Genomic DNA, 57,671 nt, shown 5'->3' with positions numbered 1-57,671 from the left:
GAGTACCTTGCGTGATAACAGTATTGAGTTACCGTGACGGCGAAGCCGTGCCCGCCATCCTTGCCCGACCGCCGTTGCCGTTGGCGCTGCTGCTGTGCGCAGTGCTGTCGACCAAGGCCTGGGCCGATGATTCGAGCCCGGCCGGCTTCGACACCCAGACCTTGCATCAACGTGGCATTGACCCACAGCTGGCCAGCCTGTTGCTGGCCGCACCGCGCTTCGCCGCCGGGCGACATACCGTCCACCTGCGGGTCAACGGCGAGCGACGCGGCCGGCATGATGTCAGTTTTGATCAGCAGGGCAACCTGTGCTTTGACCGGGCCTTGCTGGACGCCGCCAACCTGCAGTTGCCCAGTGAAACCGAAGGTTGCCAGGACTTCCTTGGGCAATATCCGCAAAGCCTGGTGGAGCCGGATCCGGCGACACTGACGGTATCCCTGGTGGTGCCCACCGAAGCGCTGCGCCCGGTGCGGCAGGATATTTCCGGCTACGAAACCGGCGGATTTGCCGGGCTACTCAATTACGACCTCAGCGGCTTCTACAACCGCTTCGGCGATGACGCCAGCCGGTTCGGCTCGGCCAATACCGAGGTGGGTTTCAATGCCGGCGACTGGATCGTGCGCAGTCGCCAGGTGCAGACCTGGCAGGATGGCCTGTCACGCAGCACCCACTTGGAAGCCTATGCTCAACGCACCTTCGCCAGCCATCAGGCAGTGCTTCAGGCCGGGCAGATCAATCTGTATAACCCGGTGCTGTCCGGCGCACAGATCACCGGGGTGCAAGTGCTCACCGAACACGCCCTTCAGGAGCAGGGCCAGGGTGCGCTGATCCAAGGTATCGCCAACAGTCCCGCACAGGTCGAAGTGCGGCAGAACGGTGCGTTGATTCACTCCACCGTGGTGCCTGCCGGCCCCTTTGCCCTGACCGATGTGCGCCGGTTGAACACGCGCTCGGATGTGGAGGTCACGGTCAAGGAAAGTGTCGGCGGTGAGCGACGCTTCACTGTGCCGGCGGCCATGCTGGGTCTCGGGTTGCCAGCGCCGGGTTACTCCGTGGCGGCGGGCCGGGTACGTAATGTCGGCGACGCCAAAGGGGATGATCCATGGGTGGTCAGTGCCGGCTGGACAGGCGCCCTGCATCCTCAAGTGACCCTGGGCAGCGGCGTGCTGGCGGCCAGCGAATACCGCTCGGTGGGCGCCAGCCTGGGCTGGATGCCCTGGCTGGACAGTCAGGTCCAACTGTCCACGCAAGTGTCCAACACCCAGGCGCGTGAAAAAGTCTCCGGTGTGCAAACCGATCTTTCCTGGTCCCAGCGCCTCAACGAACAGTGGTCATTCAGCGCCGCCAATTCCTGGCGCAGCCCCGGCTACCGCGAACTCGAAGAGAGCACCTACGAGCGCGACGACCGCAATCGCGCTTCACGCTACCGCGACCAGCAAAGCCTCAACCTGGGGTGGTCGCACCCAATACTGGGTGCATTCAGCGCCGGGGTTTCGCGCTCATCCAACTTCGCCGGCGACAGCAGCAGCCGCGCATTGGCATCCTGGGGCACCAGTATTGGCGCGGTGTCTTTGTCAGCCAGCGCCGAATGGCAAATGGGCGGCAGCCAGCAACAAGATAACGCGGTTTACCTCAACATCAGTGTGCCGCTGGGCGAGAGTCGCCGACTGCGCAGTTGGGTACGCAACTCCGGCGGCGAAAACCGCACCGGCATGGGCGTGACCGAACAGATCGACGACCAGCTCAGCTACCGGGTCAGCGCCGAACATGACAGCAGCGATCATCAGGTGGAAACCACCGTCGGCGTCTCGGCGTTGCCACGCTACAGCCAGCTCGACTTCAGCTACAGCCGCTCCGATGCCGAGCGCTCCAGTTATCAAGGGGGGGCCCGCGGCGCAGTGGTGATGCACGGTGGCGGCGTGACCCTTTCCCCCTACCCGGTGCGCGACACCTTTGCCCTGGTGTCCGTCGGCGACATGAGCGGCATCAAGCTCAGTACCCCCAGCGGGCCGGTCTGGACCGATTGGCAAGGCCAGGCCGTGGTGCCGCAAGTGGCCGCGTACGGGCGCAGCCCGGTGGAAGTCCAGACCCGCTCGCTGCCGCGCAATGCCGATATCAACAACGGCCTGGCAATGATCTCGGCCGGACGCGGCGCGGTGGACAGGGTCGAGTTCGGCGTCGGTTTGACCCGCCGTGTGTTGCTCACCGTCAGTCACGACGACGGCTCGCCGCTGCCTGCGGGCGCCTCCGTCAGCAGTGCCAGTGGTGAGTTTGTGACCTTGGTGCAGGACGGCAGCCAGGTCTTTCTGCCCAACGTACTGGATCAAACGACGCTGTGGATAACCACACCCCAGGGAGGCCGTTGCCAGTTGCACTACCAACTGGCAGCCAAAGCCGACCCGTCGGTGTACTTCGAATCGGCTCCCGCACGTTGCCGCGTACCTTGAGGATTTCTGTCATGCCCCTTGCAACCTGTATGCGCTCACTCTGTATGTGGCTACTGCTCGGCATCGCCGGCACGGCCCAAGCCTTGGAAGAATGCCAACTGAACGTCAGCGAAGCTCAGGTTGATTTCGGTCTGATGAACCGTCTTGCGCAACACGACGGCGCGCCGGAACGCTTGCTCGGTGAGCGCCGCCTGAGCGTGAACGTCAACTGCCCCCAGGCCGGAGACCTCAGCCTCTTCTATCGTGCGCTGGCTGCCACCCCGCAGCGCCTGCAATTTACCGAACACGGCAGCTATGCCATCGAGGTCGGCAATGCCGTGCTCGACGGTCGCGCCGTTGAATTGGGCTTGCTGACCGCTGCCGGCCAGCCCCCCGTGATGAGTGCAACGGTACTGGAGTGGCGCCCCGGGCACGGCATCGCACCGATTGAACAAGGTGCCGTACTCATGGGCAACACCCTTTCGTTGCAACTGACGCTACGCGCCTGGGCCGGTGTGGCGGCAATACAAGCCAGAGACGCAACTACCTGGGAAGTCTCTGGAATGCTGTACGGCGCAAGCCACGGCCGCTACCGGGAACTGACGCTGCGCGCGCACTTTGCGCCCGTTGCTTGCCTGCCGACACTGTCGGACCACGGCGTGGTCGACTATGGCACGTTGTACGCCAAGGACCTCAGCGCCACCAACGAAACACCCCTGCCCACCCGTACGCTGCGCCTGAACGTGAGCTGCGACGCGCCGATCCGCTTTGGCCTGCGCATGAAAGACAACCGCGACGGTTCGGCCACCGGCGGCACTGATGAAACGGCCTATGGACTGGACTTGGACGCCAGCCGTAACAAAATCGGGCGTTTTTATTTGACCATCGACCCGGGGGAATTCAGCGCCGATAGCTTTCCCACCTTGTACCGCACCGACTCCACCAGCAATGGCGTGGCGTGGAGCAGTTCCACCGCCCGGCAGATCCCCATGGCGGCCAACAGCCTGCTGGGTTTTACCGACAAGACAGGTGTCACCACCGGGCCGGTGTCCATGCAGACACTGACCGGCACGATGCGCATCAAGACGTATCTGGCGCCCATGCAAAGCCTGGATCTGCGTGATGTCGTGCGCATCAATGGGTCCGGCACTCTCGAAATTGTCTACTTGTAGGAGTTCGCATCATGAAAAGACACCTTCTTTGCAGCCTGCTTTTATGCGGCAGCGCCCAGGCACTGGCGGCCTCCACGGTTGACCTGAGCGTCCAGGGCCTGATCATTCCCGCCGCCTGCTTGCCACAACTCTCCAGCGGCGGCCTGATCGACTACGGCAAGATTGCCCAACAAGATCTGAACCTGGAGACCGCCACGCGCCTGCCTGTCAAGAACCTGCACATCGGCATTGCCTGCAACGGCCCCGTGCGCTATGCCTTGCGCATGGCTGACAACCGCGACGGCTCGGCCATGGTCAACAGCGAGATTTACTACGGGTTGGGGTTCGATAACAGCGGTAACCGCCTGGGAGTCTACTCCATGACCTTCGACCCTCGGCAGACGCAGGCCAGCAACACCGCACAGATCTACGGCACTGAATCCACCACCGGTGGCCTGGCGTGGCGAACCTCCAACCTCAACCCCATCGACATCGGCTCCAGGAGCTACCTGGGCTTCACGGACGTCGAGGGCAGCGTCAGCGGGCCCACGGCGATCGGTATCCTGGGAGGCATGGTGACGGTGCAGACCGTGATCAATGCGCGCAAGAATCTGGACTTGAGCGTAGAAACACCGCTCGATGGCTCGGCCACGCTGGAAGTGGTGTATCTCTAGACTTTCTCGCTGGTGACTTGCACATAGCGCGCACGGCCGGCGCCGAGGCCCGCGACGATAGCGCCCAGGCCGATCACGGCGAAGATCCAGCCGATAGCCGTCCAGCCGCCGGTCCAGTCATGTACCAGGCCGACCGCGAAAGGGCCGAGGGAGGCCAGGGTGTAGCCAATGCCTTGGGCCATGCTCGACAGGTTGGCCGCCACATGGGAATCGCGCGAACGCAACACGATCAGGGTCAGCGCCAGGCTGAACGTCCCGCCCTGCCCCAGGCCCAGCACAATCGCCCAACCCCACAGGCCATCCAGCGGCGCGTACAGGCACCCGAACAAGCCGCCGAGCGTCAACAGCATCACCACCATGATCGCCAGGCGCTGGTCCTTGCCCCGCGTCGCCAGCCACGGCGCGGCCAGGGAGCTGAGCAGTTGCACGATAATCGAGCCCGACAGCGCCAACCCGGCTTCGGTCGCGCTCAGGCCGCGGCCAATCAGGATCGACGGCAACCAGCCGAACACGATGTAGGCCAGTGACGACTGCAGGCCCATGTACAGGGTGACCTGCCAGGCCAGCGGATCGCGCAATAAACCCTTCACACGATAGGCCACACGATGGGCTCCGTGCTTCTGCCCAACCTGGGGCAACCAGACCAGGGCCGCCACCAGGGCCGGCAGGATCCAGAAGCCCAGGCCGATCTTCCAACTGTCGCCAAAGGCGTGGCTCAGTGGCACCGAGGCACCGGCCGCCATGGCGGCGCCCAAGCACAACGCCATGGTGTAGACACCGGTCATGGCGCCGGCCTGGCTGGCGAAATCGCGCTTGACGATACCCGGCAGCAACACGCCGATGATGCCAATGCTGGCACCTGCAACCAGGCTACCGAGGAACAACCCCACCTCACCGAACGAACTGCGCAGGATGATCCCCGCGGCCAGGGTCAGCAGGATGCCGAGCACCACGCGCTCGGCGCCGAAACGCCGGGCCAGCATCGGCGCGGTAGGTGCAAACAGGCCCAGGCACAGCACCGGCAAGGTGGTCAGTAAACCGGCCTTGGCGGCGGACAGGCCTAAACTGCTCGAAACCTCTGCCAGCAACGGCGACAGGCTCGACAAGGCCGGGCGCAGGTTCAAGGCCACCAACACCAGGCCCAGCAACAGCAGCCATGGCCGAACCACGCTCGGCTGCGCCTGCTGCACGCTGTCGTCGTCAGCTTCGGCGTCGATCAACAGTTCTTCGAGTTCGGTCTTGCGTGGGGCTTCAGGGTTCATTGATCAACTGCCGGCAGAGGGATTTGGCGCGGTCCGGGTCTTGTTGTTCCACCGCATCGAGTAGCGCTCCATGCAGGTCGAACACCGCCTGGCGTCGCGGTGAGCGGTTCAGGGTCTGGCGCAGCTGCGCGCCGACAATGGCGGAGAAGTAGTGGTACAGCTCGCTCAAGGCCGGGTTGTGCGCCGCATCCACCAAGTGCTGGTGGAAGATCAGGTCGGCACTGATATAGGCCTCCAGGTCACCGTGATAACGCCCGGCGCTGAGGTCGAGCGCCTTGCGCAATGCCGTAAGGTCCGCTTCGGTACGACGCAACGCAGCCAGGCCGATGGCCTCCACTTCCAGAATCTGGCGCGTCTCCTGCGCCTGCTCCAGCGTGCAATGAGACAGCGCCCGCATTGTGCCCAGCGGGTCGGTCATCGAGCGCAGGTAACTACCATCGCCCTGGCGAATGTCGATCAAGCCAGAGAAGGCCAATACCCGCATGGCCTCGCGCACGGTGTTACGGCTGATACCGAGCTCGGCGGACAGTTCGGGCTCAGTGGGCAGGCGCTCGCCGATGGCCCATACGCCTTGGGAGATGCGCAGGCGCAGTTGCTCCAGGGCCTGGTCGACCAGGGAGCGTTTGATCAGCGGGGCGATGTCTGTCATGGGTTTAGCGCTTTCGTCCAATCATAGGATGAATTTTCCTACAGGCTATTCGGAGTTGCCTACAAAGGCAACGCACTAGGGTTCTTAGGCAGGAAAAGGAGCAGTATTTTCGATTGGTAAAATTACCCTTAGAGGGTAATTATTGGACTCAGGTGTCTTATGGAAAAGTACACACCTCATTACGATTTGGCCCTGATCAAGGCGGATGTCAGGCGGCTTGGAAAACAAGCTTTTACCAAAACAGCACGCAACTGCGGGGAAAAGCTCGATCTGAGCAACACGCAAATGCAGGAGGTTGTTTACAAGCTAACGGGCAAGATGCTGTTTAAATCCATGACAAGTTATGGCGACCATTGCGTCTGGCAAGACGTTTATCACATTCACTCACATGGCCTGGAGATCTACATCAAGGTGACGTACCGCACGGACGGTAAACCTCCGGTGATCTCCTTCAAGGAGAGTAACCTATGAAAACAGAACAGTGCTTCAGCTGCGGCCAGCATGACGGAATGCGACATTTTTCGGGTCGCAGCGAAACATCGGAAGTCAAAGGCTTGCACCGCCGAATCGACAACCTTTCAGGCTGGGAGTGCCAAAGTTGTGGTGAGGTGATCTTTGACCCTGAAGACGCGGACCGCTATTCAGATCACTGTGATGAGATGGTCTACAGCTTCAGACGAATGATCGGTAACGAGATAAAGCGCATTCGTCGCAAATTGCATCTTTCACAAAAGGACACTGTGCAACTGCTTTCCGGCGGCGGACATAACGCACTTTCACGTTACGAACGCGGTGAGCTGCTGGCGCCAAAATCCCTCGTCGTGCTTATGCGCTTGCTTGATCGCCACCCGCATCTGCTCGTTGATGCAAAAACCTTGAGTGAGGGTGCTGATATGCGTAACACCACGCATACAACCCACAAAGAACACGAGATCGCGACGACGCCCTGACTGAGGGCAAAAAACAAACCCGGCACCAGGCCGGGTTTATTTTTAACACTCCATCAATGCAGTATCTGGCTCAAGAACAACCGGGTCCGCTCATTCTGCGGGTTATCAAAGAAGTCATTCGGTGCCGCCTGTTCCACGATCTCGCCCTTGTCCATGAAGATCACGCGGTTGGCCACGGTGCGGGCAAAGCCCATTTCGTGGGTCACGCACAACATGGTCATGCCGTCTTCAGCCAGGCCGATCATGGTGTCCAGTACCTCTTTGACCATCTCCGGGTCCAGCGCCGACGTCGGCTCATCGAACAACATGATTTTGGGCTTCATGCACAGCGCGCGGGCAATCGCCACGCGCTGTTGCTGGCCACCTGAAAGCTGCCCGGGAAACTTGTGGGCCTGCTCCGGAATGCGCACACGCTCCAGGTAGTGCATGGCGATTTCCTCGGCCTTGCGCTTGGGCATCTTGCGCACCCACATCGGCGCCAGCGTGCAGTTTTGCAGGATGGTCAAATGCGGGAACAGGTTGAAGTGCTGGAACACCATGCCGACTTCACGGCGGATCGCTTCGATCTGCTTGAGGTCGTTGGTCAGCTCCACGCCATCGACCACAATGCGGCCCTGCTGGTGCTCTTCCAGGCGGTTGAGGCAGCGGATGGTGGTGGACTTGCCCGACCCCGAAGGGCCGCACAGCACGATACGCTCGCCCTGCTTGACGTTGAGGTTGATGTCTTTCAACACGTGGAATTGGCCGTACCACTTGTTGACGCCCTGCATCTGGATAATGCCTTCAGGGCTCACAGGCTGTTTGATTGCTTCGCTCATCAAAAAACTCCTAACGCTTGTGGCCAGTGTCGAGCTTGCGTTCCAGATGCATGGAATAGCGCGACATACCAAAACAGAAAATCCAGAACACCAGGGCGGCGAACACGTAGCCTTCAGTGGCCATGCCCAGCCATTTGGGGTCGGCGGCGGCTTGCTTGACGCTGTTGAGCAGGTCGAACAGGCCGATGATGATCACAAGGCTGGTGTCCTTGAACAGGGCGATGAAGGTGTTGACGATCCCTGGGATCACCATCTTCAAGGCCTGCGGCAAGATCACCAGGCCCATGCTGCGCCAGTAGCCCAGGCCCATCGCCGCAGCGGCTTCGTATTGGCCCTTGGGAATCGCCTGCAGACCACCGCGCACCACTTCGGCCACATAGGCCGACTGGAACAGGATCACACCGATCAGCGCCCGCAGCAGCTTGTCGAAGTTCATGCCTTCAGGCAGGAACAGCGGCAGCATCACCGACGACATGAACAGCACGGTGATCAACGGCACGCCGCGCCAGAACTCGATGAAGGTCACGCAGACCACCCGAATGGCGGGCATGTTCGAACGCCGTCCCAGCGCCAGCACAATGCCCAGCGGCAAGGCGCCGGCAATGCCCACGGTGGCGATCACCAGGGTCAGCATCAGGCCGCCCCATTGGCTGGTCGCCACATTACTCAGGCCGAACACGCCGCCGTGCAGCAAGCAGTAGGCGATGATCGGGTACAACACCAGAAAGCCCAGGCCGTAGATCGCCTTGCGAGGGAAACGCGAGATGAACAACGGCGCCACGCCCACGATGGCCAGCCACACCGTCATGTCCACGCGCCAGCGCAGGTCGACGGGGTAGTAGCCATACATGAACTGCCCGAAGCGCTGTTGGATAAACACCCAGCAGGCGCCCTCCTTGGTGCAGTCGGCGCGGGTGGTGCCCACCCAGTTGGCATCGAGGATGGCCCAGTGCAGGATCGGTGGCACCACCAGGTACACCAGGTAGATCGCCAGCAAGGTCAGCAGTGTATTGAGCCAGCTCGAGAACAAGTTGGCGCGCATCCAGGCCACCGGCCCGAAGACTTTGCTCGGCGGTGGCATGTCAGGTTTGAACGTATGCGTAGTCATGGGTGTGTCCTCACCGCTCGATCAGCGCAATGCGCTTGTTGTACCAGTTCATCAGCAGGGAGATGCTGATGCTGATCGCCAGGTACACGCTCATGGTGATGGCAATGACTTCAATGGCCTGGCCGGTCTGGTTGAGCACCGTGCCGGCAAACAGCGAAACCATTTCCGGATAACCGATACCGGCGGCCAACGACGAGTTTTTCGCCAGGTTCAGGTATTGGCTGGTCAGCGGCGGAATGATCACGCGCAGCGCTTGCGGGATGATGACCTTGCGCAGCGTCGGCCCCGGGCGCAGGCCTAGTGAACGTGCCGCTTCGGTCTGGCCATGGCTGACGGACTTGATGCCCGAGCGCACGATCTCCGCAATAAACGCCGCCGTGTACACAGTCAACGCCAGGGTCAACGCCAACAACTCTGGGATCAGCACCCAGCCACCGACGAAGTTGAAGCCCGCAAGCTTGGGCATTTCCCAATGCAGCGGCGTGCCGAAGATCAACACGCACAACGTCGGGATTACCACCAGCAGCGCCAGGCCCGCCCAGAATTTATGGAAGGGAACCCCCGTCGCCTCAAAGCGCTTGTTGGCCCAGCGGGTCATCAGCACGATGGCAACGATGGCGACCACCAGGCTGGCGACAAACGGCCAGAACCCGTCGGAGGCCAGCGCTGCCGGCATGTTCAGGCCACGGCTGCTGACAAAGAAGGTGTCACCGAAGTTATGGCTGTTGCGCGGCCCTGGCATGGTCAGGAACACCGCGAAGTACCAGAACAGGATCTGCAACAGCGGCGGAATATTGCGGAACACCTCCACGTACACCGTCGCCAGCTTGTTGATCATCCAGTTGGGCGACAAGCGCGCCACGCCGATGATGAAGCCGAGCAGGGTTGCCAGCACCACACCGATGACGGTCACCAGCAAAGTGTTGAGCAGGCCGATGACAAACACCCGGGCATAGCTGTCCGATTCGGTGTAGTCGATCAAGTGCTGCGCGATGCCGAAGCCGGCACTGCGCTCAAGAAAGTCGAAACCCGAGGTGATGCCCCGGTGTTGCAGGTTGGTCTGGGTGTTATGGAACAGGTACCAGCCCAGCGAGACCACCGCCACGATCGTGATGATCTGGAACAGCCACGCACGCACTTTGGGGTCGCTGAAGCTGAGCTTCTGCTTGGGTGCGCCGATTTTATTTTGCATGAAGTGCCCCGAAAATAATGGAACAGAACATCACCCGGCAGTTGGCCTACCGGGTGACAGAACCATCAGCGATCAGCGCACAGGGGGTGCGTATTGAATGCCGCCGTTGTTCCACAGGGCGTTCAGGCCACGGTCGATTTCCAGCGGCGTGCTCTTGCCCAGGTTGCGCTCGAACATCTCGCCGTAGTTACCCACTTGCTTGACGATCTGTACCACCCAGTCCTTCTTCACTTTCAGGTCTTTGCCGTATTCGCCGTCGGCACCGAGCAGACGCGCAACGTCCGGGTTCTTGGTGGCCTTGGCTTCAGCCTCGACGTTCTTGGAGGTCACACCGGCCTCTTCCGCGTTGAGCATGGCGTAGCCCACCCAGCGCACGATGGCCAGCCACTCGTCATCGCCGTTACGCACGACCGGGCCCAGGGGCTCCTTGGAAATGGTTTCCGGCAGCACCACGTAGTCTTTCGGCGAGGCCAGCTTGCTGCGCTGGGCGAACAGCTGGGACTTGTCGGAAGTCAGTACGTCGCAACGCCCGGATTCCAGCGACTTGGCGCTTTCATCGGAGGTGTCGAAGGTGATCGGGGTGTATTTGAGGTTGTTGGCGCGGAAATAGTCGGAAACGTTCAGCTCGGTGGTGGTACCGGCCTGGATGCAGATGGTTGCACCATCCAGTTCCTTGGCACTTTTCACGCCCAGCTTGTTGTTCACCAGAAAGCCGATGCCGTCGTAGTAGGTAATGAAGCCCGGGAATTTCAGGCCCATGCCCGCGTCACGCGAGCTGGTCATGGTGGTGTTGCGCGACAGGATGTCGACTTCGCCGGATTGAAGCGCGGTGAAACGCTCCTTGGCGTTCAACTGGCTGAACTTGACCTTGGTGGCATCGCCAAATACGGCAGCCGCCACCGCGCGGCAATAGTCAGCGTCGATCCCGAGGATCTTGCCGCTGGCATCCGGCACCGAGAAACCCGGCAGGCCGTCACTCACACCGCACTGCACAAAGCCTTTCTTCTGCACGGCGTCCAGGGTGGCGCCCGCGTGGGCAAAACCACTGACACCCAGTACAGCCGCCGCAGAGACGATGGCCAGGGTGGATTTCAATACCTTCATTACAAACCTCCAATTGCTCTTGTTGTGTCGGAGCTCCAACCTCAGCGCACCCTTATGAGGCGATATCGACCCGTGTTGGTTTTTTGGGTATCCGGATTATCTGGTTGGTATGCGAGAGAGAAAGGTGGCCGACAAACTCAACCCACAACGGATTAGCTGGTTGATGGCTCGCTCAGTACGCTCACTTGCTAGAGAGCAGATACTTCACCAAACAGGCGATGCCCAGGACCAGCAGCAATAGTAGGGCAATTCCGATCACTGGCATTATCCAGCCCATCGCCCCCATCATCCCGCAATCGGGTAGTGTCGTGTTCATCGTGACAGAGCTCCCTGTGGTGTCCATGCCCAAAACCCGTGGTGCCGCCGCCCAGTGGCACCACGGTCGCGCTCATATCGTTCACCCGGCACAGCAGGACAACTGCGTCACATCCTTGGTGAAAGTCTGGGCACAGAGCTTGAGCCCTTCCACCATGGTCAGGTAGGGAAATAGCTCATTGGCGATGTCGTGTACGGTCATGCGTGCGCGTAGCGCCATCACCGCCGTCTGGATCAGCTCACCGGCTTCCCCCGCCACCGCCTGCACCCCCAGCAACCGGCCCGAGTCGCGTTCGGCCACCAGCTTGATGAAACCACCGGTGTCGAAATTCACCAGCGCACGCGGCACGTTTTCCAGGTCCAGCTCGCGGGTATCGACGCTGAAGCCTTGCTCGATGGCCTCGGCTTCCGTCAGGCCGACGGTGGCCACCTGGGGGTCGGTGAAGATCACCGCCGGCATGGCGCTCAGGTCCAGGGTGGCTTCGCCCCCGGTCATGTTGACGGCAGCCCGGCTGCCCCCGGCGGCGGCGACATAGACGAACTCCGGCTGATCGGTGCAGTCACCGGCGGCATAGAGCCCCGGCACCGTGGTGTGCAGATGCTCATCGACCAGAATCGCCCCACGTGCGGTTTCCACGCCGAGGCTCGCCAGGTTCAGGGCCTCGGTATTGGGTGTCCGTCCGGTGGCCACCAGCAGTTGATCCGCCCGCAAGGTGCCGGCGTTGGTGTCGACAATGAATTCATTGTCGGTGTAGTCCACGCGGCTCGCCTGGGTCTGCTTGAGGACCTCGATGCTCTCGCGGCGAAACGCCGCCTCCACCGCATCCCCTACCGCCGGGTCTTCCTGGGAGAGCAGGCGGCTGCGGGCCAGCACCGTGACCCGGCTGCCCAGCCGGGCGAAGGCCTGGGCCAGTTCCAGGGCCACCACCGAGGCGCCGATCACAATCAGCCGCTCGGGAAGGGTGTCCAGGGCCAGCGCACTGGTAGAGGTCAGGTAGGGGGTGTCGGCAAGACCCGGGATCGGCGGTACTGCCGGTCGGGCGCCAGTACCGATTAAGGCGCGGTCGAAGTGGACGACCTGCTCGCCGCCCTCGTTCAGCTTGACCATCAGGCTATGGGCATCGATAAACCGGGCCTCGCCGTGCAGGACCGTGATGGCCGGGTGGTCGCGCAGAATCCCCTCGTACTTGGCGTCACGCAGTTCCTCGACACGTCGCTGCTGCTGCTCGAGCAGCTTGGCCCGATCCACCACCGGCGCCTGGGCGCTCAGGCCTGCATCGAAGGGACTTTCCGTACGCAAGTGGGCAATATGGGCCGCGCGAATCATGATCTTCGAAGGCACACAGCCTGTATTGACACAGGTACCGCCGACGGTGCCGCGTTCGATCAGGGTGATCCGGGCGCCGCGCTCGGCGGCTTTCAGGGCCGCCGCCATGGCGGCGCCGCCGCTGCCGATCACCGCGATGTGCGGGGCGTCTTCATCACGGCCCTTGGACACCGATGCGCCTGCCGGGGAAGTGGACCCACTGTTGGCCAGTCGAGCTTGGTAGCCAAGTCGGGTCACGGCAAACGTCAACGCCGAGGCCGGTGTCTCCGGATCAACGGCTACCGATGCCGTCCCCTGAGGATAGGATACCTCCACCGACTGCACGCCGGGCAGCTTCTCCAGGGCTTCCCTGACATGATCCGCACAGCGGTCACAGGTCATGCCACTCACGTTGAGTTCAATCATCACGTTTCTCCGAGTCTTCATTAGTAAAGCCGGCATCCTGCTTCCGCTTGTGGTATCGCGCGTAGAGAGGTAAGCCGATGGCCAGGGCGGCAAACAGCAGGTAATCGAGATAGCCTGCCAACGCGGCCAGGCCCGCCGTACCGAATAGCACCAGGGCGATTGGCGCGGCGCAACACAGCACCATCAACCCGGTGCCAAGCACGACGCTTAAAAATTTCTGCGAATCTTTCACGCTTATTCCTTCACCGTGGCGGGCAAGCTCGTAAACAACTCACCCGATGACCGCGATGTGCAGCTGCTTGATGTCACTCAGGGGGCGTATTCCTTGATTTGATAGAGCCGTTGTCACAACAGGCGTCGAACTGCTTCTTACGCCAAATCGCATAAATGGTCAGGCCGATGAAGAAGGCCAGGGCCGGCAATAACACAACGTCGAGATAGCCCGTCAGCCCCGCCAGGCCCACCGTGCCAAGCAGGATCACCAGGATCGGCGTAAAGCAGCACAATGCCACCAGGACGGTGCCGATCACGCTCACGCGCAGCAGGGGCTTGGGATTCTTCATGATCACTCTCGATCCGCTTGCGAGGATGTCGGGGTTGATGGATACCCAGCGTTGATGGTGGCCTCGGTCAATGCCTCCACCGACGTTCGGGCGTCGTCAAAGGTGACCACGGCCTCGAGATCCGCGTAGCTCACGTCGACTTGCGAGACGCCGTCCACCTTGTTGAGGGCGGCCTTGACGGTGATCGGGCAGGCGGCACAGGTCATGCCCGGCACCGACAGCGTCACGGTCTGCAGGGCCGCTAAGGCGGGCGTGCTGAGCAGGGCGAGTAGCGCGATGAAGGCGAAACGAGCTTTCATGGTAGATCTCCTTTTAATAGAACAGGGGCAAGATGTAGGGGAATACCAGGGCGATTAGCACCAGCAGCGATACGAGCCAGAAGATCGCCTTGTAGCCCGTCCTGACCCGTGGCACGGCACACACCTCTCCCGGCTGGCACTTTTCCACTGGCCGAAAGACGCGACGCCAGGCGAAGAACATCGCCACCAGCGCGACGCCGATAAAGAGCGGGCGATAGGGCTCCAACGCCGCCAGATTGCTGATCCAGGCGCCGGAAACGCCCAGCGTGATCAGCACCAGCGGGCCGAGGCAACACGCCGAGGCCAGGAGGGCCGCGACTCCTCCGGCGGCCAGGGGCCCTCGCCCCGTTTTAGATGTCCGCATTGACGATTCTCCTTTCGGGATGGGGGGAGCTACGATAAGGTTACTTCCGTAGCTTGGTACGGAGTCAAGCATCATGAAGAGACATGCAGATAAAGTGGCGGACACCATGACCATTGGCGGCCTGGCCAAGGCGGCCGGCGTCAATGTCGAGACAATCCGCTATTACCAGCGACGAGGGCTATTATCGGAGCCCGAACGCCCTCCCGGAGGTATTCGACGCTATAGTGCCGCCGATATCGACAGGTTGACGTTCGTGAAAACGGCGCAGCAGCTGGGCTTTAGTCTGGATGAGATCAGTGACCTACTTCGGCTGGAAGATGGCGCCCACTGTCAAGAAGCCAGTGCTCTCGCAGAGCACAAGTTAGGGGACGTTCGCGAGAAGATCGACAGGCTTGAAAGAATTGAGAAGGGGACGATAGAGAATTCGGAAAAAATCGTACGCTAAGCTTCGCGAGTTCTTGTAACCAATTCATTGTTTTTTCAATGGATGAAAGAAAATGGCGAAAGCTATTTGACAAACAAATCGGGATCTTATAACTTACCTACCAAGTAGTCGGTAGATGAAATAAAGCCATGAAACTCAATTCAGATCTTTCGCAGCGTGTTGTCGTCGAGCCTTCAAGCTTACAGTGGGTCGATTCGCCAGCGACCGGGATTCAACGCCAGTTACTGGAGCGTGATGGCGACGAAGTGGCGCGTGCCACCTCGATCGTGCGATACGCGCCGGGCTCCGCTTTTGAAAATCATAAGCACGACTTGGGCGAGGAGATTCTGGTCCTGGACGGCGAATTCAGCGACGAATCCGGGACCTTCGGGCCTGGGACTTACATCAAGAATCCACCAGGTTCTTCGCATGCACCGAGCTCCGCGACGGGTTGCACGTTGTTCGTCAAGCTGCGCCATCTTGATCTAGCCGACAGCCAACGCACCGTGGTCGACACCCGTAACGGCCCCTGGTTTCCAGGCCTCGTGCCGGGTCTGTCGGTGATGCCACTTTCTGAGTTCGACACACAACATACGGCTTTGGTGCGCTGGGCCCCGGGGACACGATTCAATTCGCATCGTCACTACGGCGGTGAAGAAATCTATGTGTTGGAAGGCGTCTTTGAGGATGAGTTCGGAAGCTACCCTACCGGCACATGGATGCGCAGTCCGCATTTGAGTGCTCACCGTCCCTTCAGCAATACAGGCTGCACCATCCTGGTCAAGACAGGCCACCTGCCAGTCGCCGAATCAAATGAGGCGCTTGCATGAAGCATTTCTCCGAAATCTCGCCGACCGCCGAGCGGGTGGTCGATGCCGCTGAAGGGTTGGTACAGCAGCACGGCTACAACGGCTTCTCATACGACGACGTGGCCCAGTTGGTAGGCATCAAAAAACCAAGTATCCACCACCACTTTCCCAAGAAGGGTGAACTCGTGGCCGTGGTCGCACAGCGCTACACGCACCGGTTTCGTGAGGAGTTGCTGAGCATCGAAGGGCAGCATGCGAAAGCGCCTGACAGGCTAACTGCGTATGCGGCACTTTTCGAACGCACCTTCGCCAAGGACCGGCGCCTTTGTGTCTGCGGCATGTTGGGTGCCGAGTCGGACTCGCTGCCGGACGCCGTTGTGAGCGAGGTCGAGCGATTCTTTAAAGTCAATCTCGACTGGTTGACTCTTGTCGTTGCCGATGGTCAGCGTGCCGCGCTGATCACCTCGAATTCCACCCCAGAGGCTCTCGCAGAGGCATTCTTGTGCGCGTTGGAAGGCTCGATGATGGTGGGCCGTGGCATGCGGTCGTCACGCGGACCGGCCGAAGTTGGAAACACTTTTCTTTCCACCGTGTTGACCTGAGGTCGGCACTTTTTTTGCAACACAACCCTACCATTTAGTTGGTAGTTAAGGAGATTATTATGAGTACTGAATTTAATGGCAAGAAGTTGTTGGTCATCGGCGGCACTAGCGGGATGGGACTGCAAACTGCCCGCATGGTTCTTGAGCAAGGCGGAAGCGTCGTCATCGTCGGTCACCGTGAAGACAAGGCCGAAGAGGCCCGCAAGGCGCTGTCGTCGTTGGGCACCGTGACCGCCCTGACTGCCGATCTCTCGCGAGCCGAAGATGTGAAGCGACTCCTGCATACCATCGATGAACACCACAAGGACATCAATCTTCTGGTCAACGCGGCTGGGGTGTTCTTCCCGAAGGCGTTTCTTGAGCACACGGAAAGTGATTACGAACAATATTTGACGTTGAATAAAGCGTTCTTCTTCATCACACAAAAAGTCGTGGCCAATCTCGTGGCCAGCGAGCGTCCCGGCGCCATTGTGAACATCGGCTCGATGTGGGGCAAGCAGGCGATTGCGGCTACGCCGTCGTCCGCGTATTCGATGGCAAAAGCAGGTTTGCATTCGCTGACCCAGCACCTTGCGATGGAGCTGGCATCCAAACAAATCAGGGTCAATGCCGTTTCTCCGGCGGTTGTCGAAACGCCGATTTACGAGGGATTCATACCCAAGGCCGAGGTTCATGGCGCCTTACAGGGATTCAACAGCTTCCACCCAATCGGCAGGGTTGGGACGCCACAAGACGTCGCCGAGGTCATCCTCTTCCTGTTGTCGGACAAGGCAGCATGGGTGACGGGCGCAATCTGGGACGTTGACGGCGGCGTGATGGCCGGGCGTAACACATAATGGGGGAACGAGAAATGAACACAAACATTAAAGGAACTCCCGGCAACGGGATCAACGTCGGCGCATTGCGTGAGTTTGCAGATCAGGTCGCAGCAAAGCCCGCCGCAGGCATCGCGACGTTCGGCGTCGTGACAACCTGGGAGGGTGGCACCCGGACGCGTGCGCGAACCATGCCGCTCGTACTAGGTGACACGGCCTTGGCGCGCGGCTTTGTCATCGACGCGGACGAACCGGCAGAATTGCTCGGTACCGACACGGCCGCTAATCCACAAGAATTGATCCTGGCTGCGTTGAACGCATGCATGACTGCAACCTACGCGGCAAATGCGGCGGCAATGAACATCGAGTTGCAATCGCTGACTATCCGCACGAAGGGAAGCCTCGATCTGAGAGGTTTTCTTGGAATCGATCCTGGGATCAATCCAGGGTACGACCAGGTCGAGTATGAGGTCGAAATGGAGTCGTCGGCGGATTCGGCGGCGCTGAAAGCATTGCACGCGCAGGTGCAGCGAACATCGCCGAATTACCACAACTTCGCGAGAGCCATTGATCTCAAGGCCAAGCTGACCATTCTCCAATGATCGAGTCAGTGTTTCCCGTGGTTGGCTGACGGGAGGCCAAACCAGATGCGCTATGACGGAAGGTTCAACCTTCCGTCATCACGTTCTCTGGAATACGCAGTGTCAATTTGAGGTATACCCTAACCGGATGTCAGGCAGGGTCGCGCCGCTTAGTCAGAATAGAGTCCGTTTCCGCATTTTGTGACACATGCCCGCGAAGGTTATAGATTTCAGCCTGACAGAAACTGGCTTTGAGGCGCAACGGAACAGAAAGTGCACTTAAGCCGCCTTCAACCAAGGAGACATCGTGCAGGGGCACCGCATCGGCTACGTTCGGGTCAGCAGCTTCGAGCAGAACCCTGAACGCCAACTGGAACAGACCGAGGTGAGCAAGGTGTTCACCGACAAGGCCTCCGGCAAGGACACTCAGCGCCCCCAGCTCGAAGCGCTGCTGAGCTTCGTCCGTGAGGGTGACACCGTGGTGGTGCACAGCATGGATCGCCTGGCCCGAAACCTCGATGACCTGCGCCGGCTGGTGCAAAACCTGACCCAACGCGGCGTGCGCATCGAGTTCCTGAAGGAGGGGCTGGTCTTCACGGGCGAGGATTCGCCCATGGCCAACCTGATGCTGTCGGTGATGGGGGCCTTCGCCGAGTTCGAGCGCGCCCTGATCCGTGAGCGGCAGCGCGAGGGTATCGCCCTGGCCAAACAGCGCGGTGCGTACCGGGGCCGCAAGAAGGCCCTGTCCGACGAGCAGGCTGCTACCCTGCGGCAGCGAGCGGCTACGGGGGAACCAAAGGCGCAGCTCGCCCGCGAGTTCAACATCAGCCGGGAAACCCTCTACCAGTACCTCCGCACGGACGACTGATACATGCCGCGTCGCTTGATCCTCTCGGCCACGGAGCGGGACACCCTGCTCGCGCTGCCGGCAAGCCAGGATGACCTGATCCGCTACTACACCTTCAACGACTCCGACCTGTCGCTGATCCGCCAGCGGCGCGGCGACGCCAACCGTCTGGGCTTCGCGGTACAGCTCTGCCTGCTGCGCTACCCCGGCTACGCGCTGGGCACCGACAGCGCGCCGCCCGAGCCGGTCATCCTATGGGTGGCCAAGCAAGTCCAGGCCGACCCGGCAAGCTGGGCGAAATATGGCGAGCGCGACGTGACCCGCCGCGAGCACGCCCAGGAACTGCGCACTTACCTGCAACTGGCCCCGTTCGGCCTGTCCGACTTCCGCGCCCTGGTGCGCGAGCTGACCGAGTTGGCCCAGCAGACCGACAAGGGCTTGCTGCTGGCCGGTCAGGCGCTGGAGAGCCTGCGGCAGAAGCGGCGTATCCTGCCGGCGCTGAGTGTGATCGACCGGGCCTGCTCGGAAGCCATGGCGCGGGCCAATCGGCGGGTCTACCGCGCTCTGGTCGATCCACTCACGGACTCGCATCGGGCCAAGCTGGACGAGCTGTTGAAGCTGAAGGCCGGGAGCAACATCACCTGGTTGACCTGGCTGAGGCAGGCACCGCTGAAACCCAACTCCCGGCACATGCTCGAACACATCGAGCGGCTGAAGACATTTCAGCTGGTGGACTTGCCCGAAGGCCTGGGCCGGCACATCCACCAGAACCGCCTGCTCAAGCTGGCCCGCGAGGGTGGGCAGATGACGCCCAAAGACCTCGGCAAGTTCGAGCCGCAGCGGCGCTACGCGACCCTGGCCGCCGTGGTACTGGAGAGCACTGCAACCGTGATTGATGAGCTGGTGGATCTGCACGACCGCATCCTGGTCAAGCTGTTCAGCAGCGCGAAGCACAAGCATCAGCAGCAGTTCCAGAAGCAGGGAAAGGCGATCAACGACAAGGTGCGCCTGTACTCCAAGATCGGCCAGGCTCTGCTGGAGGCCAAGGAAAGCGGCAGCGATCCCTATGCTGCCATCGAGGAGGTGATTCCCTGGGACGAGTTCACCGAGAGCGTCAGCGAGGCCGAGCTGCTGGCCCGGCCCGAGGGTTTCGACCACCTGCACCTGGTCGGCGAGAACTTCGCCACCCTGCGCCGCTACACACCGGCCCTGCTGGAGGTACTGGAGCTGCGCGCCGCCCCGGCCGCGCAGGGCGTGCTAGCAGCCGTGCAGACGCTGCGCGAGATGAACGCCGACAACCTGCGCAAGGTCCCGGCCGATGCCCCCACCGCCTTCATCAAGCCGCGCTGGAAGCCACTGGTGATCACCCCGGAAGGCCTCGACCGGCGCTTCTACGAAATCTGCGCCCTGTCCGAGCTGAAGAACGCCCTGCGTTCTGGCGACATCTGGGTCAAAGGTTCTCGGCAGTTCCGCGACTTCGACGACTACCTGCTGCCAGCAGATAAGTTCGCCGCGCTCAAGCGTGCGCAGGCCCTGCCCCTGGCGATCAACCCGAACAGCGACCAGTACCTGGAAGAGCGCTTGCAGCTGCTGGACGAACAGTTGGCCACCGTCACCCAGCTGGCCAAGGACAACGAGCTGCCCGACGCCATCCTCACCGAGTCCGGGCTCAAGATCACCCCACTGGATGCGGCGGTGCCGGATCGGGCGCAGGCGCTGATCGACCAGACCAGCCAGCTGCTGCCGCGCATCAAGATCACCGAACTGCTGATGGACGTGGACGACTGGACGGGATTCAGCCGCCACTTCACCCACCTGAAGGACGGTGCCGAGGCCAAAGACCGGACGTTGCTGCTGTCCGCGATCCTCGGCGATGCGATCAACCTCGGGCTGACCAAGATGGCCGAGTCGAGCCCCGGCCTGACCTACGCCAAGCTGTCCTGGCTACAAGCCTGGCATATCCGCGACGAAACCTATTCGGCAGCCCTGGCCGAGTTGGTCAACCACCAGTACCGCCATGCCTTCGCCGCCCACTGGGGCGACGGCACCACCTCATCCTCCGATGGCCAGCGCTTCCGCGCTGGCGGCCGTGGCGAGAGCTCCGGGCACGTCAACCCGAAGTACGGCAGCGAGCCGGGACGGCTGTTCTACACTCATATCTCCGACCAGTACGCGCCGTTCAGCACCCGCGTGGTGAATGTCGGCGTGCGAGATTCCACCTATGTGCTCGACGGTCTGCTGTACCACGAGTCCGACCTGCGGATCGAGGAGCACTACACTGACACGGCCGGCTTCACCGATCACGTCTTCGCGCTGATGCACCTGCTGGGCTTCCGCTTCGCGCCGCGCATCCGCGACCTCGGCGAAACCAAGCTGTATGTGCCGCAGGGCGCGCAGACCTACCCGACGCTGCGCCCGCTGATCGGCGGCAGCCTGAACATCAAGCACGTCCGCGCCCATTGGGACGACATCCTTCGCCTGGCCAGCTCGATCAAGCAGGGCACGGTCACCGCCTCGTTGATGCTGCGCAAGCTCGGCAGCTACCCGCGCCAGAACGGCCTGGCCGTGGCCCTGCGCGAGCTGGGCCGGATCGAACGCACGCTGTTCATTCTGGACTGGCTGCAAAGTGTTGAGCTGCGCCGCCGGGTGCATGCCGGGCTGAACAAGGGCGAGGCGCGCAACTCGCTGGCCAGGGCGGTGTTCTTCAACCGCCTTGGGGAAATCAGGGATCGCAGCTTCGAGCAGCAGCGCTACCGGGCCAGCGGCCTCAACCTGGTGACGGCGGCCATCGTGCTGTGGAACACGGTGTACCTAGAGCGCGCCACCCATGCGATGTGCGACACGGGCAAGCCGGTGGACGGCGAACTGCTGCAATACCTGTCGCCGCTGGGCTGGGAGCACATTAACCTGACCGGCGATTACGTCTGGCGGCAGAGCCGCAGGCTGGAGGACGGGAAGTTCCGACCGTTGCGAATGCCCGGAAAACCTTAGCGTACGATTTTTTCCGAATTCTGCGGGCTCCCCGAGAAGGTGCTGAGCGAAATGGTCGACAGATGCCATGCACAACAAGGCAATATCACTTGCCCGCTAATTGCGTCATTGCATGAAGGGCTCAGAGAAGCAGAAGACCCAAGGGAGTAACTCACCTTCAGTTCGTTGAAAACAACGCGGTCAAAGAGTCGCGATCATCTATGGACCATGTCGACAAGGAAAGTTTGCATGACTAGCTTGCCTGACAACATCCTTCACCTTCCCGAGTACCACGTCCTAGGCACCAAGATGGAAGAGCATGATCTCCACTACCAGGTCGAAGCTCCTGAGCCTCTAGCTTGCGAGGAATGCGGCGTTGAGAGTGAGTTTGTCAGGTTCGGCAAGCGCGATGTGGCCTATCGCGACCTACCCATCCACGGAAAGCGGGTCACCCTCTGGGTGGTCCGTCGCCGCTACACCTGCCGGGCGTGTGGAAGGACGTTCCGGCCAGCTCTTCCGGAAATGGTAGACGATCACCGCATGACGCGGAGGCTTTACAACCACGTCGAGAAGGAAGCCTTCAATCACCCCTACACCTACGTGGCTGATACCACGGGCCTCGACGAGAAGACTGTCCGCGAGATATTCAAGAAGAAGGCTGAGTTCCTGGCAGCCTGGCATCGTTTCGAGACACCCCGCTGCCTGGGGATCGACGAGCTGTACCTGAACCGCCGCTACCGCTGCATCCTGACCAACCTGGAGGAGCGTACCCTACTGGACCTGCTGCCCGGTCGCCAGCAGGACGCGGTGACGAGGCGCCTCATGAGCATGACCGAGCGCCACCAGGTCGAGATCGTCAGCATGGATATGTGGAAACCCTACCGCCGTGCTGTCCAGGCGGTACTGCCGCAGGCTCGCATTGTGGTCGATAAGTTCCATGTGGTGCGGATGGCCAACGAAGCCCTGGAGAAGGTGCGTAAGGGACTCAGGAAGGATCTGAAGCCAAACCAGCGGCGGACCCTCAAGGGCGATAGGAAGATCCTGCTGAAGCGTGCCCACGACGTTTCAGATCGCGAGCGGCTTATCATGGAGACATGGACAGGGGCCTTCCCTCAGCTCCTGGCGGCCTACGAGCACAAGGAGCGGTTCTACCACATCTGGGACAGCACCACCCGGCGTGATGCCGAAAAGGCGCTGGCCCGCTGGATTGACGACATTCCACAGGGGCAGAAAGAGGTGTGGAAGGATCTCGTCAGCGCCGTCAGCGGATGGCGCGAGGAGGTGCTGGCCTACTTCGAAACCGACACCCCAATCACCAACGCCTTCACGGAGTCGATCAATCGGCTGGCCAAGGACAAGAACCGCGATGGCCGGGGCTACTCATTCGAGGTGATGCGGGCCCGGATGCTCTACACCACCAAGCACAAGAAGAAGGTGCCGCAGATCAAGGAATCCCCCTTCCTGGGCAAGGCCACCATGACCTACAGCATGGGTCTTCCCGAGCCTGAGAAAAACTACGGCGTCGATCTATCAACCTTCTGGGAGAGTTAAGGGTTCGAAGGAGCAAGGGGGCTCCATCTACCACTTAATCCGGATACCCGGTTTTTTTGGGGCCAAGCAGCATGAGGTTTTTGCGGTAATTCCAGTTGCTTTCCCACAGGCGGCAGTCACTGATAGTGTTACCGTCCTAGGAGAGTTCTGACATCGAGCTACACATAGCAAGGCGCGTACCAGAGTCTTGGTCGAGTGGCTGCAACTGCGGTTACATGGCAAAAGATTCAGCCTTGCGACATTCTCTTAACAGATCAACCTGTTGCGCACCGTTCCGACGCACCTCATCGGAGCGCCCGCACATCTATGGAGCAGACATGACCGAACCCTTGATTCTTCAGCCCGCCAAGCCCGCAGACGCCTGCGTTATCTGGTTGCATGGCCTGGGCGCCGATCGCTACGACTTCTTGCCGGTGGCCGAAGCCCTGCAGGAAACCCTGCTGACCACCCGCTTCGTTTTGCCCCAGGCACCTACGCGTCCGGTGACCATTAATGGTGGCTACGAGATGCCTAGCTGGTACGACATCAAGGCCATGAGCCCGGCCCGTTCGATCAGCCTGGAAGAACTGGAAGCGTCGGCAAAAATGGTCACCGACCTGATCGAGGCGCAACAGAGAACCGGAATAGACACTTCGCGAATTTTCCTCGCCGGTTTTTCTCAAGGTGGCGCGGTGGTCTTCCACACCGCGTTTAAGAAATGGGAGGGCCCCTTGGGCGGTGTGATCGCCCTCTCCACCTATGCGCCCACCTTCGATAATGAGCTGGAATTATCCGCCAGCCAGCAACGCATCCCCACGCTGTGCCTGCACGGCCAGTACGACGAAGTGGTACAAAACGCCATGGGCCGCAGCGCCTATGAGCATTTGAAGGGCCGTGGTGTCACCGTGACATGGCAGGAATACCCAATGGGCCACGAAGTGTTACCCCAAGAGATACACGATATTGGCACCTGGCTGACTGAACGCCTGCGCTGAACCCCGTGTTTATGTAGCCGTATGACAGACGCACTACGCCGCGCTCGATTCTTGCATTACACTGGCCGGCGTACATTCCTTAACCAATTAATGAGATGACCGTGCTCAAAGCACTCAAGAAGATGTTCGGCAAAAGCGAGGCTGAGCCGCTCGCGCCTGTTCCCAGTGCTCCTGCCCCCAAGCCCGGCAACCGCAATGACGGTCAACAGCCCGGCCGGAACGCACCCGCCGCCTCACCGAGCAAAACCACGGTGACGCCGCCTGAACAGGTAAAGCCTGCCGAGCCCGCCCCGACGCCTGTGGCCAAGCCCCGTCGCGAACGTGCGCCCAAGCCGCCCGTGACCCCCTGGAAACTCGAAGACTTCGTCGTCGAACCCCAGGAAGGCAAGACCCGCTTCCACGATTTCAAACTGGCCCCGGAACTGATGCACGCCATCCAGGACCTGGGTTTCCCGTACTGCACGCCCATCCAGGCGCAAGTGCTGGGCTTCACCCTCGCGGGCAAAGACGCCATCGGCCGCGCCCAGACCGGCACCGGCAAGACCGCCGCGTTCCTGATCTCGATCATCACCCAACTGCTGCAAACGCCGCCGCCCAAAGAGCGCTACATGGGTGAACCGCGTGCGCTGATCATCGCCCCGACCCGGGAGCTGGTGGTGCAGATCGCCAAGGACGCCGCCGACCTGACCAAGTACACCGGCCTCAACGTCATGACGTTCGTGGGCGGCATGGATTTCGACAAGCAGCTCAAGCACCTTGAAGCCCGTCACTGCGACATCCTCGTCGCCACCCCGGGCCGCCTGCTCGACTTCAACCAGCGTGGCGACGTACACCTGGACATGGTCGAAGTGATGGTACTGGACGAAGCCGACCGCATGCTCGACATGGGCTTTATCCCGCAAGTACGCCAGATCATTCGTCAGACGCCGCCGAAAGCCGAGCGCCAGACCCTGCTGTTCTCCGCGACTTTCACCGAAGACGTGATGAACCTCGCCAAGCAGTGGACCACCGACCCATCCATCGTCGAGATCGAAGCACTCAACGTTGCCAGCGAAAACGTCGAGCAGCATATCTACGCCGTCGCCGGTGCCGACAAGTACAAGCTGCTCTACAACCTGGTCAACGACAACGGTTGGGAACGCGTGATGGTCTTCGCCAACCGCAAGGACGAAGTGCGCCGCATTGAAGAGCGCCTGGTGCGCGACGGCGTCAACGCTGCGCAACTGTCGGGTGATGTGCCGCAGCACAAGCGCATCAAGACCCTGGAAGGCTTCCGTGAAGGCAAGATCCGCGTGCTGGTGGCTACCGATGTAGCCGGTCGCGGTATTCATATCGACGGCATCAGCCACGTGATCAACTTCACCCTGCCGGAAGTGCCGGACGACTATGTGCACCGCATTGGCCGTACCGGACGTGCCGGGGCAGCGGGTGTGTCGATCAGCTTTGCAGGGGAAGATGACTCGTACCAGCTGCCGTCCATCGAGGCGTTGCTGGGGCGCAAGATCAGCTGTGAGACGCCGCCGACGCACTTGCTGCGGGCTGTAGAACGCAAACGCCCCTGATACCGGAATGCGGTAAAAAAAATGTGGGAGCTGGCTTGCCTGCGATGCAGACACCTCGGTTTTTCAGTCACGCCGAGGTGATGCTATCGCAGGCAAGCCAGCTCCCACATTGGTTTCTGCGTCTGGCTGGCTACTTCCAGCGATCCGCTGCGGCGTGGTCACTGCTGCGCCCTTCTACCCAACGCGGCCCCTCGCTGGTGTTTTCCTTCTTCCAGAACGGCGCCCGCGTCTTCAAGTAATCCATCACAAATGCGCAGGCATCAAACGCCGCCTGCCGGTGCGCACTGGCCGCGCCGACAAACACAATCGGCTCGCCCGGTTCCAGCGTGCCGATACGGTGCAGCACCTCCAGCTTGAGCAACGGCCAGCGCTGTTCGGCTTCCACGGCGATCTTGGCCAGGGCTTTTTCGGTCATGCCGGGGTAGTGTTCAAGAAACATCCCCGACACCTCGCGCCCGTCATTGAAGTCGCGTACATAGCCGACAAAGCTCACCACCGCGCCCACGCCCACGTTGGCCGCGTGCATGGCGTTGACTTCGGCACCTGGATCAAAGGCTTCGACCTGCACACGAATGGCCATGATCAGCCTCCGGTCACGGGTGGGAAGAAGGCGACTTCATCGCCGGCTTGCACCGGCTCGTCCAGGCTGCACAACTCCTCGTTGCGCGCACACATCAGGCTCGCTTCGTTGAGCACGGCGAATTCCGGATCAGCAGCCAGCGCGAGGCGCACGGCGTCAACAGTGGCAAACTCACCTTCCATCTCCAGCGAATCGAAGCCCACCGCTTCGGCGTAGCGCGCAAAAAACAGTACGTTGATACTCATTGCTCATCCGCCTTGAAATGCCCGCTCTTACCGCCCAGCTTTTCCAGCAGGCGAATACTCTCAATGGTCATGCCGCGATCCACCGCCTTGCACATGTCGTAAATCGTCAGTGCGGCGACGCTGGCGGCGGTCAGGGCTTCCATCTCAACGCCGGTCTGCCCGGAGAGTTTGCAGCGCGCCACGATACGAACCGCGTCTGTACCGTCGGCACTCAGCTCCACCTTGACGCCGGTGAGCATCAACGGGTGGCACAGAGGGATCAAGTCACTGGTTTTTTTCGCTGCCTGGATCCCGGCAATGCGGGCCACGGCAAACACGTCGCCTTTGGGGTGGGCGCCGTCGACAATCATTTGCAGGGTGGCGGGCAGCATGCGCACCCGCGCTTGCGCCACGGCCTCACGGAACGTCACGGCTTTGTCGGTGACGTCGACCATGTGGGCGCGACCTTGGGAATCGAGATGAGTCAGCACAGCAATACTCCTGATCAGGAGCAGCGATTGTAAACCTGTGGGTCAAAATTTGCGCAGGGCTGTTTATCCCATCCTGTAGGAGCGAGCTTGCTCGCTCCTACATTCAAGGTTAGAACCGGAAAGTAAACCCGGCATTGATGCCGTTATTGTTCCCTCGGTTGGAGAGCAAGCCGCTGTAGTTCAACGACACCAAGGTGTCCTGGGTCAGGGCCATTTCCGCACTGGCTTTGATCACCGCGCCATCCCTCGCCACAGGCACGCTGTTGACGGCGAAGGCCGTGTCACTTCCGGCAAACTTCAGAGAAGCTTCACGATCGATGTCACCAAACTGGTGCTCCCACCCCAGCTCACCGCGCAGGGTCACCGCCGAGGTGGACGTGAGTGGCAACTGAGTATGGCCACGCACGCCCAGGGTGGAGAGCGTCGCGTCCTGGCTTTGCTGGCTGGCATGCAAGGCTGCAGCACCGCCTTTTTCCTTGAACGAGTCGCTTTGATAGTTCAGATACGTGAGGTTGGCGAAGGGTTCAAGCACGCGCCATTGGGTGTAGCCGATCTCGGCAAACACTTGGTCGGTGCGCGCGTTGTAGTCGGCTTTGGCATGGTCCGACTGATTGGCATAGGCCACCCGACGCGAAGTGTCCAGACGGTGCCAGGTGCTGGCACCGCCCAGGCGCAGGGCAATCGCCTCGAAGCGTTTGCCGCCGTAGACCGACAGGTGATAGTTGTCGCTGTCGGCCGACGCCGACTGGCCGTTAAGGTGGCTTTGGGTGTAACCGGTCGCCGCCCCCAGACGCCAGCCGTCGTTCACCTCGGTGTCCAGGCCCAGCAGTACGCCGCTGGTGGACGAGGAGTAGCCGCTGGCGTTGTTGTCACCACTGACGTTGTTGCGTCCACCGAGTAGCTGTACCCAACCGCCGTTGTCACGGCTGTCGATCTGCGCGCTGGAGTGCAGTGCCTGCGCCTGTTGCAGGCGAGCGTTGACCGCTTCACGCAGGTAGCGGCTGTCAGCCATTTGCGCTGCGGCCACGTCCGAATGCAATTGCCCTGAAAGTTGCTTGAAGCCCTGCCGCGCCTGGGCGGCGGAATCCGACGCCAACAGGCTTTCGTAGACCGGGCTGCCAGCGCCCAATGTCTCGGCCACCGTCGCCACCGCTCGCTCATTGCGGGTTTGCGCGACACTGGCGAAGGTGGTCTGGTTGCGGGCTATCGCCAGGGTCAATTGGTTCGGTTGATAGTTGAGCGCAGTGCCAATGAACAGGTAGTTGGGGGCAAACGCTGCAAACTGCCCTTGGATACCTTGGCTGGCACTGAGGATATTGAACTGCTGGCCCAGCAAGCTGCGCGCCTCGGTGGCGGTCAACAGGTTGGGGCTGTTCTCCAGGGACACGTTCACCACACCGCCATTGAGGGTCGCCACCCCGCTGCTCTGCAACTGGTCGCTGCGGCCATCGGCCCCGACTTCGACGGCATACACCGAACCCGGGTTGAACGTGACATCGCCGGTGCGCAGTGTGCCAATCGAATGCCCCGGGGCCACTCGCCCACCGTTGTTGACGGTCAAGGCGCCCACCGTGCCGTTGCCGGCCAGGGTGCCGCCCAGTGTGGTCATCACGCCGTTATCGGCATTGCGCGTGCCTACGGCGCTGCTATCTACCGTCACGGCAGAGGTCAATGCGCCGTCCACCGACAATTTGCCTCCGCGCACCCAAGTACTGCCCGAATAGCTGTTCTGGCCTTCCAGCACCAACTCGCCATCCCCGGACTTGACCAGGCTACCGACGTAGGTGCTGCCGGTGAGCACGTCCTGGCCGCGGGTGAGTGTTGCCTGCTCCCGGGCATGACCAATGTCGTATTCAAACTGATCGTCGGCCGAGGCATTGGCGGGCAGGCCATCGAGCCAGCCTTTTTGCTGCTTGGTGGCGGCCCAGGTCGCCTGTTCGGCAGCGTCTTCTACGCGACGGGCGCGAATGGCCTCATCGGAAATCGGGTTGGCCCAGATATCGCGGGTACCGCTGGGCAACGCCACTGCTACCGCACCGAGGAACTGCCCCGGCCCTTGCATAGCTTTTTGCAGGTTGGGCAAGCCCCAGCCACTGACCACACCTGGTACTTGTGGGACACCCGGCGCGGCATCATGCACCGGTTGCAGGTTGTCATAGGTGCGGCCTCCGGTCAGCTCGCCAACCGGCGTGTCCGGGCCATCCGGCGCCTGCAGGCTGGAGGTGGTCAGCAACACGTCCCGCGCCTGGCTGGACGTCATATAGGGGAAGCGCTGCATCACCAACGCCAGGGCTCCGGAAACGCTCGGCGCGGCGGCCGAGGTGCCGTTGGCATTCGGGATAATTTCGCCCTCGGGGCCGGCGGACGGGACGCCCGACACGCCCATCACGCACCACCACTTGGAGGTACCGCAACGGTTGTAGACCTGGGCGCTGGTCTCGTCGTAGCCGGTGATGGAGAGGAACTTAGCTTCGATATCCGGCTTGAAAAACGGCAGGTTCGCATTGGTGTCCGGGTTGGCACCGTGGCTGTCGTTGCCCGCAGAGATGATCTGGATGAACGTGTTTTGCCGGGCCGCATCGGCCATGGCGTCCATCCAGGTTTTCTGCCCGGCGTGGGCTTTGTCCCAGAACGGGCGATAGGCGGCGGTCATGTCGCGCAGGTTCTGCGCGGCGCTGTCGCCGACGTTGCCGAAGTGGTTCTCCACGTCATTACGCGAGCTCTGCCCCCAGCTCTGGTTGACGATCGCCACGTTCTTCGCCGCCAGGGCGTTGTAGCTGGCCATGAATGCGTTGTAGTCGAGGTCGTTGGAGCCTTGGTAGCGGTCGTTGTCGCTGCCGCCGGTGTTAGCGACAAACAGATTGGCGTCGAAGGCAATGCCGTGCATACCGGTGCCGTCGCGGTTGGCGGCCAGCACCCCGGACATTTCTGTGCCATGCCCGTCGTTGAACGCGGGGTCGTATTCCCCTGGGATGCTGAAATGTTCGCCCTGCTTGAACTCGCCGCTGGGCACTTCAAGGCGGTAGCGCGGGTGGGTGGCGTAGTACTCGCCCGTGGAGGTTACCGCCTGCACCCGGTCCTGGCCCTGAGCGTTCTTGCCCTGGAATTCGGAGTGTCCGGTGAGGATGCCCGAGTCCAGCACGCCAACATTGACCCCCTTGCCAGTGATGCCCAGGGCATAGGCGTAATACGCGTTGGTGCGGTCCAGGCCGGAGTTGACCTGGGCTTCCGGGGTCTTCCAGGTTTGCGCGTTGGCGCTCCAGTCACGGGTTGCCCCAGCCCAGGACTGGCCTGCGTTCAACTGCCCGCTGAGGTTGCTGCTAACGCCCGGCTCGACGTAAGTGTAAGGCTTGGCGGCCGGCAGGTTGGCGATAATGGCTTTGGAAAAGTCGAGGATATTGGTGGTGTAACGGCCGCTGTTGCTGAACAGCCGGCTGCGGTAGTAGTCCAGGCGCGAGGCATAGTCCAGTGGCCGCCGGGTGTCGCCGAGCATGGCGGCGATGGTCAGGTTTTCGGGTTGTAGCTCGTAGTTTTGCTTGAGGGCCGAATCGAACTTGCCGGACTGGGCGGCGAAATCCTTGGCCGCGAGATCGACGATATCCGCGTAGGCAAACCTGAGGTTTTTGTACACGGCAGTCTCAGGGCCGAATGAGGCGACGGCTGTCCTGAACGCCGACTCCAATACCTGCGGGGTGTAAGGGTTATCGTCTGCCCTGGCCATGGAACCGTGGCCCAGCCATAACGCCAGGCCGAGTGCTATGGGTGTGAGGGGGATGGTCTTGAAACGGGGGGTACGATTGCGTTGCGACACAGTGAAGCCATTACCTGCTACGTCCATTTTCCTTTCCCTTTGGATATGTGCGTCATCAATGAGCGGTGTTTCGGGCTTTTGTAATAGGCAGGGTCACGGTGAAAACCCTGGACAGGTTTTCCAAGCGTTCGTCGAATCAAGGAGGTGGCGTTCCGACGGGGTCAAGCAGTGTTCTTATTGTTTTTACCGCAGAAAAAATGTAACAAAATAATTACAGAAACCACAAGCACCCAGGACGCGTTAACGCAGGCAAATGTCGCACATAACAAAAACCCCGGATTTCGTGAAAAATCCAGGGCTTTTCGCAGCGGGTTCAGCGTAGTTACAGATGGGACTCGGCGTATTCAGCCAGGATCGAACGCGGTACCCCTTGCAGCGCAATGTGCACGCCGTTCGGGAAGTCCTTGAAGCGTTCCGTCAGGTAAGTCAGCCCGGAGCTGGTCGCGGACAGGTAAGGGGTGTCGATCTGCGCCAGGTTGCCCAGGCACACCACTTTGGAACCGGCGCCGGCACGGGTGATGATGGTTTTCATCTGGTGCGGTGTGAGGTTCTGGCATTCATCGATCAGAATCAGGCTCTGCTGGAAGCTGCGACCTCGGATGTAGTTGAGGGATTTGAACTGCAACGGCACTTTGCTGAGGATGTAGTCGACGCTGCCATGGGTGTTTTCGTCATCCATGTGCAAGGCTTCGAGGTTGTCGGTAATCGCCCCCAGCCACGGCTCCATTTTTTCCGCCTCGGTACCGGGCAGAAAGCCGATTTCCTGGTCCAGGCCCTGCACGCTGCGGGTGGCGATGATGCGGCGATAGCGTTTGGTGACCATGGTCTGTTCGATGGCGGCGGCCAGGGCCAGGATGGTTTTGCCCGAACCTGCGGCGCCGGTCAGGTTGACCAGGTGAATGTCCGGATCGAGCAGCGCATACAGCGCCAGGCTCTGGTAGATATCACGCGGTTTCAGGCCCCAGGCTTCCTGGTGCAACAGGGGTTCCTGATGCAGGTCGAGGATCAGCAACTTGTCGACCTGGATCTCTTTGATCCAGCCCACGAAGCCCTGTTCATCGACGATAAACTCATTGATATGCACGGCCGGCAGGTTGTCGATCAGCTGTACCTGATGCCAGGTGCGGCCGTGGTCCTGACGGGTTTCGACCTTGCTCACACGGTCCCAGAACGAACCGGTCATCATGTGATAACCACGGGACAACATCGACACATCGTCGACCAGTTGGTCGGTACTGTAGTCCTCGGCAGCGATCCCACACGCTCGTGCCTTGAGGCGCATATTGATGTCTTTGGTCACCAGCACCACGCGCAGGTCCTTGTCGCGGGCGTGCAGGTCGATCAATTGGTTGATGATTTTGTTGTCGTTCAGGTTTTCCGGCAGCAGGCTGTTGGGCTCGCTGCGCTTGCTCATCAGGATCGACAGCAAGCCCTTCGGGCCGCCCTTGCCACGCTGGATCGGTACGCCGACTTCAACGTCCTCGGGCGAGGCTTCACCCAGGGTCTTGTCGATCAGGCGGATGGCCTGGCGGCATTCGGCGGCAACGCTGTGGTGGCCGCTTTTGAGTTTGTCGAGCTCCTCAAGCACGATCATCGGGATGGCGACGTGGTGTTCTTCGAAGTTCAGCAGTGCGTTTGGATCGTGGATCAATACGTTGGTATCAAGCACATAAAGGATTGGCTGGTCGGAAGAAGGGTTACGTCCATGATCATCCATACTCGGTCACCTTTGTGGGAGCCATTCGACGCAATACCTGGGCGGTGCTGCGCCTCGATTCGACCACCGATTGCACCTTGAACAAGGTCAAGTGCAGTGCCCACAGGAGGAGTCTTGGAAGACGCCACCTGTGCTGCAGGTTTCGGCGATCTGACTTCGTAATACCGCAAAACCCATGACAGGAAAAAGCACTTTGACGTTTTTTTGAAGTTTATTTTTCAGGATGACGAATAGCACTAGCCGAGTGCCATGTACCCCGTTAAAGTCGGAAGTCCGCCTGCATCGAAATGTCGTAGCAAATCACCCCGAAAACACCCCATCGCCAGCAAAGCCGGGCACTTCATCGAAATGCCTCGCGACACTCCTGCCAACCCAAGCCACTCTGCGTCGTTGCCTGCAATACCATCGGCAATGCCACCCGCGCCTTGTCCTGGGTGTCGTGAAACACGATCACGCCTTTGCGCCATAGCAGCATCAACGTCAGCACCCGTTGCGCCGACTCATCGGCCTTGAGCTTGCCCGGCTCGTCCTGGGAATCGATGTCCCATAACGCCACCTGCAAACCCTGTTGCTGGAAGAAGCCCTGGCTGTCCGCACGGCGCTGCCCATAGGGCGGACGGAACAGCGGCACATAGTTTTCCGGCAGCAGATTCTGCACCAGCGCTGCGCTGCGGGTGATGGAGCTTTGCCAGTCAACCCAATGGCTATGGGAACGGTATTGCCACCCCTGGATACCCACGCACTGCCCCTGATACAGCGCCTGCACATCCGAGACAGAACTGCGCTCCACACGGCCTTGCAAACTGCTGCCAAGGGCGAAGAACGCGGCGTTCATCTTTTGCTTGCGCAGGTAGTCGGTCAGCCAATCGGTATTACCGCCCATCAACGCCGGGCCACCGTCGAAGGTCAGCAGGAACATGCGATCGTTGAGCTCGTCGCCATTGCGCTCATGATCGCCAAAGCGCGCCACTTCACTGCTGATCTGCGGAAACAGCGCAGCCTTGCGCAGCAGCTCATCCAGATAGCGCTCATGAAAGTGCCGACTGGGGGCAGCCCAGCCTATATAGAAAGAGTTGTCACTGACCTCGAACTTGCCGGCCTGCTCGCGCAGATCGTCCATGTTTTCCACCAGGTAGCAGAACGAGGCATCTGCTTCGCAGCTCTGCTGGGCGAATGTGTAGTTCTCCAACAGCCGTTGCCAGAGCTGGCGACGCAGGTCATCGATGGCGGCCAGGTTGATGATCTTCAGACCCAGCCGTTGCTTGAGCGCCGCGTCGTCCAGGGCTTCGCTGGCGAGCAGGCCGTGGGCGAACATCAGGATCTCCGCCCGCGAAGCCACATCGAACAGCGCCGGGCTGGCGAGTTTTTCCGGCCAGGTACCACGGTCCAGGCTGGCGACATCCACCGGCGCGGCCTGGGCATTCAGGCACAGCAGGCAAGCGGACAATAAAAGCGCTAATCGCACACGGGGTCTCCCTCTACAGAGTTACCGCCCATCATAGCGGATCGCATCTATCGCCATCATAGGTGGAGTCAAAACGCCCCAACCCCTAGAATCTCGCCCACGATTCCAGGAGCCAACTTCATGCTGATGGTGATTTCCCCCGCCAAAACCCTCGACTTCGAGTCCAAGCCGGTCACTGCGCGCTTCACCCAGCCGCAGTACCTGGACCACTCCCAGGAACTGATCGAGCAACTGCGCGAACTGAGCCCGGCGCAAATCAGTGAGCTGATGCACGTCTCCGACAAGATCGGTGGCCTCAACGCCGCGCGCTTCGGCAGCTGGACGCCGGCCTTCACTCCGGCCAACGCCAAGCAGGCGCTGCTGGCGTTCAAGGGCGATGTGTATACCGGCCTGAATGCCGAGACTTTCAGCGATGCCGATTTCAGCTATGCCCAGGACCATCTGCGTATGCTCTCGGGCCTGTACGGCCTGCTGCGTCCGCTGGACCTGATGATGCCGTATCGCCTGGAGATGGGCACCAAGCTGGCCAACGCCCGCGGCAAGGACCTTTACGCGTTCTGGGGCACACGCATCAGCGAATGGTTGAATGAGGCCCTGGCCGAACAAGGCGACGATGTGCTGCTTAACCTGGCCTCCAATGAGTACTTCTCGGCAGTCAAGCGCACGGCCTTGAACGCGCGGATCATCAATACCGAGTTCAAGGACCTGAAGAACGGTCAGTACAAGATCATCAGCTTCTACGCGAAGAAGGCCCGGGGCATGATGAGCCGTTTTGTGATTGAAGAACGCATCAACGATCCGGCCAGGCTCAAGCAGTTCGATGTGCAGGGTTATCGCTTCAATGCGGAGCAATCCAAGCCGGATAACCTGGTGTTTTTGCGCGATCACGCACCGGAATAAGGCCTGTACAGCCACCAACATCAACTGTGGGAGCTGGCTTGCCTGCGATAGCGGAGGGTCAGCCGACTCACATGTCGCTGATACACCGCTATCGCAGGCAAGCCAGCTCCCACATTTTTTGCCTGCATTCCACCCATCAATCGTCATTTATTTGGCGCCAGAAAAACATCCAGACACAACCCTAACGATTTCTTCACTCGACACCCGTCGGTTTTTTTCGTAGTGGCACCACTTTTTTTAAACGGTAGTGGCACAAAACTATCCCCTCGCACCAACTCCCCATAACTACTGGCCTAAATAGCAAGTGCTATCAATATAGTACCAGTGCCATCTTTTCTAATATTTCAAAAAATTTCGGGAAAGGGGATGAGTGGCCCGGAACTTCGTCCTGAAGCACCGCTCATACCACCGGTAACGAAATTCTCTGCTTACGTAAGAGATGACTTACATAGCGACCAACGGAAGTAGCCAAGTTGTCATAAAACACTTTGGTTCTATGGTCATAACATCAACTGATCGAGTTAAGGGTGGCGATAAGTACGCATTGCTATCCCCTGCAGGCCAAGGCAGCGCTGACCTAAATGAGCCCGTGCAAACACACAAGGCATTGATAAAAAAGGCATTTTGCCTGCATCAAAACCTTGCCGCACCGGCGCCGGAGCCTTCCTCCAAGGAAGCACGGCTGCATTTCAGGGCAAGCCCCAATAATAAGGCCTCGTTGCGCACAACTTGAGTGCAATAGTTAGTCACTCGTTATTCAACATGCCTGCACGCGGTAAGTCGGCGTCTATTCGCCTAACTTTCGCGGCATCAGTGACGCTTGCAAACATGAACTCCGGCCATTTAATGGCATGAATTAAACAAAGAGGTAATTGCGATGCGCATCAGCATATTTGGTTTGGGTTACGTTGGCGCAGTGTGTGCCGGTTGCCTGTCTGCCCGTGGCCACGAAGTGGTCGGCGTAGACATTTCCAAGGAAAAGATCGACCTGATCAATGCCGGTAAGTCGCCGATTGTTGAACCGGGTCTGGGCGAGCTGTTGAGCCAGGGTATCCAGACGGGCCGACTGCGTGGCACTACCAACTTCGCCGAGGCGATTCGCGATACCGACCTGTCGATGATTTGCGTCGGCACGCCAAGCAAGAAGAACGGTGACCTGGAACTGAACTACATCGAGTCGGTATGCCGCGAGATCGGTTTTGTGCTGCGTGACAAGACCACCCGCCACACCATCGTGGTGCGCAGCACCGTACTGCCGGGCACTGTCGCCAACGTGGTAATCCCGATCCTGGAAGATTGCTCCGGCAAGAAAGCCGGCGTCGACTTCGGCGTTGCGGTCAACCCCGAATTCCTGCGTGAATCCACTGCCATCGCCGACTACGACCTGCCACCGATGACCGTTATCGGCGAGTTTGATAAAGCCTCCGGCGATGTGCTGCAATCGCTGTACGAAGAACTCGACGCGCCGATCATCCGCAAGGACATCGCCGTTGCCGAAATGATCAAGTACACCTGCAACGTATGGCACGCCACCAAAGTCACCTTCGCCAACGAGATCGGCAACATCGCCAAGGCCGTCGGCGTTGACGGTCGTGAAGTGATGGAAGTGGTCTGCCAGGACAAGACCCTCAACCTGTCCCAGTACTACATGCGCCCAGGTTTCGCTTTCGGCGGTTCGTGCCTGCCCAAAGACGTGCGTGCCCTCACCTACCGCGCCGGCTCCCTGGACGTGGAAGCACCGCTGCTCAACTCGCTGATGCGCAGCAACGAGTCCCAGGTACAGAACGCCTTCGACATCGTCTCCAGCCACGACAAACGCAAAGTTGCGCTGCTGGGTCTGAGCTTCAAGGCCGGCACCGATGACCTGCGTGAAAGCCCCCTGGTAGAGCTGGCAGAAATGCTGATCGGCAAGGGCTACGACCTGAGCATCTACGACAGCAACGTCGAATACGCCCGCGTGCACGGCGCGAACAAGGACTACATCGAAGGCAAAATCCCGCACGTGTCGTCCCTGCTCAACTCGGATTTCGATGATGTGATCAACAACTCCGACGTGATCATCCTCGGTAACCGTGACGAGAAGTTCCGTGCCCTGGCGCATAACGCTCCGGAAGGCAAGCAAGTGGTCGACCTGGTGGGCTTCATGTCCAAGGCCACCAGCGTGAGCGGCCGTACCGAAGGTATTTGCTGGTAACAGCAACGGCAAGTTTCAGGCTGCCAGTGGCTTTATCCCCAGCGCTTGCAGCCTGAAGCCTCCTCACCTTGCGGATGACGCTTATGTCCAAGTTAAAACATGTATTTCTGCAATCGGCCGGCTGGCTGTTCTTTCTCAGCCTGCTGATGGGTCTCGCCCTGCTGTTGCCGGCGAGTACCTTCGATTCGCAATCGAAGAATTTTATTTTCCTGATTGGCGCTGTGGGTATCTGGCGCTACTCGATGGGCGCGACGCATTTCTTTCGCGGCATGCTGTTTCTCTACGTGGTGTACCCGCACCTGCGCCGCAAAGTGCGCAAGCTGGGCAAGGCCGCCGACCCGTCCCATGTGTTCCTGATGGTCACCAGTTTTCGTATCGATGCGTTGACCACCGCACAGGTCTACAGCTCGGTGATTCGTGAAGCCATCGACTGCGGCTTTCCCACCACCGTGGTGTGCTCGCTGGTGGAAATGTCCGATGAGCTGCTGGTGAAAAGCCTTTGGGAAAAGCTCAACCCGCCGGCTCACGTCAAGCTCGACTTCGTGCGCATCGCCGGTACCGGCAAACGCGACGGCCTGGCGTTTGGTTTCCGCGCCATCTCCCGCCACTTGCCGGATGACCGCGCCGTTGTAGCCGTGATCGATGGCGACACCGTGCTCGCCGAAGGCGTCGTGCGCAAGACCGTGCCGTGGTTCCAGCTGTTTGGCAATGTCGGCGGCCTGACCACCAACGAATTCTGCGAAGTGCGCGGCGGCTACATCATGAGCGAGTGGCACAAGCTGCGCTTTGCCCAACGCCACATCAACATGTGCTCCATGGCCCTGTCCAAGCGCGTGCTGACCATGACCGGGCGCATGTCGGTATTCCGCGCCAGCGTAGTGACTGACCCGGGCTTTATCGCCGATGTGGAAAGCGACTCGCTGCAACACTGGCGCCTGGGCCGCTTCAAGTTCCTCACCGGCGATGACAAGTCCAGCTGGTTCAGCCTGATGCGCCTGGGCTACGACACCTTCTACGTGCCGGACGCCGCCATCAACACCGTGGAACACCCGCCGGAAAAGAGCTTTATCAAGGCCAGCCGCAAACTGATGTTCCGCTGGTACGGCAACAACTTGCGCCAGAACTCCCGTGCCCTCGGCCTGGGCGTGCGTCGCCTGGGCCTGTTCACCAGCGTGGTGCTGTTCGACCAGCGCGTGTCGATGTGGACCTCCCTGCTCGGCCTGACCGTAGCGATGATTGCCACTTTCAAGTACGGCGGCGCCTTCATCCTCGCCTACCTGCTGTGGATCGGCATCACCCGCCTGATCCTCACCCTGCTGCTGTCGTGCTCCGGCCACAAGATCGGCCCGGCCTACCCGCTGATTCTCTATTACAACCAGATCATGGGCGCGTTGGTGAAGATCTACGTGTTCTTCCGCCTTGATCAACAGTCCTGGACCCGCCAGGACACCAAACTGACCCGCGATTTGGCCAGCTTTCAACGTTGGTTCAACACCTGGTCGTCTCGGACCATGACCTTCTCCGCCGGCAGCATCTTCGTTGCCGTGTTGCTGATGATGGTCTGACCCTGCCAAGCCTGAATTAACTAGGAAACCGAATACTATGAACAGCCAAGTAAACGCCAACGTTGTCCACGAATCCGAAGCCCAGCGCCAACACGCCCGGGTGAAAATCCCGGCCAAGCTGCGCTTCTTCAACAGTGACCGCACGCCGACCGAAGCAAAGGTTATCGACCTGTCCGCCGGCGGCCTGGCCTTCACCGCCACCCAGCCGCTCACCATCGGCCAAGTGCACAAGGGCCGCCTGCAGTTCGTGATCGACAACCTCGGCCTGGCCATGGACGTGGAGCTGCAGATCCGCTCCTACGACCGCCAGACCGGCCGCACCGGCTGCCAGTTTCAGAACCTCGATGCCCAGGATATTTCTACCCTGCGTCACCTGATCACTTCGCACCTGTCCGGCGACATCGTGACCATGGGCGACGTACTCGCGACCCTGCAACGCGACAACTTCACCAAGGCACGCAAGGTCAAGGACGGCGGCAGCGGCATGACTGCGTTCGGTCGCCTGCGCGCCGTGACATTCAGCCTGGCGATCTTTTTGGTCGGCCTGGCAGCCTTCGGCTTTGTGGTCAAGTCGCTCTACGGCATGTACTTCGTCAGCCACGCCCAGGCCGGCCTCGTCAGCGTACCGGGCATGAACGTGACCATGCCCCGTGACGGCACCGTGCAGAGCCTGCTCAAAGGTGATTCGGTTGCGGCCAAGGGCGCGCCACTGGCGACGTTCAGCACCAGTATGCTCGACGTACTCAAGGGCCACCTGGACGAAGACCAACTGCAACCGGCCAAGGTTGAAGAGCTGTTCGGCAAGCAAATGACCGGCACCCTGACTTCGCCGTGCGACTGCGTGGTCGCCCAGCAACTGGTCGCCGACGGCCAGTACGCCAGCAAGGGCGATGTGATCTTCCAACTGGTGCCACGCGGCAGCCAGGCCAATGTGGAAGCGCGCTTCAGCTATCGCCAGTTCGGTGATGTGCGCCCAGGTACCCCGGTGAGCTTCCAGGTCGCCGACGAAGAACAGGTTCGCACCGGCACCATCGTCAGCAGCACCAGCCTGAACAGCGCCGACCTGTCCTCTGACATCCGTGTGCAGATCAAGCCCGACGCACCGCTGGACAGCACCTACGCCGGCCGCCCGGTGGAAGTCACCAGTGACCGTGGCCCATCGCTGAACTGGCTGATCGACAAAGCCATGGCTCACGGTCTGTAAGCGAGGACATGCCTGTGAACTCTATTCCAACAACACCGCTGACCTCTGTGGGAGCCGGGCTTGCCCGCGATGCAGGCGACTCGGTGCATCAGTTGCACCGCAGCGATGCCATCGCAGGCAGGCCAGTTCCCACACAGAGCAAATTTCACCTGGCCTCTGCGTACTGCGCGCTGGCACTGGCCGTAAGCCTGGCCGGTTGCGCCGGCCTGCCCGACCAGCGCCTGGCCAACGAAGCCCTCAAGCGCGGCGACACCGTCACCGCCCAGCAGAATTACCAGCAACTGGCGGAACTGGGCTACAGCGACGCCCAGGTGGGCCTGGCCGATATCCAGGTCGGCACCCGCGACCCAGCGCAAATCAAGCAGGCCGAAGCCACCTACCGTGCGGCGGCAGACACCTCGCCCCGCGCCCAGGCACGCCTGGGTCGCCTGTTGGCGGCCAAGCCGGGCGTCACTGAGGCCGAGCACCATGAAGCCGAAAGCCTGCTGAAAAAAGCCTTTGCCAATGGCGAAGGCAACACCTTGATCCCGCTGGCGATGCTGTACCTGCAATACCCCCACAGCTTCCCCAATGTGAATGCCCAACAGCAGATCAGCCAATGGCAGGCGGCGGGTTACCCGGAGGCCGGCCTGGCCCAGGTGCTGCTGTATCGCACCCAGGGTACCTACGACCAGCATCTGGATGATGTGGAGCGCATCTGCAAAGCCGCGCTGAACACCACCGATATCTGCTACGTCGAACTGGCCACGGTCTATCAGAAAAAACAGCAGCCGGAACAACAGGCCGAACTGCTCAAGCAAATGGAAGCAGGCGTAAGCCGTGGCACCGTCACCGCCCAGCGCGTCGACAGCGTCGCCCGCGTACTCGGCGATGCCACCCTCGGTACCCCGGACGAGAAAACCGCCCAGGCGTTGCTGGAAAAAATCGCCCCCGGCTACCCGGCGTCCTGGGTCAGCCTGGCGCAACTGCTCTACGACTTCCCCGAACTGGGCGATGTCGAGCAGATGATGAAGTACTTGGACAACGGCCGCGCCGCCGACCAGCCACGCGCCGAATTGCTGCTGGGCAAGCTCTACTACGAAGGTAAGTGGGTGCCCGCCGATGCCAAGGCCGCCGAGGCGCATTTCGAAAAAGCCGTGGGCCGTGAAGTGGCCGCCGATTACTACCTCGGCCAGATCTACCGCCGTGGCTACCTGGGCAAGGTTTACCCGCAAAAAGCCCTGGACCACCTGCTGACCGCAGCGCGCAACGGCCAGAACAGCGCCGACTTCGCCATTGCCCAACTGTTTTCCCAAGGCAAGGGCACCAAGCCCGACCCATTGAACGCCTATGTCTTCAGCCAGTTGGCCAAGGCCCAGGACACGCCAGAAGCCAATGACCTGGCCACCCAGCTCGAAGCGCCGCTGACGCCTGCGCAACGCGCCGAAGGCCAACGCCTGGTGCAACAGGAACTGGCCGCCCGCGGCACCCTGGCCCAAAGCACGCTGCAACTGCACGCCCTGCAAGAAGAAGACGGCGAGGAATCCCTATGAAGCTCAACCCATTCGTCAAGGCCGGTATCGGCCTGTCCTTCGCCCTGCTGTGGTCGTGCCCGACCCTGGCCGCGCTCACCGAAGCGAAGAACTTCGGCCTGGAAGTCAAAGCCACCGCGCAGTCTGAAGACGACCGCGACCTGGGCACCCAGAAAGGCGGCGACGTCAACGGCATCGGCCTCGACCTGCGCCCCTGGATCTACGGCGAAAGCGGCGCGTGGAGCGCCTACGCCATGGGCCAGGCAGTAGTGTCCAGCGACATCATCGAGACCGACACCCTGCAACAGTCGGCCGATGACACCACCGAGCAGCAGTCGAGCAACGACGACCGCAAGGCCAAGAAAAACTACCTGGCCCTGCGTGAGTTCTGGGTCGGCTACAGCGGCTTCACGCCCTACCCCGGCGAGATCCTCAAGTTCGGCCGCCAGCGCCTGCGCAATGACGACGGCCAGTGGCGCGACACCAACATCGAAGCGTTGAACTGGACCTTCGACACCACCTTGCTCAAGGCCAATGTCGGCGCCGCCGAACGCTTCAGCGAATACCGCACCGACCTTAAGGAATTGTCGCCGGTCGACAAGGACCGCCAGCACTTCTACGCCGACGCCGCCTACCAGTGGACACCGGGCCAGTGGATCGGCCTGCGCGGCCACCACACCCACGACGACGGCAAGCTCGACTACGCCGAACCGGGTGTGGCCAGCGACCCGCTGGACAAGCGCGAAAACGGCGATCTCACCTGGCTGGGCATCGAAGCCAATAGCGACGCCTACAACTGGCGCAACACCAACACCGTCAACTACTGGGCGAGCATCACCGGCATGAAAGGCGACCGCGACAAGGTCAACGCCTTGAACGCCGACGGCAGCCGCCCCACCTCCGCCAAACGCAGCGATGACGTCAGCGGCTGGGCCACCGATATCGGCGTGCGCCTGCGCCTGGATCCGCAGTGGCAAGTGGGTGCCGCGTACTCGCGCGCCAGTGCCGAGTACGAACAGAACGGCCTGCAAAGCAACCGTTCGAATTGGACCGGCACCCAGTCCCGTGTGCATCGCTTTGGTGAAGCGTTTCGCGGCGAAATGAACAACATGCAGTCCATGAGCCTGTTCGGTTCCTGGCAGCTGCGCGAGGACTATGACGCCAGCCTGGTGTACCACAAGTTCTGGCGCGTGGACGGCAACAAGCCGGTGGGCAGCAACGGCATCGACGCGGTGCAGAACAACACCGATGACGTCACCGGCGCGATCCTCTCCAGCACCTCCCTGCCGTTGGAAGACGGCAAGAAAGACCTCGGCCAAGAAATGGACCTGGTGGTCACCAAGTACTTCAAGAAAGGCTTGCTGCCAGCGGCGCTGAGCCAGTCGATCGACGAGCCTTCAGCCCTGGTGCGTTTGCGTGCCGGCGTGTTCAAGCCCGGCGATGCCTATGGCAGCCAGGTCGACTCCTACATGCACCGCGCGTTTGTCGACGTGGTCTGGAAATTCTGATGGGAGCCTGCGCCATGAATGCTCAAAGCCTACTCGTCGCGGCAATGCTGATGGCCAGCGCCACAGCGTTTGCCGATACGGCGGCCAAGGCGCCGATCATCGCCAAGGAACTGCAACAGGCCAAAACCTACACCATCTCCAGCCCGTCTACCGCGCCGCTTGAAATGGCCAAGCCGGCGCTGCCCGACCTGTCGGGCTACACCGCGCAGGCGATGGAAAAGAAAATCGTCAAGACCAAGGCGGGCAAAATCAGCATCCGCCGCATGATGCAGGAAGACGCGCTCAAGGACTTTATCGGCGGCGATAACAAGATGGCCGAATGGGTGGTGCGCCAGCATGGCATTCCCCAGGCGATCTTCGTCGACGACGGCTACATGAACCTCAAGGACCTGCTGGGCAAAGTGCCCAAGCAGTACTTCAGCGAAACGTCGCCGGGTGTGTTCCTGGCCAAGTTGCCGATCGTGGTGGGCCGTAAAGGCATCCTCGATATCGACAAGAACACCCAGGAACTGCGCCTGTCCCAACAAGCCGGCGCGTTTTTGATCAACGACGGCCAGCTGTTCGTGCGTGACACCAAGGTCACCGGCTGGGATGAAAAAACCAACGGTCCGGCGCTGTTCAAGTCGGCCAAGGAATTCCGCCCGTTCCTGCTGGCCTGGGGCGGCACCGAGACCTACATCTCCAAAACCAAGATGGCCAGCTTCGGCTACGCCAACAGTAAGTCGTACGGGGTGAGTATTTCCCAGTACACGCCGAACATGGCCAAGGTGCTCAAGCGCCCCGAGCCGACCGGTTGGATCATCGACTCCGAGTTCTCGGACATGTGGTACGGCTTCTACTGCTATGAGACCACGGGCTTTGTGATCAAGGGCAATACCTACAAAGACAACATCGTCTACGGCATTGACCCCCATGACCGTTCTCACGGCCTGATCATCGCGGACAACACCGTGTACGGCACCAAGAAGAAGCACGGCATCATCATTTCCCGGGAAGTGAACGACAGCTTTATCTTCAACAACCGCAGCTATGACAACAAGCTTTCGGGCCTGGTGATCGACCGTAACAGCGTGAACAACCTGATCGCCGACAACGAGATCTACCGCAACCACACCGACGGCATCACCCTCTATGAGAGCGGCGACAACCTGCTGTGGGGCAACAAGGTGATCAGCAACCGTCGCCACGGGATCCGCGTGCGTAACAGCGTGAACATCAAGCTCTACGAAAACACCTCGATGGCCAACGGGCTGACCGGCGTGTACGGCCACATCAAGGACTTGACCGACACCGACCGCGACATCGCCCTCGACCCGTTCGACGCCAAGGTCTCGCTGATCGTGGTCGGCGGTGAACTGGCGGGTAACGGCAGCGGGCCGCTGTCCATCGACTCGCCGTTGAGTATCGAGCTGTATCGCGTGTCGATGCTGGCGCCGACCAAATCCAGCGGCATCAGCTTCTCCGGCATCCTGGGCGACCGCCAGGAAGAAATTCTCGACCTGCTGGTGCGCCAGCAGAAAGCCGTGCTGATCGACCCCGTCGAACGCCAGACCGAATTGCAGGACTGAGGATGACCCTTATGCACCCACACATGATCAAACTGCTGAGCCTCTCGGGTCTGACCCTCGGCCTGCTGGCGGCCAGCCAGGGCGTACGCGCCGATGAAGTCAAAGCTCCTACCTTCACCGCTGAACCCTGCTGCAGCCTGTGCCCGGCCGCCCATGACGCGAAAAACTACACCACGCGCTACCAGCAGAACTTCACCACCCTGGTGCAAGCCCAGGGCGACTGGCTGTTCCGTACCCAGGAAGACCTGCGCACCGAGTTCGACACCACCCCGGCCGGCTACAAGCGCATGCAGCAGTTGCACGATGCGTTCAAGAGCAAGGGCGTGGAACTGGTGGTGGTCTACCAGCCGACCCGTGGCCTGGTGAACCGCAACAAGCTCAACCCGGCGGAGAAAGCCTCGTTCGACTTCGACAAAGCCCTGGGCAACTACAAAACCATGCTCGGCCGCTTCGCCAAGATGGGCTACGTGGTACCAGACCTGTCGCCGCTGACCAACGAACAACTGCCGGATGAATTGCCAGCCCACGATTTCTACTTCCGTGGCGACCAGCACTGGACCCCATACGGCGCCCAGCGCACCGCGAAAATCGTCGCGGCCAAGGTCAAGCAGATGCCGGAATATGCCGAGATTCCCAAGCGTGAGTTCGAGACCAAGCGCTCGGGCCGCATGGGCAAGACCGGCACCCTGCACAACATGGCCGGGCAACTGTGTGGCACCAGCTATGCGATCCAGTACATGGACCAGTTCACCACCGAGCCCAAGGGCGAAGCCGGTGACGGCGACCTGTTCGGCGATTCGGGCAACCCGCAGATCACGCTGGTGGGCACCAGCCACAGTGGCAAGAACTACAACTTCGCCGGTTTCCTGGAAGAGGAAATCGGGGCCGACATCCTCAACGTCGCCTTCCCCGGCGGTGGCCTGGAAGGCTCGATGCTGCAGTACCTGGGCAGCGACGAATTCCAGAAGAGCCCACCGAAGATCCTGATCTGGGAATTCTCGCCGCTGTACCGTCTCGACCAGGAAACCATCTACCGCCAGATGATGGCGCTGCTGGACAACGGTTGCGAAGGCAAGACCGCGCAGATGTCGGCCAGCACCACGCTCAAACCGGGCAAAAACGAACTGATGGTCAACAGCGCGAACAAAGACCTGCGCAACGCCAACCATCAGGTGGATATCCGCTTCGCCGATCCGTCGGTGAAAACCTTGCAAGCCACCCTCTGGTACATGAACGGGCGCCACGAGGACATCAAGATCGAGAAACCCGAAACATCCGATACAGACGGGCGTTTCGCCTTTGAACTGCGCACCGATGAAGACTGGGCCTCGCAGAACTTGCTGGCCGTGGAAGTGCAGGGCCCCGAAGCGGGCGCTGCGGCGCAGAAGGTTGAAGCGAAAATTTGCACACGCAACGTATTCCCAAGCGGTGGTCAGCAGACCGCCCAACTCGGGAAGTGAGGTTACTTATGCAAAAGTTATTGCTCCCTGGCCTGCTGGGCCTGGCCATGTTCGCAGGTTCCGTCAATGCAGCGGCGCCACTGCGTCCACCCCAGGGCTATTTCGCACCGATCGAAGCGTTCAAGACCGGCGACTTCAAGAATGATTGCGACAGCATGCCAACGCCCTACACCGGGCCGTTGCAGTTTCGCAGTAAGTACGAAGGTTCCGACAAGGCCCGTTCGACCCTGAATGTGCAGTCGGAAAAAGCCTTTCGCGACAGCACCGCCGACATCACCAAGCTGGAAAAAGACACCAGCAAACGGGTGATGCAGTTCATGCGCGACGGCCGTCCACAGCAGCTCGAATGCACCCTGAACTGGCTGGTGTCATGGGCCAAGGCCGATGCGTTGATGTCCAAGGACTTCAATCACACCGGCAAGTCCATGCGCAAATGGGCGCTGGGCAGCATGGCCTCGGCCTATGTGCGCCTGAAGTTCTCCGAGTCGCAGCCACTGGCCAAGCACCCGCAGGAAGCCCAGCAGATCGAAGCCTGGTTCAACAAGCTGGCCGACCAGGTGGTGAGCGACTGGGACAACCTGCCCCTGGAAAAAACTAACAACCACTCGTACTGGGCCGCCTGGTCGGTGATGGCAACGTCCATCGCTACCAACCGCCGCGACCTGTTTGACTGGGCGGTGAAGGAATACAAGGTCGGCGTGAACCAGGTCGATGACCAGGGTTTCTTGCCGAACGAATTGAAGCGCCAGCAACGCGCCCTGTCGTACCACAACTACGCGCTGCCGCCGCTGTCGATGATCGCCAGTTTTGCGCTGGTCAACGGCGTGGACCTGCGCCAGGAAAACAACAGCGCGCTCAAGCGCCTGGGCGACAAGGTGCTGGCCGGGGTGAAAGACCCGGACATCTTCGAGCAGAAGAACGGCAAAGAGCAGGACATGAAGGACCTCAAGGAAGACATGAAATTTGCCTGGCTTGAGCCCTTCTGCACCCTCTACACCTGCGCACCGGATGTGATCGAACGCAAGCATGGCATGCAACCGTTCAAGACCTTCCGCCTGGGCGGTGACCTGACCAAGGTCTACGACCCGGCGCATGAAAAAGGCAACAAAGGCAGCTAGTCGCTGATCGTTCCCACGCTCTGCGTGGGAATGCAGCACGGGACGCTGTGCGTCCCAAAGCGTGGCGCAGAGCGCCACAAGAGGCATTCCCACGCAGAGCGTGGGAACGATCACAGCCTCCCCCGACATCGTGGGGGTTGGGGGGGCTCTGGCCCTTGACTGTTGGTTAAACATGGAGAGATCGGGATGGTTTTCTCGTCCAATGTGTTCCTGTTTCTGTTCTTGCCGATCTTTCTCGGCTTGTACTATTTGAGCGGGCAACGCTATCGCAATCTGCTGCTGCTGATTGCCAGCTACGTGTTCTACGCCTGGTGGCGAGTGGACTTCCTGGCGCTGTTCGCGGCCGTCACGCTGTGGAACTACTGGATCGGCCTCAAGGTTGGTGCCGCCGGTGTACGCACCAAGCCGGCGCAGCGCTGGCTGTTGCTCGGGGTGGCGGTCGACCTGTGCATCCTCGGCTACTTCAAGTACGCCAACTTCGGCGTCGACAGCATCAATGTAATGATGAAGTCGGCAGGCCTGGAGCCGTTCATCCTCACTCACGTGCTGTTGCCGATCGGGATCTCGTTCTACATTTTCGAGTCCATCAGCTACATCATCGACGTGTACCGTGGCGACACCCCGGCGACCCGCAACCTCATCGACTTCGCAGCGTTCGTGGCGATCTTCCCGCACCTGATCGCCGGTCCCGTGCTGCGCTTTCGCGACCTGGCCGACCAGTTCAACAACCGCACCCACACCCTGGATAAATTCTCCGAGGGCTGCACGCGGTTCATGCAGGGTTTCATCAAGAAGGTCTTTATTGCTGACACCCTCGCGGTGGTGGCCGACCATTGCTTCGCCCTGCAAAACCCCACCACAGGCGATGCCTGGCTCGGCGCGCTGGCCTATACCGCGCAGCTGTACTTCGACTTCTCCGGCTACAGCGACATGGCCATTGGCTTGGGTTTGATGATGGGTTTTCGCTTCATGGAAAACTTCAAGCAGCCCTACATCAGCCAGTCGATCACCGAGTTCTGGCGGCGCTGGCACATCAGCCTGTCCACCTGGCTGCGTGACTACCTGTACATCACCCTGGGCGGCAACCGCAAAGGCACCCTGACCACTTACCGCAACCTGTTCCTGACCATGCTGCTCGGTGGCCTGTGGCACGGCGCGAACATCACCTACATCGTGTGGGGCGCCTGGCACGGCATGTGGCTGGCGATTGAAAAAGCCATCGGGCTGAACACCGCACCGCGCAGTTTCAATGTGCTGCGCTGGGCCTTTACCTTCCTGCTGGTGGTAATGGGCTGGGTGATCTTCCGCGCCGAAAACCTGCACGTTGCCGGGCGTATGTACGGTGCGATGTTCAGCTTTGGCGAGTGGTCACTGTCGGAACTCAACCGCGCCAACCTTACCGGCCTGCAAGTGGCAACCCTGGTGGTGGCCTATGCAACGCTGGCGTTCTTCGGCCTGCGCGACTTCTACACCAACCGCCCTGCCGACAAGGCCAAGCCAGCCGACCCGAGCCTGATCAAGGCCGTACCCGGCGACAACCCTGGCAGCATCCACGAGCCCGGTTTCAGCGTGGGCCGTGACGCTGCCGTGCAACCGGCCTACTGGACCGCTGACTGGCCACGCTACGCCATGCGCGCGGCGGTGCTTCTGCTGTTCGTGGCGTCGATCCTGAAACTGTCGGCGCAGAGTTTCTCGCCGTTCCTTTACTTCCAATTCTGAGGGAGCCGACCATGACCCGTTCATTACGCGTCCTCTACATAAGCCTGTTCCTGGTGCTGTTGCTGGCACTTGGCGCCTGGTCGCTGCGCAGCTTCTTTGGCTTCAGCACCAACGCCGATGCCACCGTGCTCAACGGTCGCTGGACCAAAGCCGTCGAGACCCACTACGACGACGAGTTCCCGATCAAGCGCCTGGGCACCAACCTGTGGGCGGCGCTGGACTACAAGTTGTTCAATGAAGGCCGCCCTGGCGTGGTGCTGGGCCGCGATCACTGGTTGTACAGCGACGAGGAATTCAACCCCGCCGTCAACGAAGACCAGAACCTGCAAGGCAACTACGCGCTGGTCGAAGGCGTGCGCCAGAAGCTCAAGGCCCAGGGTATCCAACTGGTGATGGCGATCGTGCCGGCCAAGGTACGCCTGTATCCGGAGCATTTGGGTGAAGTCAAACCGGCCAGCGTGCACGCCAACCTGTACCAGGACTTCCATGCCCGAGTGGCGGCGGACAACATTCCAGCTCCAGATCTGCTCGGCCCGCTGCAACAGGCCAAGCTCGCCGGCAAGCAAGTGTTCCTGCGCACCGATACTCACTGGACACCGGACGGTGCCGAAGTCGCCGCCAAGCAATTGGCCAAGGCGATTGCCGACAAAACCCCACTGAGCGGCGAGCCGCAGCGTTTTGTCACCGAGGCTGAGAAAACCGAGCCACATAAAGGTGACTTGCGTTTGTTCCTGCCCCTGGACCCGCTGTTCGAAAACCTGATGCCACCTAAAGAGCCGCTGGAAAAACGCGTCACCCACCTGGCCGAAGAGAAAGGTGATGACGCGCTGTTCAGCGACAGCGAAACCCCGGTGGCCCTGGTGGGCACCAGCTACAGCGCCAACCCCAACTGGAACTTCGTGGGTGCGCTCAAACAAGCCTTGCACAGCGACGTGGTCAGCTACGCCGAAGATGGCCACGGCCCGATCCTGCCGATGCTCAGCTACCTCAAAAGTGACGACTTCAAGAACAGCCCGCCTCAGGTGCTGATCTGGGAGTTTCCTGAACGTTATCTGCCTATCAACAACGAAATCGGTGATGCCGACCCAGCCTGGGTTGCGCAGCTTAAACAAGCCGGTTCGCGCCAACAGAACATGGCAATCAACACACCTAAATCCGAGACGCCCGACCGGGCGCAAAACTGAAAGAGAGGTAACTCACATGACTTTCACTACTACTCCTCGTCGTCTCGCTAAAACCCTGGCTATCGCAGCAGGCCTGAGCGTCGTATCCCTGTCGGCCTTCGCTGCCGGTGACGCCGCCCTATACGGCCCGACTGCACCAAAAGGCTCCAGCTTTGTGCGTATCTACAACGCCAGCAACCAGGAAGTCAGCGCCACCGTCGGCAGCACCAACCTCAGCGACGTTGCGCCACTGGCCAGCAGCGACTTCAGCTTCATGCCGGGCGGTGACTACAGCGCCAAGGTCGGCAGCCAGACCCTGCCGGTCAAGCTGGCCGCCGACCACTACTACACCCTGGTCAACAGCGGCAGCGGCCAGCCGCAGTTGATCGAAGAGCCACCGTTCAAGAACAAGCAGAAATCCCTGGTGCGCGTACAGAACCTCAGCGACAAGGCCCTGACCTTGAAGACCGCCGACGGCAAGACCGATGTGGTCAAGTCGGTGGCCGCCAAGGGCCGTGGCGAGCGTGAGATCAACCCGGTGAAAGTGAGCCTGGCGCTGTATGACGGTGACAAGAAAGTCGGTGATGTGAAGCCGGTTGCGTTGGAACGCGGTGAAGCGGCGGTGTTGTACGTCACCGGTTCAGGTTCGAGCCTGTCGCCAGTGTGGGTGAAACGCCCAGTGTCGACCCGCTGATTATTTCCCTGAGTTGACACGCCCCCTTGTGGGAGCTGGCTTGCCTGCGATGGCGGTCTTGTAGGCGCCATCGCAGGCAAGCCAGCTCCCACACTGACCGGGGCTCAACTCAGGACCGAGACAAAAACAAGAGTGAAACGACAAACCTTCGTAGCTCTGACCCATATCGATTCAAGGAGAAACACCATGATCCCAGTAATCCTTTCCGGTGGTAGCGGCTCACGTCTTTGGCCGCTTTCGCGTAAACAATTCCCCAAGCAGTTCCTGGCACTGACCGGCGAGCACACCTTGTTCCAGCAAACCCTGGAGCGCCTGGTGTTCGAAGGCATGGACGCCCCCATCGTGGTCTGCAACAAAGATCACCGTTTCATCGTCAACGAGCAACTGAGCGCACGCAAGCTCGACTGCCAGCGCATCCTGATGGAACCCTTCGGCCGCAACACTGCGCCGGCCGTGGCCCTGACCGCGATGATGCTGGTCAACGAAGGCCGTGACGATTTGATGCTGGTACTGCCCGCCGACCACGTGATCGACGACCAGAAAGCCCTGCAACGCGCACTGGCCCTGGCCACCGTGGCCGCCGAGCGGGGCGAGATGGTACTGTTCGGCGTGCCGGCCACCCGCCCGGAGACCGGCTACGGCTACATCAAGTCCACCAACGATTCGCTGCTGCCTGAAGGCGTGAGCCGCGTGCAACAGTTCGTGGAAAAACCCGATGAAAAACGTGCGGTCGAGTTCGTCAAAAGCGGTGGCTACTTCTGGAACAGCGGCATGTTCCTGTTCCGTGCCAGCCGCTTCCTCGAAGAGCTGAAAAAGCATGACCCGGACATCTACGACACCTGCGTGCTGACCCTGGAGCGCAGCGAGCAGACCGCCGATACCGTGACCTTCGACGACGCCACCTTCGCCTGCTGCCCGGACAATTCCATCGACTACGCCGTGATGGAAAAAACCCAACGCGCCTGCGTCGTGCCCTTGGCCGCTGGCTGGAGCGATGTGGGTTGCTGGGCCTCGCTGTGGGCGGTCAACGATAAAGACGCCAACGGCAACGTGAGCAAAGGCGACGTGGTGATCCAGGACAGCCGCAACTGCATGGTGCATGGCAACGGCAAACTCGTGTCGGTGATCGGCCTGGACAACATCGTGGTGGTGGAAACCAAAGACGCGATGATGATTGCCCACAAGGACAAGGTCCAGGGCGTCAAGCAGATGGTCAACACCCTCAACGAGCAAGGCCGCAGCGAGACCCAGAACCACTGCGAAGTCTATCGTCCGTGGGGTTCCTACGACTCGGTGGACATGGGCGGGCGTTTCCAGGTCAAGCACATCTCGGTCAAGCCGGGCGCGTGCCTGTCGCTGCAGATGCACCACCACCGCGCCGAACACTGGATCGTGGTCAGCGGCACCGCCGAAGTCACCTGTGACGACAACGTGTTCCTGCTCTGCGAAAACCAGTCCACCTACATCCCGATCGCCTCGGTGCACCGCCTGCGCAACCCGGGCAAGATCCCGTTGGAGATCATCGAAGTGCAATCGGGCAGCTATCTGGGGGAAGACGATATCGAGCGCTTCGAAGATATCTACGGGCGCTCGACACCGGTTGAACGTGGCGTGTCGGTGAAAACTATCGCGCAGTAAAACAGTCGTACAAGAAGCCCTCGCCCAGCCCATTGCGTCCCCTATCCGCAGTGGGTTGGGTGGGGGCTTTTTATTTGGGGTTTGTGGTGACTGTACAGGCCTCATCGCAGGCAAGCCAGCTCCCACAGTTGACCGCGCACCCACTTTGGAATGCGGTCGAATGTGGGAGCTGGCTTGCCTGCGATGGCGTCTGCCCGGCCAACACAATGCTCAAGGTAACCAATCCCACCTAAGCTTAAGTTAGGATGCTGGTTCCCTATTCGAGGTGGTCTCCATGTTCTTCGGCGTTCTCCTGATCATCACCTGGCTGATCCTGCTGCTGCGCTACCCGGCCAAGGCGCTGCCGGTATCGTTGGCCGCTGCCGTTGGCCTGGGTTTCGTCGCCGTCTGGGTGGTATGGCTGGACAACCGCGAAGCCGCGCAATTGGCTCGCCTTGAGCTGCGCATTACTTACGCCCCACAGGAATGCCCGGCCGACCGTCCTTTAAAACTGACCCTGAACAACGGCAACGACGTGCCACTGACCGAACTGCGCTGGCGCGTCGCCGCCTATGCACCGGGCGATACGGTCAACCTGGCCGACAATGTCTACGCCGCCCCACGCTATCGCGGCCCCGGCGAGTTGCAGGCGGGCGCCACCTGGGATGACTGCCTGCCCACCCCGCCGCTGCGTCCCGGCTATCGCCCACAAACCCTGGAATTTCGCGCCGAGCACCTGCAAGGCAGTTTCTCGGACTGACAAAGGAATGATGCATGCCCAACGTACTGATCACCGGTTGTTCCAGCGGCATCGGCCGCGCCCTTGCCGATGCGTTCAAAGCCGCAGGCTTCGAGGTATGGGCCAGCGCCCGCCAACCCGATGATGTCGCCGCGCTTATCGCCGCAGGCTTTAATGCCCTACAACTGGACGTCAACGACAGCGCCGCCCTGCAACGCTTGTCCGAGCAGTGGGGCGAGTTGGATGTGCTGATCAACAACGCTGGCTACGGCGCCATGGGCCCATTGCTCGACGGCGGTACCGAGGCGATGCAACGCCAATTCGAAACCAATGTGTTTTCCATCGTCGGCGTGACCCAGGCGTTGTTTCCCGCCCTGCGCCGCAACAAGGGCCTGGTGGTGAATATCGGCAGCGTTTCCGGCGTATTGGTGACGCCGTTTGCCGGCGCCTACTGCGCGTCCAAAGCCGCTGTGCATGCGTTAAGCGACGCCCTGCGCATGGAGCTGGCACCGTTTGGCGTGCAGGTGATGGAAGTTCAGCCTGGTGCGATCAATACAAGCTTTGCAAAGAATGCCGGCGCCCAAGCCGAATTGCTGATCCACGAACAGTCACCATGGTGGCCGTTGCGCGAGGGCATTCGGGCACGCAGCCAAGCGTCCCAGGACAAGCCAACCCCGGCCAGTGAATTTGCTGCAGACGTGCTCAAGGCGGTGCAGCACGTGCGACCGCCACGCCTGTTGCGTTCGGGCAACGGCAGCCGCGCGTTGCCGTTGATGGCGGCGCTATTGCCCAAGGGGTTGTTGGAGATGGTGTTGAAGAAGCGCTTTGGTTTGAGTGGCAGCCTCTAGCCCTTCATAAAATCAATAAACGCCCGCACCTTCAGCGGCAGGTGCCGGGTATCCGGGTACATCGCGTAGACCCCTTGGGGGGCGAAGCGATGATCCGCCAGCACACGCACCAGCCGTCCGGCCTCCAAGTCTTCCTGCACCAGCCATTGCGGCAGAATCGCCACACCGTGGCCGCGCACAGCAAATGCCTGGAGCACTGCCGCACTATCAGCCACCAACGCAGCAGGCCCGGCACGGTATTGATGTTGAATGCCCGCTGGGTCGGTGACGCTCAGTTCGGTCAAGCGGCCATGGCCCAACCGGGGGATCTGCTCCAGCTCTTCCAGGGTCTGAAGCCCGGCAAACTGCGGTGCCGCAACAGCAAACACATCGAACGTCGACAACTGCACCGCCCGATGATTGGAGTCCAGCAGGCGCCCCAGGCGAATCGCCACGTCAAAACGCTCGGAGATCAGGTCGGCGTGGGTGGAGGATGTGGATAAGTGGATATTCAGGTCCGGGTGCAGGCGGCGAAAGGCTTCTACCGCCGGGGCAACGACGGCCAGGGCATATTCGACAGTGGTGGTGATGCGCAGCGTGCCCTTGAGCTGAGCATGCTCACTGCGGGCTTCTTCTACCGCCAGGCGGGCCTCTTCGAGCATGCGCGTGCAGCGCAGGTAAAAGCGTTCGCCGGCATCGGTGAGCGCCAGTTGGCGGGTGTTGCGGGTCAGCAGGGTGACGCCGAGTTCCGCCTCCAGGCGCTTGAGGTTGAAGCTGACCACGGCGCGAGTCTGGCCCAGCAGGTCCGCGGCAGCAGTGAGCGAGCCGGCCTCGACCACAGCCTTGAAAGTGTCAAAACGGTCCAGGCTGACCATGATGGACGCCCTCCTTTGTCAAAATATTTTTGACAAACTAGCAGGCAAACCGGCGTATCCCAAACCCTGCTTGCGGCCTACCCTGCCGGCTTCACTTGCAGGAACGCGTTCATGACCTACCGCTCGAAAGTCGCCTGGATCTTTTTATTGGGTTTTGCCCTGGACCTGGTGAACATGTTTGTTGCCACCGTCGCCTACCCGGATATCGCCCGCGAGCTGCACGCCTCGGTCACACAGTTGGCGTGGATCAGTAATGCCTACATGCTCGGGCTGACAGTGATCATCCCCTTGAGTGTATGGTTGGCGGCGCACATGGGCGAGCGCACCCTGATCGCTTCCAGCCTGCTGCTGTTCGCCGGCGCCTCGGTGATGGTGGGCCAGGCCGGCTCCATTGAGGCGTTGATAGGCTGGCGCGCAGTGCAAGGGCTCGGTGGCGGTTTGCTGATTCCCGTGGGCCAGGCCATGGCTTACCGGCACTTCCCCGCCGCCGAGCGCAGCCAGCTGACGGCGCGGGTGATGTCGGTGGCGTTGCTGGTGCCGGCACTATCGCCAGCATTGGGTGGGGTGATTGTCGATACTGTGTCATGGCGCTGGATTTTCTACGCCAACTTGCCACTGGCCTTGGTGACCCTGCTGCTGGCCTTGTTGTGGATAAAACCCGACGCGCCCACCCGCGTGCGCCCACCTCTGGACCTGAGCAGCATTTTCAAACAGGTTGCCAGTCCGATGCTGCGCGTGGCGATGCTCGTCTACCTGTGCATACCCGGGGTGTTTATCGGCACCAGTCTGATCGCCATCCTTTATGTGCGCAGCTTGGGCTATGACGCCACCCAAACCGGCGCGCTGATGTTGCCCTGGGCGCTGGCCTCGGCAGTGGCAATCTACCTGAGCAAAAAACTCTTCAATCGCTGCGGCCCCAAACCCTTGTTGCTGGCGGGCATGGCGCTGCAATGCGCTGGCATCCTGTTGCTCAACGAGCCCGCGCTGATTATTGCGGCCTACGTCTTGATGGGCCTGGGCGGCAGCTTGTGCAGCAGCACCGCACAAACCCTGGCCTTTCTGGATATTCCCGCCGAGCGCATGGGCCACGCCAGTGCGTTGTGGAACATGAACCGTCAAGTAAGCTTCTGCGTCGGCGCCGCCGTGCTCAGTGCAATACTGTCGGCCTTGGATTCCTTCGCCATAACCTTCACGATGGCGGCAGCTCTGACCCTGTTGCCGCTTTTCGCAGTGTTGCGCCTGGATGCTTCCAGAGTACGCACGCTGCTTCACCCTTGCAGCGAGCCCAAGCATGATTGACTACAGCGATTTTTTCGAAGAAGTGATCCAGACCCACGTCGAGATCGAGCAATGGTTTGCCGGGGTTGCGCCTCAGGGCACGCTGGAAAATCTGCTCGCGCGCTTCTCACCCGAGTTCAGCATGATCGCCCCCGCCACCGGTACACGGGTCAACAGGGCCGGGGTCAATGCGTTGTTTACGCGTCTGGGCGGGATGCGTCCGGGGTTGAAAATCACCTTGAGTGAAATGACCGGCATCGACCGCCATGCGCGCGGCGCCACGGTGACGTATCGCGAGCATCAGATTGACGACAGCGGCACCCAGACCGACCGCCGCGCCACGGTGGTGTTCGAGAAACAGGCCAGTGGCGCGCTGCTGTGGCGACACCTGCATGAAACCTTTATCAAAGCCTGACGCGGTCAACTGTGGGAGCGGGTAAGCCCCCCCCACAGTTTAGTTTTGTGTTGGGTTGACGATCACGGTGCAGGTAATCCCTGCCGCCAACAACACGCCTTCCGGCACTTCATCAATGTGAATCCGCACCGGCACGCGCTGAGCCAGGCGCACCCAGTTGAAGGTCGGGTTCACATCGGCGATCAGTTCACGGCTCTCGGGGTTGTCGCGGTCGTAGATGCCACGGGAGATGCTTTCCACATGGCCCTTCAAGGTCTCGCCGCTCATCAGCTGCATATCGGCTTTGTCGCCCACCCTCACGTGGGGCAGTTTGGTTTCTTCGAAGAAGCCATAGACCCAGAACGAGTTCATATCCACCACGGCCATTTTCGCTTCGCCGATACGCGCATAGTCGCCACGGTGCACGTTGAGGTTGGTGACGTAGCCGTCCACCGCCGCCAGCACACGGGTACGTTTCAAGTTGAGTTCAGCGGCCTCCAGTTGCGCCAGGGCGTGCTGATAATCGGCCAGGGCCGAGTCGGCGATGTTGCTGGCGTCGTCGCGGTTTTCCCTGGAGATCACTAGCGCGTCCAGGTCGGCGCGGCGGTGCGCGTTGACCTTGCGCATTTCCCAAGTGGCCTTGCGGGAGGCCACCAGCGATTGCGCTTGCTTGACGGCAATGCGGTAGTGCTCGGGGTCGATCTGCATCAGCAGGTCGCCTTTTTTCACCAACTGGTTATCGCGTACCGGCACGTCCACCACTTCGCCGGTAACGTCAGCCGCCACATTGATAATGTCGGCGCGCACGCGACCATCGCGGGTCCACGGCGTTTGCATGTAGTGCACCCACAACGTGCGGCCAATCCAGATCGCCAACGCCAGCACCAGCAAGGTGGCGAGCAGGCTGAAAAACTTTTTCATCGGGGCATTCTCAACGGTAGACGCTCAGCGCCAGGGCGCCGAACAGGCAAGCGAACAGGCTCAGGCGCAGCAGCGCCGGGTGCCAGAAGAAACGGTACAGGTCGAACCCGGCCAGGAAGCGGTCAACCGCCCAGGCCAGCCCCGCTGCGATCAAGAACATCAGGGTCATGGTCGGCATATAGATGCCGTGGAATGCAATTTCACGAGGCATTCGGGGCTCCTTTGAGGGCGGCCAGAGGCGATTGCGGGTCGAGCAACGAGGTGCGAATAAAGTGCAGGTAGCTCTTCACCCGGCGCAGGGCCGAGGTGTCGAAGTGCGGGGCGAAGGGTTCGTCGGTGGCCTGCACGCGGCTGATCGCATGGTCGACGGCAATCAACCCGCGCTC

The 57,671-nt window shown here is 60.8% G+C and carries 53 protein-coding genes and 1 pseudogene (1 of these 54 running past the window's edge); 32 read left to right on the top strand and 22 right to left on the bottom strand.

The window, feature by feature from the left end; genetic code table 11:
* Positions 1 to 11: 11 nt before the first annotated feature.
* From RHM69_RS26965 to RHM69_RS26955, 3 genes are read left to right on the top strand one after another with little or no spacing between them, the layout of a single operon-like run.
* The gene (locus tag RHM69_RS26965) at positions 12 to 2,447 is read left to right on the top strand and encodes a fimbria/pilus outer membrane usher protein (RefSeq protein WP_236466067.1); all 2,436 of its coding nucleotides are present in this window, start codon (positions 12 to 14) and stop codon (positions 2,445 to 2,447) included.
* An 11-nt stretch (positions 2,448 to 2,458) separates the two neighbouring features.
* The gene (locus RHM69_RS26960; RefSeq protein ID WP_409077753.1) at positions 2,459 to 3,598 is read left to right on the top strand and encodes a DUF1120 domain-containing protein; all 1,140 of its coding nucleotides are present in this window, start codon (positions 2,459 to 2,461) and stop codon (positions 3,596 to 3,598) included.
* An 11-nt stretch (positions 3,599 to 3,609) separates the two neighbouring features.
* Positions 3,610 to 4,251 (top strand): DUF1120 domain-containing protein, encoded by a 642-nt coding sequence (locus tag RHM69_RS26955; protein ID WP_020301231.1) that lies wholly within the window; start codon positions 3,610 to 3,612, stop codon positions 4,249 to 4,251.
* On the opposite strand, the gene RHM69_RS26950 is transcribed toward RHM69_RS26955, so the two are convergent.
* Both RHM69_RS26950 and RHM69_RS26945 read right to left on the bottom strand, forming a co-directional pair.
* Positions 4,248 to 5,513: a CynX/NimT family MFS transporter gene (locus RHM69_RS26950; RefSeq protein WP_200599134.1), complete on the bottom strand. Its 1,266-nt coding sequence runs from the start codon at positions 5,511 to 5,513 to the stop codon at positions 4,248 to 4,250. The two genes, RHM69_RS26955 and RHM69_RS26950, sit on opposite strands and share 4 nt — an antisense overlap.
* Entirely contained in the window at positions 5,503 to 6,162 is a 660-nt protein-coding gene (locus RHM69_RS26945; RefSeq protein WP_014717025.1) for a FadR/GntR family transcriptional regulator, read from the bottom strand. The genes RHM69_RS26950 and RHM69_RS26945 overlap by 11 nt, the downstream gene beginning before the upstream one ends.
* A gap of 159 nt (positions 6,163 to 6,321) precedes the next feature.
* Between RHM69_RS26945 and RHM69_RS26940 the strand changes: the two genes are divergently transcribed.
* Positions 6,322 to 6,633 (top strand): type II toxin-antitoxin system MqsR family toxin, encoded by a 312-nt coding sequence (locus tag RHM69_RS26940; RefSeq protein WP_014717024.1) that lies wholly within the window; start codon positions 6,322 to 6,324, stop codon positions 6,631 to 6,633.
* Complete coding sequence (locus tag RHM69_RS26935) at positions 6,630 to 7,112, top strand: type II toxin-antitoxin system MqsA family antitoxin (protein ID WP_014717023.1); 483 nt, start codon at positions 6,630 to 6,632, stop codon at positions 7,110 to 7,112. The genes RHM69_RS26940 and RHM69_RS26935 overlap by 4 nt, the downstream gene beginning before the upstream one ends.
* A 53-nt stretch (positions 7,113 to 7,165) precedes the next feature.
* On the opposite strand, the gene RHM69_RS26930 is transcribed toward RHM69_RS26935, so the two are convergent.
* The 10 genes from RHM69_RS26930 to merT form a co-directional block, all read right to left on the bottom strand.
* A complete protein-coding gene (locus RHM69_RS26930; RefSeq protein ID WP_003188759.1) occupies positions 7,166 to 7,930 on the bottom strand; it encodes an amino acid ABC transporter ATP-binding protein in 765 nt (254 codons plus the stop codon).
* 10 nt (positions 7,931 to 7,940) lie between these two features.
* Positions 7,941 to 9,038 carry an amino acid ABC transporter permease gene (locus RHM69_RS26925; RefSeq protein ID WP_014717022.1) on the bottom strand — a complete coding sequence of 366 codons (1,098 nt, stop codon included), beginning with the start codon at positions 9,036 to 9,038 and terminating at the stop codon, positions 7,941 to 7,943.
* Between the two features lie 10 nt (positions 9,039 to 9,048).
* Positions 9,049 to 10,230 (bottom strand): amino acid ABC transporter permease, encoded by a 1,182-nt coding sequence (locus tag RHM69_RS26920; RefSeq protein WP_020301232.1) that lies wholly within the window; start codon positions 10,228 to 10,230, stop codon positions 9,049 to 9,051.
* A gap of 72 nt (positions 10,231 to 10,302) precedes the next feature.
* Positions 10,303 to 11,334 (bottom strand): amino acid ABC transporter substrate-binding protein, encoded by a 1,032-nt coding sequence (locus RHM69_RS26915; protein ID WP_014717020.1) that lies wholly within the window; start codon positions 11,332 to 11,334, stop codon positions 10,303 to 10,305.
* Positions 11,335 to 11,515: 181 nt separating this feature from the next.
* Positions 11,516 to 11,650: a hypothetical protein gene (locus RHM69_RS26910; protein ID WP_008957399.1), complete on the bottom strand. Its 135-nt coding sequence runs from the start codon at positions 11,648 to 11,650 to the stop codon at positions 11,516 to 11,518.
* An 81-nt stretch (positions 11,651 to 11,731) separates the two neighbouring features.
* Complete coding sequence (gene merA, locus RHM69_RS26905; RefSeq protein ID WP_079386307.1) at positions 11,732 to 13,381, bottom strand: mercury(II) reductase; 1,650 nt, start codon at positions 13,379 to 13,381, stop codon at positions 11,732 to 11,734.
* A complete protein-coding gene (gene merF / locus RHM69_RS26900) occupies positions 13,374 to 13,613 on the bottom strand; it encodes a mercury resistance system transport protein MerF (RefSeq protein WP_027965777.1) in 240 nt (79 codons plus the stop codon). Before merF (RHM69_RS26900) ends, merA begins: the two co-directional genes overlap by 8 nt.
* Positions 13,614 to 13,686: 73 nt before the next feature.
* On the bottom strand, positions 13,687 to 13,944 hold the full coding sequence (gene merF / locus RHM69_RS26895) for a mercury resistance system transport protein MerF (protein WP_033988342.1): 258 nt from the start codon (positions 13,942 to 13,944) through the stop codon (positions 13,687 to 13,689).
* Positions 13,945 to 13,946: 2 nt separating this feature from the next.
* On the bottom strand, positions 13,947 to 14,243 hold the full coding sequence (gene merP / locus RHM69_RS26890; protein WP_022519794.1) for a mercury resistance system periplasmic binding protein MerP: 297 nt from the start codon (positions 14,241 to 14,243) through the stop codon (positions 13,947 to 13,949).
* Between the two features lie 13 nt (positions 14,244 to 14,256).
* A complete protein-coding gene (merT, locus tag RHM69_RS26885; protein WP_027965778.1) occupies positions 14,257 to 14,607 on the bottom strand; it encodes a mercuric ion transporter MerT in 351 nt (116 codons plus the stop codon).
* A gap of 73 nt (positions 14,608 to 14,680) precedes the next feature.
* Here merT and RHM69_RS26880 point away from each other — a divergent pair.
* The 10 genes and pseudogenes from RHM69_RS26880 to rhlB form a co-directional block, all read left to right on the top strand.
* Positions 14,681 to 15,013: pseudogene (locus tag RHM69_RS26880) on the top strand (MerR family transcriptional regulator); the annotation flags it as partial.
* 167 nt (positions 15,014 to 15,180) lie between these two features.
* The gene (locus tag RHM69_RS26875) at positions 15,181 to 15,861 is read left to right on the top strand and encodes a cupin domain-containing protein (RefSeq protein ID WP_004574802.1); all 681 of its coding nucleotides are present in this window, start codon (positions 15,181 to 15,183) and stop codon (positions 15,859 to 15,861) included.
* Entirely contained in the window at positions 15,858 to 16,442 is a 585-nt protein-coding gene (locus tag RHM69_RS26870; protein WP_004574803.1) for a TetR/AcrR family transcriptional regulator, read from the top strand. The genes RHM69_RS26875 and RHM69_RS26870 overlap by 4 nt, the downstream gene beginning before the upstream one ends.
* A gap of 59 nt (positions 16,443 to 16,501) precedes the next feature.
* Positions 16,502 to 17,278 carry an SDR family NAD(P)-dependent oxidoreductase gene (locus RHM69_RS26865; protein WP_004574804.1) on the top strand — a complete coding sequence of 259 codons (777 nt, stop codon included), beginning with the start codon at positions 16,502 to 16,504 and terminating at the stop codon, positions 17,276 to 17,278.
* A 14-nt stretch (positions 17,279 to 17,292) separates the two neighbouring features.
* Positions 17,293 to 17,859 (top strand): OsmC family protein, encoded by a 567-nt coding sequence (locus RHM69_RS26860; protein ID WP_004574805.1) that lies wholly within the window; start codon positions 17,293 to 17,295, stop codon positions 17,857 to 17,859.
* A gap of 286 nt (positions 17,860 to 18,145) precedes the next feature.
* Positions 18,146 to 18,706 carry a recombinase family protein gene (locus RHM69_RS26855; RefSeq protein WP_003282175.1) on the top strand — a complete coding sequence of 187 codons (561 nt, stop codon included), beginning with the start codon at positions 18,146 to 18,148 and terminating at the stop codon, positions 18,704 to 18,706.
* Positions 18,707 to 18,709: 3 nt separating this feature from the next.
* Positions 18,710 to 21,676, top strand: a complete 2,967-nt coding sequence (locus tag RHM69_RS26850; protein WP_023103787.1) for a Tn3 family transposase — start codon at positions 18,710 to 18,712, stop codon at positions 21,674 to 21,676.
* Positions 21,677 to 21,904: 228 nt separating this feature from the next.
* Positions 21,905 to 23,206, top strand: a complete 1,302-nt coding sequence (locus RHM69_RS26840) for an ISL3 family transposase (protein WP_034075637.1) — start codon at positions 21,905 to 21,907, stop codon at positions 23,204 to 23,206.
* A 317-nt stretch (positions 23,207 to 23,523) separates the two neighbouring features.
* Positions 23,524 to 24,180 carry an alpha/beta hydrolase gene (locus tag RHM69_RS26835; RefSeq protein WP_014717019.1) on the top strand — a complete coding sequence of 219 codons (657 nt, stop codon included), beginning with the start codon at positions 23,524 to 23,526 and terminating at the stop codon, positions 24,178 to 24,180.
* 95 nt (positions 24,181 to 24,275) lie between these two features.
* Complete coding sequence (gene rhlB, locus RHM69_RS26830; RefSeq protein WP_014717018.1) at positions 24,276 to 25,742, top strand: ATP-dependent RNA helicase RhlB; 1,467 nt, start codon at positions 24,276 to 24,278, stop codon at positions 25,740 to 25,742.
* A 130-nt stretch (positions 25,743 to 25,872) separates the two neighbouring features.
* Here the strand turns inward: rhlB and moaE are convergent, their stop codons facing one another.
* The 6 genes from moaE to RHM69_RS26800 form a co-directional block, all read right to left on the bottom strand.
* Entirely contained in the window at positions 25,873 to 26,322 is a 450-nt protein-coding gene (moaE, locus tag RHM69_RS26825; RefSeq protein ID WP_014717017.1) for a molybdopterin synthase catalytic subunit MoaE, read from the bottom strand.
* Positions 26,323 to 26,324: 2 nt separating this feature from the next.
* Positions 26,325 to 26,567: a molybdopterin converting factor subunit 1 gene (gene moaD / locus RHM69_RS26820; protein ID WP_014717016.1), complete on the bottom strand. Its 243-nt coding sequence runs from the start codon at positions 26,565 to 26,567 to the stop codon at positions 26,325 to 26,327.
* A complete protein-coding gene (moaC, locus tag RHM69_RS26815; RefSeq protein WP_014717015.1) occupies positions 26,564 to 27,037 on the bottom strand; it encodes a cyclic pyranopterin monophosphate synthase MoaC in 474 nt (157 codons plus the stop codon). The genes moaD and moaC overlap by 4 nt, the downstream gene beginning before the upstream one ends.
* Positions 27,038 to 27,146: 109 nt before the next feature.
* On the bottom strand, positions 27,147 to 30,875 hold the full coding sequence (locus RHM69_RS26810; RefSeq protein ID WP_106111011.1) for an autotransporter domain-containing protein: 3,729 nt from the start codon (positions 30,873 to 30,875) through the stop codon (positions 27,147 to 27,149).
* 295 nt (positions 30,876 to 31,170) lie between these two features.
* Positions 31,171 to 32,565, bottom strand: a complete 1,395-nt coding sequence (locus tag RHM69_RS26805) for a PhoH family protein (protein WP_003188745.1) — start codon at positions 32,563 to 32,565, stop codon at positions 31,171 to 31,173.
* Positions 32,566 to 32,905: 340 nt separating this feature from the next.
* Positions 32,906 to 34,030 carry a polysaccharide deacetylase family protein gene (locus RHM69_RS26800; RefSeq protein WP_200599132.1) on the bottom strand — a complete coding sequence of 375 codons (1,125 nt, stop codon included), beginning with the start codon at positions 34,028 to 34,030 and terminating at the stop codon, positions 32,906 to 32,908.
* Between the two features lie 120 nt (positions 34,031 to 34,150).
* Between RHM69_RS26800 and yaaA the strand changes: the two genes are divergently transcribed.
* From yaaA to RHM69_RS26725, 15 genes are all read left to right on the top strand, one after another.
* Entirely contained in the window at positions 34,151 to 34,930 is a 780-nt protein-coding gene (gene yaaA, locus RHM69_RS26795) for a peroxide stress protein YaaA (protein ID WP_032903347.1), read from the top strand.
* A gap of 877 nt (positions 34,931 to 35,807) precedes the next feature.
* Positions 35,808 to 37,124, top strand: a complete 1,317-nt coding sequence (locus RHM69_RS26790) for a nucleotide sugar dehydrogenase (RefSeq protein ID WP_014717010.1) — start codon at positions 35,808 to 35,810, stop codon at positions 37,122 to 37,124.
* An 83-nt stretch (positions 37,125 to 37,207) separates the two neighbouring features.
* Entirely contained in the window at positions 37,208 to 38,689 is a 1,482-nt protein-coding gene (alg8, locus tag RHM69_RS26785) for a mannuronan synthase (RefSeq protein ID WP_003188740.1), read from the top strand.
* A gap of 37 nt (positions 38,690 to 38,726) precedes the next feature.
* On the top strand, positions 38,727 to 39,893 hold the full coding sequence (locus tag RHM69_RS26780; protein WP_014717008.1) for an alginate biosynthesis protein Alg44: 1,167 nt from the start codon (positions 38,727 to 38,729) through the stop codon (positions 39,891 to 39,893).
* A gap of 110 nt (positions 39,894 to 40,003) precedes the next feature.
* Entirely contained in the window at positions 40,004 to 41,425 is a 1,422-nt protein-coding gene (algK, locus tag RHM69_RS26775) for an alginate biosynthesis TPR repeat lipoprotein AlgK (RefSeq protein ID WP_200599154.1), read from the top strand.
* Positions 41,422 to 42,912, top strand: coding sequence for an alginate export family protein (locus RHM69_RS26770; RefSeq protein ID WP_014717006.1), 1,491 nt, complete (start codon positions 41,422 to 41,424; stop codon positions 42,910 to 42,912). The genes algK and RHM69_RS26770 overlap by 4 nt, the downstream gene beginning before the upstream one ends.
* Positions 42,912 to 44,480 (top strand): mannuronan 5-epimerase AlgG, encoded by a 1,569-nt coding sequence (gene algG, locus RHM69_RS26765; RefSeq protein ID WP_200599131.1) that lies wholly within the window; start codon positions 42,912 to 42,914, stop codon positions 44,478 to 44,480. The genes RHM69_RS26770 and algG overlap by 1 nt, the downstream gene beginning before the upstream one ends.
* Before the next feature lie 11 nt (positions 44,481 to 44,491).
* Positions 44,492 to 45,940, top strand: coding sequence for an alginate O-acetyltransferase (locus RHM69_RS26760; protein WP_020301240.1), 1,449 nt, complete (start codon positions 44,492 to 44,494; stop codon positions 45,938 to 45,940).
* 8 nt (positions 45,941 to 45,948) lie between these two features.
* A complete protein-coding gene (locus RHM69_RS26755) occupies positions 45,949 to 47,058 on the top strand; it encodes a mannuronate-specific alginate lyase (protein WP_014717003.1) in 1,110 nt (369 codons plus the stop codon).
* A 186-nt stretch (positions 47,059 to 47,244) separates the two neighbouring features.
* Positions 47,245 to 48,777 carry an MBOAT family O-acyltransferase gene (locus tag RHM69_RS26750; RefSeq protein ID WP_014717002.1) on the top strand — a complete coding sequence of 511 codons (1,533 nt, stop codon included), beginning with the start codon at positions 47,245 to 47,247 and terminating at the stop codon, positions 48,775 to 48,777.
* A gap of 11 nt (positions 48,778 to 48,788) precedes the next feature.
* Positions 48,789 to 49,961 carry an alginate O-acetyltransferase gene (locus RHM69_RS26745; RefSeq protein WP_014717001.1) on the top strand — a complete coding sequence of 391 codons (1,173 nt, stop codon included), beginning with the start codon at positions 48,789 to 48,791 and terminating at the stop codon, positions 49,959 to 49,961.
* A 16-nt stretch (positions 49,962 to 49,977) separates the two neighbouring features.
* Entirely contained in the window at positions 49,978 to 50,634 is a 657-nt protein-coding gene (locus tag RHM69_RS26740; protein WP_014717000.1) for an alginate O-acetyltransferase AlgF, read from the top strand.
* 186 nt (positions 50,635 to 50,820) lie between these two features.
* On the top strand, positions 50,821 to 52,272 hold the full coding sequence (locus RHM69_RS26735; protein WP_032903349.1) for a mannose-1-phosphate guanylyltransferase/mannose-6-phosphate isomerase: 1,452 nt from the start codon (positions 50,821 to 50,823) through the stop codon (positions 52,270 to 52,272).
* Positions 52,273 to 52,546: 274 nt separating this feature from the next.
* Entirely contained in the window at positions 52,547 to 53,011 is a 465-nt protein-coding gene (locus tag RHM69_RS26730) for a hypothetical protein (protein WP_014716998.1), read from the top strand.
* 14 nt (positions 53,012 to 53,025) lie between these two features.
* A complete protein-coding gene (locus RHM69_RS26725) occupies positions 53,026 to 53,838 on the top strand; it encodes an SDR family oxidoreductase (RefSeq protein ID WP_197865385.1) in 813 nt (270 codons plus the stop codon).
* On the opposite strand, the gene RHM69_RS26720 is transcribed toward RHM69_RS26725, so the two are convergent.
* Positions 53,835 to 54,692, bottom strand: coding sequence for a LysR family transcriptional regulator (locus RHM69_RS26720; RefSeq protein WP_014716996.1), 858 nt, complete (start codon positions 54,690 to 54,692; stop codon positions 53,835 to 53,837). The genes RHM69_RS26725 and RHM69_RS26720 overlap by 4 nt on opposite strands.
* Before the next feature lie 111 nt (positions 54,693 to 54,803).
* On the opposite strand from RHM69_RS26720, the gene RHM69_RS26715 reads away from it, so the two are divergent.
* A complete protein-coding gene (locus tag RHM69_RS26715; protein ID WP_200599130.1) occupies positions 54,804 to 55,991 on the top strand; it encodes an MFS transporter in 1,188 nt (395 codons plus the stop codon).
* Positions 55,984 to 56,385: a nuclear transport factor 2 family protein gene (locus RHM69_RS26710; protein ID WP_014716994.1), complete on the top strand. Its 402-nt coding sequence runs from the start codon at positions 55,984 to 55,986 to the stop codon at positions 56,383 to 56,385. Before RHM69_RS26715 ends, RHM69_RS26710 begins: the two co-directional genes overlap by 8 nt.
* Before the next feature lie 39 nt (positions 56,386 to 56,424).
* Here RHM69_RS26710 and RHM69_RS26705 read toward each other — a convergent pair whose 3' ends face one another.
* The 3 genes in view from RHM69_RS26705 to RHM69_RS26695 are tightly spaced (at most 10 nt apart) and all read right to left on the bottom strand, a layout consistent with a single transcriptional unit that may run on beyond the window.
* The gene (locus RHM69_RS26705) at positions 56,425 to 57,285 is read right to left on the bottom strand and encodes an HlyD family secretion protein (RefSeq protein WP_014716993.1); all 861 of its coding nucleotides are present in this window, start codon (positions 57,283 to 57,285) and stop codon (positions 56,425 to 56,427) included.
* A gap of 10 nt (positions 57,286 to 57,295) precedes the next feature.
* Positions 57,296 to 57,496: a DUF1656 domain-containing protein gene (locus RHM69_RS26700; protein ID WP_003188711.1), complete on the bottom strand. Its 201-nt coding sequence runs from the start codon at positions 57,494 to 57,496 to the stop codon at positions 57,296 to 57,298.
* Positions 57,486 to 57,671 carry the final stretch of an FUSC family protein gene (locus RHM69_RS26695; RefSeq protein ID WP_197865381.1) on the bottom strand. 1,992 nt of this gene lie beyond the right edge of the window, so only the last 186 of its 2,178 coding nucleotides appear in the window; its start codon lies off the right edge, out of view; the stop codon is at positions 57,486 to 57,488. Before RHM69_RS26695 ends, RHM69_RS26700 begins: the two co-directional genes overlap by 11 nt.

The sequence above is a fragment of the Pseudomonas sp. CCI1.1 genome, assembly GCF_034348165.1.
Classification (GTDB): domain Bacteria; phylum Pseudomonadota; class Gammaproteobacteria; order Pseudomonadales; family Pseudomonadaceae; genus Aquipseudomonas; species Aquipseudomonas paracarnis.
The sequence above is the reverse complement of the archived record's forward strand: the minus strand, read 5'-3'. Positions and strand labels throughout refer to the sequence as shown.

Coding starts and splice junctions, on each gene's coding strand:
- RHM69_RS26940 (WP_014717024.1), top strand. CDS start 6,322: ATGGAAAAGTACACACCTCATTACGATTTGGCCCTGATCAAGGCGGAT.
- RHM69_RS26730 (WP_014716998.1), top strand. CDS start 52,547: ATGTTCTTCGGCGTTCTCCTGATCATCACCTGGCTGATCCTGCTGCTG.
- RHM69_RS26725 (WP_197865385.1), top strand. CDS start 53,026: ATGCCCAACGTACTGATCACCGGTTGTTCCAGCGGCATCGGCCGCGCC.
- yaaA (WP_032903347.1), top strand. CDS start 34,151: ATGCTGATGGTGATTTCCCCCGCCAAAACCCTCGACTTCGAGTCCAAG.
- RHM69_RS26735 (WP_032903349.1), top strand. CDS start 50,821: ATGATCCCAGTAATCCTTTCCGGTGGTAGCGGCTCACGTCTTTGGCCG.
- algG (WP_200599131.1), top strand. CDS start 42,912: ATGGGAGCCTGCGCCATGAATGCTCAAAGCCTACTCGTCGCGGCAATG.
- merT (WP_027965778.1), bottom strand. CDS start 14,607: ATGCGGACATCTAAAACGGGGCGAGGGCCCCTGGCCGCCGGAGGAGTC.
- RHM69_RS26875 (WP_004574802.1), top strand. CDS start 15,181: ATGAAACTCAATTCAGATCTTTCGCAGCGTGTTGTCGTCGAGCCTTCA.
- RHM69_RS26850 (WP_023103787.1), top strand. CDS start 18,710: ATGCCGCGTCGCTTGATCCTCTCGGCCACGGAGCGGGACACCCTGCTC.
- moaD (WP_014717016.1), bottom strand. CDS start 26,567: ATGAGTATCAACGTACTGTTTTTTGCGCGCTACGCCGAAGCGGTGGGC.
- alg8 (WP_003188740.1), top strand. CDS start 37,208: ATGTCCAAGTTAAAACATGTATTTCTGCAATCGGCCGGCTGGCTGTTC.
- RHM69_RS26910 (WP_008957399.1), bottom strand. CDS start 11,650: ATGAACACGACACTACCCGATTGCGGGATGATGGGGGCGATGGGCTGG.
- RHM69_RS26780 (WP_014717008.1), top strand. CDS start 38,727: ATGAACAGCCAAGTAAACGCCAACGTTGTCCACGAATCCGAAGCCCAG.
- merA (WP_079386307.1), bottom strand. CDS start 13,381: ATGATTGAACTCAACGTGAGTGGCATGACCTGTGACCGCTGTGCGGAT.
- RHM69_RS26960 (WP_409077753.1), top strand. CDS start 2,459: ATGCCCCTTGCAACCTGTATGCGCTCACTCTGTATGTGGCTACTGCTC.
- RHM69_RS26790 (WP_014717010.1), top strand. CDS start 35,808: ATGCGCATCAGCATATTTGGTTTGGGTTACGTTGGCGCAGTGTGTGCC.
- RHM69_RS26840 (WP_034075637.1), top strand. CDS start 21,905: ATGACTAGCTTGCCTGACAACATCCTTCACCTTCCCGAGTACCACGTC.
- RHM69_RS26935 (WP_014717023.1), top strand. CDS start 6,630: ATGAAAACAGAACAGTGCTTCAGCTGCGGCCAGCATGACGGAATGCGA.
- moaE (WP_014717017.1), bottom strand. CDS start 26,322: ATGGCCATTCGTGTGCAGGTCGAAGCCTTTGATCCAGGTGCCGAAGTC.
- RHM69_RS26720 (WP_014716996.1), bottom strand. CDS start 54,692: ATGGTCAGCCTGGACCGTTTTGACACTTTCAAGGCTGTGGTCGAGGCC.
- rhlB (WP_014717018.1), top strand. CDS start 24,276: ATGACCGTGCTCAAAGCACTCAAGAAGATGTTCGGCAAAAGCGAGGCT.
- RHM69_RS26835 (WP_014717019.1), top strand. CDS start 23,524: ATGACCGAACCCTTGATTCTTCAGCCCGCCAAGCCCGCAGACGCCTGC.
- RHM69_RS26755 (WP_014717003.1), top strand. CDS start 45,949: ATGCAAAAGTTATTGCTCCCTGGCCTGCTGGGCCTGGCCATGTTCGCA.
- RHM69_RS26715 (WP_200599130.1), top strand. CDS start 54,804: ATGACCTACCGCTCGAAAGTCGCCTGGATCTTTTTATTGGGTTTTGCC.
- RHM69_RS26865 (WP_004574804.1), top strand. CDS start 16,502: ATGAGTACTGAATTTAATGGCAAGAAGTTGTTGGTCATCGGCGGCACT.
- RHM69_RS26705 (WP_014716993.1), bottom strand. CDS start 57,285: ATGAAAAAGTTTTTCAGCCTGCTCGCCACCTTGCTGGTGCTGGCGTTG.
- RHM69_RS26770 (WP_014717006.1), top strand. CDS start 41,422: ATGAAGCTCAACCCATTCGTCAAGGCCGGTATCGGCCTGTCCTTCGCC.
- RHM69_RS26805 (WP_003188745.1), bottom strand. CDS start 32,565: ATGGATGATCATGGACGTAACCCTTCTTCCGACCAGCCAATCCTTTAT.
- RHM69_RS26950 (WP_200599134.1), bottom strand. CDS start 5,513: ATGAACCCTGAAGCCCCACGCAAGACCGAACTCGAAGAACTGTTGATC.
- RHM69_RS26955 (WP_020301231.1), top strand. CDS start 3,610: ATGAAAAGACACCTTCTTTGCAGCCTGCTTTTATGCGGCAGCGCCCAG.
- RHM69_RS26945 (WP_014717025.1), bottom strand. CDS start 6,162: ATGACAGACATCGCCCCGCTGATCAAACGCTCCCTGGTCGACCAGGCC.
- RHM69_RS26740 (WP_014717000.1), top strand. CDS start 49,978: ATGACTTTCACTACTACTCCTCGTCGTCTCGCTAAAACCCTGGCTATC.
- merF (WP_033988342.1), bottom strand. CDS start 13,944: ATGAAGAATCCCAAGCCCCTGCTGCGCGTGAGCGTGATCGGCACCGTC.
- RHM69_RS26870 (WP_004574803.1), top strand. CDS start 15,858: ATGAAGCATTTCTCCGAAATCTCGCCGACCGCCGAGCGGGTGGTCGAT.
- RHM69_RS26925 (WP_014717022.1), bottom strand. CDS start 9,038: ATGACTACGCATACGTTCAAACCTGACATGCCACCGCCGAGCAAAGTC.
- merP (WP_022519794.1), bottom strand. CDS start 14,243: ATGAAAGCTCGTTTCGCCTTCATCGCGCTACTCGCCCTGCTCAGCACG.
- RHM69_RS26810 (WP_106111011.1), bottom strand. CDS start 30,875: ATGGACGTAGCAGGTAATGGCTTCACTGTGTCGCAACGCAATCGTACC.
- RHM69_RS26760 (WP_020301240.1), top strand. CDS start 44,492: ATGCACCCACACATGATCAAACTGCTGAGCCTCTCGGGTCTGACCCTC.
- RHM69_RS26745 (WP_014717001.1), top strand. CDS start 48,789: ATGACCCGTTCATTACGCGTCCTCTACATAAGCCTGTTCCTGGTGCTG.
- RHM69_RS26915 (WP_014717020.1), bottom strand. CDS start 11,334: ATGAAGGTATTGAAATCCACCCTGGCCATCGTCTCTGCGGCGGCTGTA.
- RHM69_RS26860 (WP_004574805.1), top strand. CDS start 17,293: ATGAACACAAACATTAAAGGAACTCCCGGCAACGGGATCAACGTCGGC.
- RHM69_RS26710 (WP_014716994.1), top strand. CDS start 55,984: ATGATTGACTACAGCGATTTTTTCGAAGAAGTGATCCAGACCCACGTC.
- RHM69_RS26750 (WP_014717002.1), top strand. CDS start 47,245: ATGGTTTTCTCGTCCAATGTGTTCCTGTTTCTGTTCTTGCCGATCTTT.
- RHM69_RS26930 (WP_003188759.1), bottom strand. CDS start 7,930: ATGAGCGAAGCAATCAAACAGCCTGTGAGCCCTGAAGGCATTATCCAG.
- RHM69_RS26700 (WP_003188711.1), bottom strand. CDS start 57,496: ATGCCTCGTGAAATTGCATTCCACGGCATCTATATGCCGACCATGACC.
- RHM69_RS26920 (WP_020301232.1), bottom strand. CDS start 10,230: ATGCAAAATAAAATCGGCGCACCCAAGCAGAAGCTCAGCTTCAGCGAC.